The organism is Paenibacillus sp. FSL R5-0744, assembly GCF_037972555.1.
Taxonomy (GTDB): Bacteria; Bacillota; Bacilli; order Paenibacillales; family Paenibacillaceae; genus Paenibacillus_AQ.
The window spans coordinates 5,651,805-5,709,475 of the sequence record NZ_CP150228.1 but is presented as its reverse complement, the minus strand read 5'-3'; the positions used below and the strand labels follow the sequence as shown (position 1 = coordinate 5,709,475).

General features: G+C 46.8%; 51 protein-coding genes and 1 riboswitch (2 of these 52 cut by a window edge). Of the genes, 38 read left to right on the top strand and 13 right to left on the bottom strand.

All coding sequences use genetic code 11. From position 1 onward, the window contains the following. From MKY19_RS25240 to MKY19_RS25220, 5 genes are all read left to right on the top strand, one after another. Nucleotides 1–322 carry the final stretch of a WIAG-tail domain gene (locus tag MKY19_RS25240; protein ID WP_339798453.1) on the top strand. It extends 5,102 nt beyond the left edge of the window, so 322 of the gene's 5,424 nt are visible here — the last part of the coding sequence; its start codon lies off the left edge, out of view; it ends in the stop codon at nucleotides 320–322. Nucleotides 323–529: 207 nt separating this feature from the next. Then, on the top strand, nucleotides 530–1,372 hold the full coding sequence (locus MKY19_RS25235; RefSeq protein ID WP_339266986.1) for a glycosyltransferase: 843 nt from the start codon (nucleotides 530–532) through the stop codon (nucleotides 1,370–1,372). Beyond that, on the top strand, nucleotides 1,369–2,352 hold the full coding sequence (locus MKY19_RS25230; RefSeq protein ID WP_339798451.1) for a glycosyltransferase: 984 nt from the start codon (nucleotides 1,369–1,371) through the stop codon (nucleotides 2,350–2,352). Before MKY19_RS25235 ends, MKY19_RS25230 begins: the two co-directional genes overlap by 4 nt. Beyond that, complete coding sequence (locus tag MKY19_RS25225) at nucleotides 2,349–3,086, top strand: glycosyltransferase family 2 protein (RefSeq protein WP_339266983.1); 738 nt, start codon at nucleotides 2,349–2,351, stop codon at nucleotides 3,084–3,086. The genes MKY19_RS25230 and MKY19_RS25225 overlap by 4 nt, the downstream gene beginning before the upstream one ends. A 47-nt stretch (nucleotides 3,087–3,133) precedes the next feature. Then, complete coding sequence (locus MKY19_RS25220; protein ID WP_042191506.1) at nucleotides 3,134–3,865, top strand: sugar phosphate nucleotidyltransferase; 732 nt, start codon at nucleotides 3,134–3,136, stop codon at nucleotides 3,863–3,865. 178 nt (nucleotides 3,866–4,043) lie between these two features. Here MKY19_RS25220 and MKY19_RS25215 read toward each other — a convergent pair whose 3' ends face one another. Beyond that, nucleotides 4,044–4,847 carry an AraC family transcriptional regulator gene (locus MKY19_RS25215; protein WP_339302241.1) on the bottom strand — a complete coding sequence of 268 codons (804 nt, stop codon included), beginning with the start codon at nucleotides 4,845–4,847 and terminating at the stop codon, nucleotides 4,044–4,046. Between the two features lie 345 nt (nucleotides 4,848–5,192). On the opposite strand from MKY19_RS25215, the gene MKY19_RS25210 reads away from it, so the two are divergent. From MKY19_RS25210 to MKY19_RS25185, 6 genes are all read left to right on the top strand, one after another. Beyond that, nucleotides 5,193–10,364 (top strand): glycosyl hydrolase family 8, encoded by a 5,172-nt coding sequence (locus MKY19_RS25210; protein ID WP_339798448.1) that lies wholly within the window; start codon nucleotides 5,193–5,195, stop codon nucleotides 10,362–10,364. 203 nt (nucleotides 10,365–10,567) lie between these two features. Beyond that, nucleotides 10,568–10,855 (top strand): hypothetical protein, encoded by a 288-nt coding sequence (locus MKY19_RS25205; protein WP_042191504.1) that lies wholly within the window; start codon nucleotides 10,568–10,570, stop codon nucleotides 10,853–10,855. 21 nt (nucleotides 10,856–10,876) lie between these two features. After that, a complete protein-coding gene (locus MKY19_RS25200) occupies nucleotides 10,877–11,224 on the top strand; it encodes a restriction endonuclease subunit S (protein ID WP_305953492.1) in 348 nt (115 codons plus the stop codon). Continuing rightward, the gene (locus tag MKY19_RS25195) at nucleotides 11,221–11,523 is read left to right on the top strand and encodes a hypothetical protein (RefSeq protein WP_042130853.1); all 303 of its coding nucleotides are present in this window, start codon (nucleotides 11,221–11,223) and stop codon (nucleotides 11,521–11,523) included. Before MKY19_RS25200 ends, MKY19_RS25195 begins: the two co-directional genes overlap by 4 nt. Nucleotides 11,524–11,527: 4 nt before the next feature. Further along, complete coding sequence (locus MKY19_RS25190; protein WP_076285968.1) at nucleotides 11,528–11,944, top strand: hypothetical protein; 417 nt, start codon at nucleotides 11,528–11,530, stop codon at nucleotides 11,942–11,944. A 206-nt stretch (nucleotides 11,945–12,150) separates the two neighbouring features. Next, a complete protein-coding gene (locus MKY19_RS25185; RefSeq protein WP_339266977.1) occupies nucleotides 12,151–12,678 on the top strand; it encodes a GNAT family N-acetyltransferase in 528 nt (175 codons plus the stop codon). Between the two features lie 61 nt (nucleotides 12,679–12,739). On the opposite strand, the gene MKY19_RS25180 is transcribed toward MKY19_RS25185, so the two are convergent. After that, entirely contained in the window at nucleotides 12,740–13,219 is a 480-nt protein-coding gene (locus MKY19_RS25180) for a DL-endopeptidase inhibitor IseA family protein (protein ID WP_339266975.1), read from the bottom strand. A 259-nt stretch (nucleotides 13,220–13,478) separates the two neighbouring features. Beyond that, nucleotides 13,479–13,577: riboswitch (purine riboswitch) on the top strand. A 67-nt stretch (nucleotides 13,578–13,644) separates the two neighbouring features. On the opposite strand from MKY19_RS25180, the gene MKY19_RS25175 reads away from it, so the two are divergent. From MKY19_RS25175 to MKY19_RS25165, 3 genes are all read left to right on the top strand, one after another. Further along, entirely contained in the window at nucleotides 13,645–14,982 is a 1,338-nt protein-coding gene (locus MKY19_RS25175) for a 5'-deoxyadenosine deaminase (protein WP_339798445.1), read from the top strand. A gap of 196 nt (nucleotides 14,983–15,178) precedes the next feature. Then, nucleotides 15,179–17,071 (top strand): LTA synthase family protein, encoded by a 1,893-nt coding sequence (locus tag MKY19_RS25170; protein WP_339798443.1) that lies wholly within the window; start codon nucleotides 15,179–15,181, stop codon nucleotides 17,069–17,071. 8 nt (nucleotides 17,072–17,079) lie between these two features. Then, complete coding sequence (locus MKY19_RS25165) at nucleotides 17,080–18,495, top strand: hypothetical protein (protein WP_149644976.1); 1,416 nt, start codon at nucleotides 17,080–17,082, stop codon at nucleotides 18,493–18,495. A gap of 147 nt (nucleotides 18,496–18,642) precedes the next feature. On the opposite strand, the gene MKY19_RS25160 is transcribed toward MKY19_RS25165, so the two are convergent. Beyond that, nucleotides 18,643–19,404: an AAA family ATPase gene (locus MKY19_RS25160; RefSeq protein WP_339798442.1), complete on the bottom strand. Its 762-nt coding sequence runs from the start codon at nucleotides 19,402–19,404 to the stop codon at nucleotides 18,643–18,645. Nucleotides 19,405–19,840: 436 nt separating this feature from the next. Here MKY19_RS25160 and MKY19_RS25155 point away from each other — a divergent pair, with 436 nt between their 5' ends. From MKY19_RS25155 to MKY19_RS25105, 11 genes are all read left to right on the top strand, one after another. Next, the gene (locus MKY19_RS25155) at nucleotides 19,841–20,935 is read left to right on the top strand and encodes a DUF3880 domain-containing protein (protein ID WP_076285974.1); all 1,095 of its coding nucleotides are present in this window, start codon (nucleotides 19,841–19,843) and stop codon (nucleotides 20,933–20,935) included. Between the two features lie 51 nt (nucleotides 20,936–20,986). Next, a complete protein-coding gene (locus MKY19_RS25150) occupies nucleotides 20,987–22,102 on the top strand; it encodes a glycosyltransferase (protein ID WP_042194464.1) in 1,116 nt (371 codons plus the stop codon). A gap of 446 nt (nucleotides 22,103–22,548) precedes the next feature. Beyond that, nucleotides 22,549–24,012 carry a glycosyltransferase family 4 protein gene (locus tag MKY19_RS25145; RefSeq protein WP_339243388.1) on the top strand — a complete coding sequence of 488 codons (1,464 nt, stop codon included), beginning with the start codon at nucleotides 22,549–22,551 and terminating at the stop codon, nucleotides 24,010–24,012. A 280-nt stretch (nucleotides 24,013–24,292) separates the two neighbouring features. Then, on the top strand, nucleotides 24,293–25,387 hold the full coding sequence (gene wecB, locus MKY19_RS25140) for a UDP-N-acetylglucosamine 2-epimerase (non-hydrolyzing) (protein WP_339266963.1): 1,095 nt from the start codon (nucleotides 24,293–24,295) through the stop codon (nucleotides 25,385–25,387). Continuing rightward, nucleotides 25,377–26,363, top strand: coding sequence for a polysaccharide biosynthesis protein (locus MKY19_RS25135; protein ID WP_076285977.1), 987 nt, complete (start codon nucleotides 25,377–25,379; stop codon nucleotides 26,361–26,363). The genes wecB and MKY19_RS25135 overlap by 11 nt, the downstream gene beginning before the upstream one ends. After that, nucleotides 26,360–27,199, top strand: a complete 840-nt coding sequence (locus MKY19_RS25130) for an SDR family oxidoreductase (protein WP_339266961.1) — start codon at nucleotides 26,360–26,362, stop codon at nucleotides 27,197–27,199. The genes MKY19_RS25135 and MKY19_RS25130 overlap by 4 nt, the downstream gene beginning before the upstream one ends. Next, nucleotides 27,196–28,179, top strand: coding sequence for an NAD-dependent epimerase/dehydratase family protein (locus MKY19_RS25125; RefSeq protein WP_339798439.1), 984 nt, complete (start codon nucleotides 27,196–27,198; stop codon nucleotides 28,177–28,179). Before MKY19_RS25130 ends, MKY19_RS25125 begins: the two co-directional genes overlap by 4 nt. Then, nucleotides 28,176–28,892: a glycosyltransferase gene (locus MKY19_RS25120; protein ID WP_339798437.1), complete on the top strand. Its 717-nt coding sequence runs from the start codon at nucleotides 28,176–28,178 to the stop codon at nucleotides 28,890–28,892. Before MKY19_RS25125 ends, MKY19_RS25120 begins: the two co-directional genes overlap by 4 nt. A 7-nt stretch (nucleotides 28,893–28,899) precedes the next feature. Further along, the gene (locus MKY19_RS25115) at nucleotides 28,900–29,475 is read left to right on the top strand and encodes a class I SAM-dependent methyltransferase (protein WP_339798435.1); all 576 of its coding nucleotides are present in this window, start codon (nucleotides 28,900–28,902) and stop codon (nucleotides 29,473–29,475) included. A gap of 31 nt (nucleotides 29,476–29,506) precedes the next feature. Then, a complete protein-coding gene (locus tag MKY19_RS25110; protein ID WP_339798433.1) occupies nucleotides 29,507–30,229 on the top strand; it encodes a glycosyltransferase in 723 nt (240 codons plus the stop codon). After that, on the top strand, nucleotides 30,226–31,266 hold the full coding sequence (locus MKY19_RS25105) for a glycosyltransferase family 4 protein (RefSeq protein ID WP_339798431.1): 1,041 nt from the start codon (nucleotides 30,226–30,228) through the stop codon (nucleotides 31,264–31,266). Before MKY19_RS25110 ends, MKY19_RS25105 begins: the two co-directional genes overlap by 4 nt. Before the next feature lie 66 nt (nucleotides 31,267–31,332). On the opposite strand, the gene MKY19_RS25100 is transcribed toward MKY19_RS25105, so the two are convergent. After that, a complete protein-coding gene (locus MKY19_RS25100) occupies nucleotides 31,333–32,403 on the bottom strand; it encodes a glycosyltransferase (protein WP_339798429.1) in 1,071 nt (356 codons plus the stop codon). Nucleotides 32,404–32,604: 201 nt separating this feature from the next. Here MKY19_RS25100 and MKY19_RS25095 point away from each other — a divergent pair, with 201 nt between their 5' ends. Beyond that, nucleotides 32,605–33,714: a YhcN/YlaJ family sporulation lipoprotein gene (locus tag MKY19_RS25095; RefSeq protein WP_339798427.1), complete on the top strand. Its 1,110-nt coding sequence runs from the start codon at nucleotides 32,605–32,607 to the stop codon at nucleotides 33,712–33,714. A gap of 88 nt (nucleotides 33,715–33,802) precedes the next feature. Here MKY19_RS25095 and nagA read toward each other — a convergent pair whose 3' ends face one another. The 8 genes from nagA to MKY19_RS25055 all read right to left on the bottom strand — a co-directional run bounded on the left by nagA (nucleotide 33,803) and on the right by MKY19_RS25055 (nucleotide 42,781). Continuing rightward, on the bottom strand, nucleotides 33,803–34,990 hold the full coding sequence (gene nagA / locus MKY19_RS25090; protein ID WP_339798425.1) for an N-acetylglucosamine-6-phosphate deacetylase: 1,188 nt from the start codon (nucleotides 34,988–34,990) through the stop codon (nucleotides 33,803–33,805). Beyond that, nucleotides 34,978–35,706 carry a glucosamine-6-phosphate deaminase gene (gene nagB / locus MKY19_RS25085; protein ID WP_076119467.1) on the bottom strand — a complete coding sequence of 243 codons (729 nt, stop codon included), beginning with the start codon at nucleotides 35,704–35,706 and terminating at the stop codon, nucleotides 34,978–34,980. The genes nagA and nagB overlap by 13 nt, the downstream gene beginning before the upstream one ends. Next, nucleotides 35,706–36,584, bottom strand: coding sequence for a MurR/RpiR family transcriptional regulator (locus tag MKY19_RS25080; protein ID WP_042191459.1), 879 nt, complete (start codon nucleotides 36,582–36,584; stop codon nucleotides 35,706–35,708). Before MKY19_RS25080 ends, nagB begins: the two co-directional genes overlap by 1 nt. A gap of 236 nt (nucleotides 36,585–36,820) precedes the next feature. Next, entirely contained in the window at nucleotides 36,821–37,798 is a 978-nt protein-coding gene (locus MKY19_RS25075) for a LacI family DNA-binding transcriptional regulator (RefSeq protein WP_339798423.1), read from the bottom strand. A 291-nt stretch (nucleotides 37,799–38,089) separates the two neighbouring features. Further along, entirely contained in the window at nucleotides 38,090–39,889 is a 1,800-nt protein-coding gene (locus tag MKY19_RS25070; protein WP_339798421.1) for an FTR1 family protein, read from the bottom strand. Between the two features lie 58 nt (nucleotides 39,890–39,947). Beyond that, a complete protein-coding gene (gene efeB, locus MKY19_RS25065) occupies nucleotides 39,948–41,279 on the bottom strand; it encodes an iron uptake transporter deferrochelatase/peroxidase subunit (protein ID WP_339798419.1) in 1,332 nt (443 codons plus the stop codon). 5 nt (nucleotides 41,280–41,284) lie between these two features. Then, complete coding sequence (efeO, locus tag MKY19_RS25060; protein WP_339798417.1) at nucleotides 41,285–42,184, bottom strand: iron uptake system protein EfeO; 900 nt, start codon at nucleotides 42,182–42,184, stop codon at nucleotides 41,285–41,287. Between the two features lie 429 nt (nucleotides 42,185–42,613). Continuing rightward, nucleotides 42,614–42,781, bottom strand: a complete 168-nt coding sequence (locus MKY19_RS25055; protein WP_179085837.1) for a hypothetical protein — start codon at nucleotides 42,779–42,781, stop codon at nucleotides 42,614–42,616. A 246-nt stretch (nucleotides 42,782–43,027) separates the two neighbouring features. Here MKY19_RS25055 and MKY19_RS25050 point away from each other — a divergent pair, with 246 nt between their 5' ends. The 8 genes from MKY19_RS25050 to MKY19_RS25015 all read left to right on the top strand — a co-directional run bounded on the left by MKY19_RS25050 (nucleotide 43,028) and on the right by MKY19_RS25015 (nucleotide 52,242). Beyond that, nucleotides 43,028–43,252, top strand: coding sequence for a LuxR C-terminal-related transcriptional regulator (locus tag MKY19_RS25050; protein WP_019908812.1), 225 nt, complete (start codon nucleotides 43,028–43,030; stop codon nucleotides 43,250–43,252). A 317-nt stretch (nucleotides 43,253–43,569) separates the two neighbouring features. Further along, the gene (locus MKY19_RS25045; RefSeq protein ID WP_149644961.1) at nucleotides 43,570–44,559 is read left to right on the top strand and encodes a LacI family DNA-binding transcriptional regulator; all 990 of its coding nucleotides are present in this window, start codon (nucleotides 43,570–43,572) and stop codon (nucleotides 44,557–44,559) included. Nucleotides 44,560–44,580: 21 nt separating this feature from the next. Beyond that, on the top strand, nucleotides 44,581–45,558 hold the full coding sequence (locus tag MKY19_RS25040) for a BadF/BadG/BcrA/BcrD ATPase family protein (protein ID WP_339798414.1): 978 nt from the start codon (nucleotides 44,581–44,583) through the stop codon (nucleotides 45,556–45,558). Next, entirely contained in the window at nucleotides 45,555–46,853 is a 1,299-nt protein-coding gene (locus MKY19_RS25035) for a 6-phospho-beta-glucosidase (RefSeq protein WP_339798412.1), read from the top strand. The genes MKY19_RS25040 and MKY19_RS25035 overlap by 4 nt, the downstream gene beginning before the upstream one ends. Nucleotides 46,854–46,877: 24 nt before the next feature. Beyond that, nucleotides 46,878–47,804, top strand: a complete 927-nt coding sequence (locus MKY19_RS25030) for an ABC transporter permease subunit (protein ID WP_042191444.1) — start codon at nucleotides 46,878–46,880, stop codon at nucleotides 47,802–47,804. Between the two features lie 95 nt (nucleotides 47,805–47,899). Next, nucleotides 47,900–48,790: a carbohydrate ABC transporter permease gene (locus MKY19_RS25025; RefSeq protein WP_042191442.1), complete on the top strand. Its 891-nt coding sequence runs from the start codon at nucleotides 47,900–47,902 to the stop codon at nucleotides 48,788–48,790. Nucleotides 48,791–48,824: 34 nt separating this feature from the next. After that, nucleotides 48,825–50,471 (top strand): extracellular solute-binding protein, encoded by a 1,647-nt coding sequence (locus MKY19_RS25020; protein WP_339798410.1) that lies wholly within the window; start codon nucleotides 48,825–48,827, stop codon nucleotides 50,469–50,471. Between the two features lie 7 nt (nucleotides 50,472–50,478). After that, nucleotides 50,479–52,242, top strand: a complete 1,764-nt coding sequence (locus MKY19_RS25015; RefSeq protein WP_339798408.1) for a family 10 glycosylhydrolase — start codon at nucleotides 50,479–50,481, stop codon at nucleotides 52,240–52,242. A 258-nt stretch (nucleotides 52,243–52,500) separates the two neighbouring features. On the opposite strand, the gene MKY19_RS25010 is transcribed toward MKY19_RS25015, so the two are convergent. After that, nucleotides 52,501–52,821, bottom strand: a complete 321-nt coding sequence (locus MKY19_RS25010; RefSeq protein ID WP_042191436.1) for a hypothetical protein — start codon at nucleotides 52,819–52,821, stop codon at nucleotides 52,501–52,503. Between the two features lie 234 nt (nucleotides 52,822–53,055). Here MKY19_RS25010 and MKY19_RS25005 point away from each other — a divergent pair, with 234 nt between their 5' ends. The 4 genes from MKY19_RS25005 to MKY19_RS24990 form a co-directional block, all read left to right on the top strand. Further along, the gene (locus MKY19_RS25005; RefSeq protein ID WP_042191434.1) at nucleotides 53,056–53,370 is read left to right on the top strand and encodes a hypothetical protein; all 315 of its coding nucleotides are present in this window, start codon (nucleotides 53,056–53,058) and stop codon (nucleotides 53,368–53,370) included. Between the two features lie 260 nt (nucleotides 53,371–53,630). Next, the gene (locus MKY19_RS25000) at nucleotides 53,631–54,656 is read left to right on the top strand and encodes an AraC family transcriptional regulator (protein WP_339798406.1); all 1,026 of its coding nucleotides are present in this window, start codon (nucleotides 53,631–53,633) and stop codon (nucleotides 54,654–54,656) included. 171 nt (nucleotides 54,657–54,827) lie between these two features. Then, nucleotides 54,828–56,609 carry an ABC transporter ATP-binding protein gene (locus tag MKY19_RS24995; RefSeq protein ID WP_339804501.1) on the top strand — a complete coding sequence of 594 codons (1,782 nt, stop codon included), beginning with the start codon at nucleotides 54,828–54,830 and terminating at the stop codon, nucleotides 56,607–56,609. Next, nucleotides 56,606–57,671, top strand: partial view of an ABC transporter ATP-binding protein gene (locus MKY19_RS24990; RefSeq protein ID WP_076285995.1) — the 5' portion only. 674 nt of this gene lie beyond the right edge of the window; only the first 1,066 of its 1,740 coding nucleotides appear in the window; the start codon lies at nucleotides 56,606–56,608; its stop codon lies beyond the right edge, outside the window. Before MKY19_RS24995 ends, MKY19_RS24990 begins: the two co-directional genes overlap by 4 nt.

Sequence of the window (57,671 nt, the reverse complement as noted above, 5' to 3'; positions counted from 1 at the left end):
ATCCTTCAGTCCGATTCAGACTGCAGGTAAGCGAGAAGCGCTTCAGCAGTTTGGAATGACAGCATTCATGTTCAATGGGGATGCTGAGAGTGTGGAAGTGACCGTATCGTTCGATGAGAACTTTGGTCATACCGGTTATGTGCTCGTCGCCATGACGAATCAACCTTACTTCTATGCTTCCTTAAAGAGCAGAGCCAATGGAGATGCAGTGATACAAGTGGTGCGCTTGCGCGAAACTCCGCATTTCTATGGGGTCATCTCTTGGATTGCTATCGGCGCTCCATTAGCCAGACCGGCAGTGGATGATCGTGTGTTTGATTAATTCGCAATGATGATGTACAAAATGCTAAGCGTAGCCGATGGCTGCGCTTTTTGTTGTGTTGTCCTCCTAGCAATTAAGAGGGTGAGTACATTTGTCCTGTTTTCCACATGACAGGAGACAAAGGCCGTTACCCTGTTCGGCGTAGTACATAAACTGTGATGTAACCCTCAGCCTGACGAATAGGCTCTGTAAGGAAGGTGGATGAGCATGAAGCCCAAACGTACTTCTGCCCGCCGCAAGGGACGGCGGGTCTCTCGGATCAAGCGGCGGACTTCGCGTCCGGTGCGGCAAGTCGCTGCAGTCCCTACTGTTAACCATCCAAATCCCTATGTTTCGGTTATTATTCCGGCCATGAATGAAGCGAAGACCATTGCGGGAGTGATAGCCGGAGCTAGAGGGGTCCATCCGCGCTGCGAGGTTATTGTAGTCGTCAACGGATCAGCCGATCAAACGGCAGAAATTGCCCTTTCGCTTGGTGCGCATGTTATTTCCTATGAGTTACCGCTTGGACACGACGCTGGCCGTAGTGTCGGAGCAGAGGCAGCTAAGGGAGAGGTTCTCTTGTTTACAGATGGGGATTTAGTGATTCCTGCCTCGGGGCTACGTCCTTTCGTCACCGCTGTTAGCGGTGGCGCAGACATAGCGCTTAATGATTATTCCGGACCAGTACGGAGACTTTCGCCCCATCCGGTGGTGCTGTCCAAACATGCACTTAATATTTTGCTTGGCCGTCCGGATCTAAAAGGATGTTCGATGACGGCCGTTCCGCACGCAATCAGCCGAAGAGCACTTGAAATCTTAGGGAGTCAATCATTATCTCGTCCCCCTCTGGCACATGCTCAGGCAGTTCTGAATGGTTTACGTGTGGTAGCTGCTCACAAAGTACATGTAGGGAAACTGAATGCGGTCAGACGTAAGGAAGATGGCACAGATCCTTTGCAGCAGTTGATTACAGCAGATCATATGGAGGCTGTATCCCTCTTGCTTGAACACCGGGGAAACAGGGCGGGGTTCACCGACGGAGCCCGGCGCAGAGAGATGGTGAGATGATGGTTGCTCTGTTACAAGTGTCTGGTAGCTCTGCCGTTCGACGAGGAACAGCAACTCGTACGGTAAAGAAACGTTCAGCATCTAGTCAGGCCAAAACAACACTGGCACCCCGCCAAAGGGTAGCGAATCGTTCGGTAAAAAGAGGCATCCCTACCGCTCGGCCACCGATTCTGTCTCGGCAATCCAAGGTAGGTCGCGAGGTGCTGAATTTACCGAGCTTACGTGGGACCTTGTCAGTTATTATCTCCGCGCGTAACGAGGAGCAGACCTTGGGACGTCTGCTGCAACAGGTATCGCGGCTGGGACCTACTGAAATTATCGTCGTGCTTAACGGTTGCAGCGATAGCAGCTTTCCCATTTCCAGACAACATCGTCAAGCAATAGTTGTGCATTGTCCGGAGTCAGTTGGACATGATGTAGGGCGGGCTATTGGTGCGAAGTTGAGTCGAGGAGATATTCTGCTCTTCCTGGACGGAGATATGGTTATCTCTGCATCTCAGCTCGGATTATTCACAGCTGCTGTAGATGGTGGAATTGACGTGGCTCTTAATGACTTGGATCCACTGATGCCTTCTTTTGGATTATGCGATGATGTTACTCGCAGCAAGCTGTTTCTGAATTATGCTCTTGGACGGTACGATCTCGGAGTTAGCTCTATGACGGCTGTCCCTCACGCACTTTCCCGGAGAGCACTTGAGACTATAGGCTACCGTGAATTAATAGTTCCTCCTAAAGCCCAAGCTCGTTCTGTATTAGAGAAGCTAAGGGTGGAGAAAGTTGGAACGGTGAATGTGATTAAGCATAATCGGCTGCGCCAAGCGAACATAGGCGCTGGAAATGCTGTGGAGAAACTGATCATAGGGGATCACGCAGAGGCTCTCCTTGAGGTGCTTTCCCGTCGAGATGATGGGGGCCTACTTAATAGCGAAACGCAGCGTGAATACCGCAGACAAGTAGCCGCTTGGAGGAACCGGATATGACGATGACTAGTATTATTATTCCGACCTACAACGCGTTGCCACTGCTGCGGTCCTGTGTGGAATCGATACGTGCTTATACTCCACTGCCTTACGAGATCATCGTTGTAGATAATGCTTCATCAGATGGAACGGATGCCTATTGCCGCGCGAATCGTATAACGTTTATTTCGTTGCCTGAGAATCGAGGCTTTCCATCCGCCTGCAATTTGGGTCTACTGCTAGCATCAGGGGATGAATTGTTACTGCTGAATAATGATGTGGTGGTTTCCCATAGATGGTTAACTAATCTGAAGAGATCGCTATATAGTGCTCCTGAAGTTGGTATTGTTGGGCCAGTGACAAACTATGCGAGTGGACGTCAACAGGTGAAGACTGATTATGAAAGTCTGTTAGATTTTCATAAGGCTGCAGAGATAACTAACCGTTCCAATCCTCAAAAATGGTTGGAGACTAACCGTTTGGTAGGATTATGTTTTTTATTCAAAAGAGAGCTACTTACTTCCGTAGGTTTGTTGGATGAGAGATACTCACCTGGACATTACGAGGATGATGACTATTGTTATCGCGCCAGGCTAAAGGGATACCGATTGCTCATCGCAGGGGATTGCCTTGTACACCATGAAGGAAGTGCGAGCTTCAAGCAGGTATACCACACCGGGCTACAGGAGCTGGTGGAACGAAATCGTAAGCTCTTTATGAACAAATGGAATGTGGATCCAACGAGTTTCATATAAAGTGCAGATCCGAAGGCAAAGGACTTAGATAAAGAGGAGGAAAGTAAGTGAAAGGAGTCATACTGGCGGGCGGAACTGGATCCAGACTTCAACCGCTGACCCGGCTTATGAACAAACATTTGCTTCCGGTCGGCAAATATCCTATGGTCTGTTACGGCATAGATCGGCTTCGCCGGGGAGGGATTACCGACATTCTTCTGGTCATCAGCAAGCAATCTGCTGGTCTGTATACGGATTTTTTAGGCAGCGGTGCAGCATTTGGTGTATCTCTGACTTATAAGATTCAGGAAGCTGCTGGAGGCATTGCAGAGGCTCTCGATTTAGCAGAAGGATTCATTTTCCCTGGGGAACGGTTTGTCGTATTGCTTGGTGATAATCTGTTTATGGATGATCTGACGCCTTACGTGGAGAGCTATCTCCGGCAGCCTGAAGGTACAGCAAAGGTATTGCTGAAGCCGGTGGACGACGCACGTAGATACGGTGTTCCCGTGTTCGATAGTCAAGATTCTGCATGGATTGCTTATATCGAAGAGAAACCCGAGCATCCCAAGACCAAATTTTGCGTAACAGGTATTTATATGTACGATGAAGCTGTGTTTGACATCATCCGCCAAGTATCCCCTTCCAAGAGGGGGGAACTGGAGATTACCGATGTAAATAATATATATGCTGCTAACCGCAGGCTCAGCTATGATGTTCTCAAGGATTGGTGGAGCGATGCGGGGACGTTCCAGTCTCTGCGGGAGGCGGGAGAGAAGCTGAAGGATGCACTGCCATAAGTGGCAGCGGTAACGTGGAGTGTCCGGCCTTGGGTCGGGCACTCCTTCTTTATAAACTATAAGAAAGTATATCTTTCACCATACTTTGCTTATATTTCTACGAGAAACGGGGGTCGTCCTTATGGACGGCTCCCGTTTTTTCTTGATTGGCGCAGCAGTCCGGACGAAGGACCTGATCTCAAGCTTGCGTAGAGATATTATCTTCATCAACCCGGTTCTGTTTGCGGTATTTGAGCGGTGAGGTTCCGGTCATGGTTTTAAATACTCTTCCAAAATGGGTCAGGTTACCAAATCCTGCACGCTCAGCGATTTCCGAAACGGTTAATTTGGAGTCCTGCAGCAGAGAGCGGGCTTCTTTCAGGCGGGTGTTATTTACATATTCGCTGAAAGTAAAACCGGTTGTGTCCTTGAACGTTCGGCTTAAATGGGAGGTGCTTATGGAGAACCTGTCCGATATGTATTCCAGAGACAGAGGCTCAGCGAAGTTACCGTTGATGAAATGGATGATTTGGGAAATTTTCTTATGGGTCCGGTTCGTTTCTACAAAATGCTCGTTTTGATCCGGAAGCTTTTTTCGTTGGATGAAGATCAGCAGCTCCATCAACAGGATTTTCCGATAGTAGTCGAAATTTGGAGGTCTCTTGGTGTCTTCATGAATCAATTTGCTAAAAAGATTCTCGACAAAGATCTGGTCGTTGCCGCTTAACTTGATCGCATTTGATCTGGAGTGAAAGCAGGAGAAGAGGTCGCATGGAAGAGGGCTGTCCGCAAAAAAGTCGCGAAGGAACTCCCTTTTAAACAATAAAGTAACTCTTTCGTACATCGTACCATTTACATTAATCAGTCTGTGCAGGTCATTAGCGTTAATGAACAATAAAACCCCGCTGACGATTTGAAAGGTTCGGTCTTCTATAAAATAGTACAGCTCTCCAGACACTAAGTAGAGAATTTCATAAGCATCGTGATAATGATTTGAAGGCATACTTGAGACATTTTTTTTCTCTCGGCTAATGTGAAAGGGATCAGACTTATAGAAGTTGATTTCCAGGGGTGTCATCTCCAATCCGGCGGGAATGATCCTCGCAGAAACATGATCCATACCTGAATCAATCGTATCACGTTCATTGACCTGTTGAACAGGATAGAAATTAAATAGCGGTAAAAGTAGAAAATCATTAACAATAACAAAATATGCAGAGATTGAATAGAAATGAATGCGCTATATTTACATATAAATCGTATTTAAGGAGGGGAAAAGAAAATCAGGGTCCGCTGCAAGTGAAAGTTAAAGCGCTTAAACTATTATCTGCGAAAAGAGGGAACGAGAGTGCAAAAGAAGGGTCATTTGAAAAGAAGGCTGCACCAATCCATTTCTTTGTTGCTCGTGCTTATACTGCTGCCATTCCAGATTGCAAATGCTGCACCAGCACCAGATGCTGTCGGTTCAGATTCAATAACCGGTGTAAAGACGATTGCCGAATGGGTGTTTGATGAGGCCGCTGAAAATGTGGGGGTAATCTCGGCTACATACGGCATCTATGAGACAGCTTCTACTTTTCGCAATGTAGGCGGTGTGTTCGAGGATGTGGATGTAAGCAAGAAAGCGATCAGCTATCAGGGCTGGGACAATGGAAACGGGAAAAAGTATTGGCTTGCTACCGTGTCTACAACCGGGTTTGAGAAGATCACCTTATCCTCTGAGCAAAATTCATCCGGGTCAGGTCCGCGTGATTTTAAAGTGCAGACGAGTGTAGACCGACAAACGTGGGAGGATGTGCCGAATACGAATCTTAAAATGGCCGTCTCCAGTTTTGATTGCCCGGGAGATACCTGCAGATTGGTGAATACTCCCCTTCCGAACAGCAATGATCGGGAAATATTATATATTCGCTGGATCGTCAGCTCCGATACCAACACCAGGGGGAATGATGAGGGCATAGGGGGTTCAGGTTCCAGTAGAATCCGAAATATCAAGGTGTCCGGCGAGCCGATCCCGGGGAAAGAACCTGTCATTCCTACCGTAGATCTTGTCCAGCAGCCTTCAGACGGTTCTGGAAATGTGTCTCCCGAAGCTCCCGTTGAAATCAAATTCAACAAGGCCATTGCTCTTGATCCGGGTTATGCTGTCCGATTTGCCGATGAGAACGATCAACCGGTTGATCGGGTTACACTTGAAGTCTTAAACAGAGATACTTTGCGGATAAACCATCCTCCGTTGACTTATGGGAAGTCTTACACAGTAACTATACCCAAGGAGCTTATCAAGGGGGCAGATCTTGTGCCGCTAGTTCGGGAAGTTTCCTGGAGTTTTGGTGTTCAGGATTCACCTCTTGCTCCAAAATCCATCAATATGACATTTAACGGAGATCCAAAGACGAGCATTGCTTTGGCCTGGTACACGGATGCAATGACGGATACCGTGGTACAGGTTATAGAAGCCTCAAAGGTTATGGGGAACATTTTCCCGGAGAACGGGGCTTTGACTTATCAGGGAGAGGCCGAAGAAATTGAGACCTTTATGAGTAAAAGCGACAGAAGTACGAACCATAAAACGAAATTTATTAGTCATAAAGTCATTGCAGACCAGCTTCAACCGGGAACAGCTTACAAATTTCGGGCAGGTAACGGCAAATCAGGTGATTGGAGCTCTATTGGCTCGTTCACTACCGATGCTGCCAGCCACCAGCCTTTCCGTTTTATCGCCGGTTCCGATTCACAGGCTTCCAGCAAGTCTGACTTTGAGCCTTGGGGTGATACCTTCCGGAAAGCAGTTGATTATATAGGCGACCCTAAATTCCTGATCAGCGCCGGAGATCTGGTGGATAACGGTGATTTGGAGGAGCAGTGGCAATGGATGCTCGAAGCAGCCCAGAATCAATTGCTGCAAGTGCCATATGTGCCTGTACTTGGCGGTCATGAGGTCATGGATTATGACGGAGACGAGACGACGCCGAATAACAACTTCTACAACCATTTCAACTTGCCGAAACAGGTTGTTGCGGATACTCATGAAGGCTCTGTGTATTCTTTTGAATACGGTGATGCACTCTATCTTGTCTTCAATTCGCAGTATTCGGGGGCACTTGCAGAGAATGGGAAAGAAGTGGAATGGGCAGATGACCAATTCTGGGACCAGGTGGACTGGATGAAGAGTACGGTCGCCCGCAGCGACAAGAAGTGGAAGTTTGTTACTTTTCACAAAAGCCCCTATGCAGCAGGCGACAACTCTGCACAATGGGAAGACGATCGCGTCCAGTTTTACAAGAAATACCTGATTCCTGCCTTTGACGAGATGGGCATCGATATGGTGTTCGAGGCCCATGATCATATGTATATGAGATCCTTCCAAATGTACAATGATGAAGTTATTCCCAAGGAAAAACTGACATTTGATGGAGAGGGCAATGCACTCAATCCCAAAGGCACGGTCTATCTCATGTCCAATGCATTCGGAAATAAATTCTATTATAAGAACAATCAATATGAACTGGATGAGAATGGAGAACCCCGCGAGATTCAGGACGAAAACGGGAATCCGGTTCCTTATGATGATTACTTTGCAGCCGTCGACGAACAGCCGGAGAAGAAGATGTTTACGGATGTTTCCATCACAGACCGGGTGCTTTCCTTTACAGCATATACCGCAGCCGTAGCGGATGAGAATCAGCCGGACACCGTTGGCGACGGCCTAAAAGCATATGACAAGTATGGGATCAAGCGAACGGACACCAAGCCGGACCCGGCTGAAGCGGTGAAGGTGAAATTGAACGGCAGCAAGGCGGTTCTGACCTGGAGTGCACCTTCCGCAAGTACAGAACCTGTAAGAGGATTCCGGATTTATGAGAAGAATGACAAGGTGAAGACACACTGGAGTATATATGTGCCAGCAGCGGAAGGTCAAACGGAATACACCTACACGGTAGATGATATCAATCCTGCGAAAAAATATGAATTTATTGTCAAAGCGGTCGGCATAAGAATCAATTCAGATCCGGTCGAAGTCAGTACAATCGAAGGTCCAAGCGAGTCGGAGCCGCCTTCAGCACCTTCAGATTTAAAAGGAACTGCGGTTTCTCCTTACCAAATCAACTTGAAATGGACGGCATCGGCCGGCAATATTCAGGCAGCGGGCTATAACGTATACCGCAACGGCAGCAAGGTCGGCACGACGAAGGAAATATCCTACGGCGATACCGGGTTAACTCCGGATACGGCCTATAGTTATACTGTGAAGGCCTATAATGCAGAAGAGAAGGAATCGCTGGCGAGCAATACCGTTCAAGTAAAGACCAAACCTTCATCCACTGGAGAGGGTGTCCATAAGGCATTTCCGCAGCATACGTCTTATGTGGCCGGCTCCATTAAGCCGAATCACTTGACTCAGGCCCAACTGGACGCTACGGTGGGCAGATTATATAACGAGTGGAAAACAAAATATCTGAAACAAAATCCATATCAGTCAGACCAGTATTACGTGTGGTATAGCGACGGAGATTGGTTTGAGAATAACGAGATTACAGTTTCAGAAGCGCATGGCTACGGAATGCTGATTACCGCTTTGCTCGTGGGTCATGATCCGGAGGCTAAGAAGTATTTTGACGGGATGTATCGTTATTTCAGAGCACATCCAAGTGAAATCAATCCCGATTTAATGGCATGGCAGCAAGCAGATACCGGCACCGAAATTATTGATATCAATGGTGTGGATTCGGCAACCGACGGCGATATGGATATTGCTTACGCTCTTCTGCTTGCCGACAGCCAATGGGGCAGCAGCGGGGAAATTAACTACTTGTCCCAGGCCAAAAAGGTAATCAACGCTATTATGAAAAGCGATGTCAACCATTCCGAGTGGACATTGAAATTGGCGGATTGGGTCAGCGACAATGATTCCATGTTCGGCAATGCTACACGTCCTTCCGATTTTATGCTGCAGCATCTGAAAGATTTTAAAAATGTATCCGGAGACCTCAATTGGGATCGTGTTACCGATAAGACTTACAACATCATTAATAGTTTGTATGAAAATTACAGTCCCAAAGCCGGTTTGTTGCCGGATTTTGTATTCAAGGATGATACGGATGGGCAATACAAACCAGTAAGCCAGAAGATATGGGATACCCCGGATGGATACTTCCTGGAATCGGAAAATGACGGGGATTACAACTACAACTCTTCCCGTATTCCCTGGCGGATCAGTACGGATTATCTCCTGACAGGTGATAACCGGGCTAAAGAGCAGCTCAGCACGCTGAACCGCTGGATTCGGGCCAAGGCGGATAATGATCCGGCCAAGATCCTTGCGGGATATAAGCTGGACGGCACGGAAGCAATCAATGATTATGCAGACACATCCTTCTCCGCACCGATGATGGTCAGCGCCATGATCGATTCATCCAATCAGGAGTGGCTGAATAAATTATGGGATTATAATGCGGCTGTTTCCACCGAAGACGATTTATATTTTGGCAATAATCTGCGTCTGCTCAGCATGATTGTGGCATCCGGCAACTGGTGGACACCAACCATCGTTGATACTGAGGCTCCCATGGAACCAACAATAGAGAGAGCGGAAGCGGTATCCAGCTCTGTCATTGATCTAAAATGGACACCTTCCACGGATAATTTGGGAGTAACGGGATACAGGATTTACCGCAATGACGTTGAAATCAAGACCCTGGAGGCAACAGAATACAGAGATAGCGGTTTATCTGCGGATACCCAGTACAAATACTATATTATAGCTGTTGATGCAGCAGGAAATACGTCCAAGATAAGCAATGTGAGAATCGTATCTACATTAAAGGCCAGCGGGGACGGTAGCTCGGGCAACGGCGGAGGTGGTAACCCGACTCCAACGCCAACGCCGGCAGCTCCGAAGCCAAGTGAAGGTCCGTCGACAACACCGGCACCAACACCGGTACCAACACCGGAACTGCAGCCCAAGAAACCTGTTTTCAGTGATATCGGCAGTTATTTGTGGGCCAAAGAGGCTATTGAAGCACTGGCGGCTAAAGGTATCGTTCAGGGAACGTCGAGTACTTTCTTTGAACCGGGCGCCAAGATGAAAAGAGCGGACTTTATATTGCTTCTGGTCAGAGCGTTTAATTTAAAGGCTGGTTTTGAAGTGAGCTTTGCGGATGCCGATCAGGACGCATACTATTATGAAGCGCTGGGAATCGCCAAACAATTGGGCATTGCCAGCGGAGTCGGCGGCAACAGGTTCAATCCGGGAGCAGAGATTTCCCGGCAGGATATGATGGTATTCATCGTAAGAGCATTGCAGAAGTCAGGAAAATTAGCAGAGGCCGGTTCCATCTCCGACCTTGGCAAATTTGCGGATGCTTCCAAAGTGGCTAATTATGCCGTGAAGGCAGCAGCCGTACTAGTCAGGGAGGGCATTGTCCTTGGTGACGGGAAATTGCTCCATCCAACGGGAGCTGCAACCCGCGCCGAAACGGCGGTTCTCTTTTACAGAATCATCAATAAATATTATTAATCCAAAAGGCCAACAGCTCATTCCAATGGACCGGGCTGTTGGCCTTTTATTTTCCATTTACACGTCCTGTTGCAATTTTCTAAAGTATCCTGAGTCCGCCAATCCGCTTGTTTAGAGACGTAACTTGCCTTTATATCCTCGGCACCGTCCCGGCTTCTGCCGCATATGCTGTAGCAGGGCGTTTGAGCAAAGGAGACATGAAGGTGCAGAATAAAATAACAAAAGTCCTGCAGCACATGGCCCATACGCACGAACAGATGGCGCGGATACTAGATGCCGAGCGCCACGTGGCTGTCCGTATGTCGCAAATTGTCCACGATCTGCCAGATGCAGATCCCGGTTTTGACGGTATCAGCGGGATGATCGAAAGCTCAACTCAAGTAAACAAGAATATTATTGCTTACTTGAATGCACTTGCAGATCTGGAAGAAGCGATGGCTGAAGGGGTAGGCAGAGTAATTAAGGAATTGAACGGCCAAGAAGAAGAGTAACGCTATAGGAGCAGGAGGCGGATGATGAGCAGAGAAAAGGCTTATCTGCAAATGCTGGAGTCGACCGCCACTATCCAGTGGAACATTGCAATGATTCTGGAAGCTAAGGCGGTTGAAGCTGAAAAGGTAAAACAGTGGGCACAACATCATATCCACGCTAGAGCTTTCGAATCTCATGAAGAGCAGCTGAAGGAATCCCTCTCCATTCACGAAGTTATCGTGGAAATGGTCGAAGGGCTGACTAAACTGGAGAATGGACTCTACAGCAATTTAAAAGCAGTGCTGGGCAGTGGTGAAGATGATGGTGGCGGGGAAGGTTTTGGAGACATGTCAGGTGATGGATTCAGTTTTGGAGAAGACAGCAAATGAGCGGGGACCGTCTCTCTGAACATGCCGTCAAGCTGGAGATGATCCGCTCCATTTCGCGCAGTCAGGCTGCTTTGGCGGCCATCTTGGAGAGCATCGCCGAATTGACGGGGCAATCTGAGCTGACGGCCCGCAAATTGAGCGACAATATCAGAATCTTAAGTGGGTATCAGAGCGCGATGTGCCGGATGATGTCCGGGATTTCACTACATCAACCGAAACGGGGAATTCCTGCTGCGCCATGGCTGAGCAAGGCATACGCCGTAGGAACCTCCAGAGATCATGGAGCACAGGAGGAATAGAAGCATGAAGAAAAAGAGCCTTAGAACATTACGTTCAGGCAGAACCCGCAGACGCACACTACTGCTCTCGCGGAAAACGAAAGTGCGTAGAGGTCTAGCCCGCAAACCCCGCAGAGGACTTTCTCGGAAAGTCGTTCGTTATGGAAAGACGAAGAAGGGGCTTTTGGTACGAAAGAAAAGAAGACTCCGCCGCAAGCTTGTTCGAAAGGTGAGGGTTATACAAGCACCAGTTCATGTAGTGCCGGTTATCGAGGCTCCACCTGCCCCGCAGGTCATTCCGCTCCCCCCGGACCTTGGCGTTTCGCCGGAAACGCCACCGGCAGACGCCTTTCAGCAGGGCTACACCGAAGCATACAACGTGGGGTTCGACGCCGGTTTCGCCAAGGGTTTCGAGGACGGGCATAAGCTGGAGTTTAATTGAGCAGCGGCAGGTAAGTTAAGAGGAAGGGACCCGGAGATCTAATCTGTGACGCGTTATTCTGATCTTTCGTGTCCCTCAGCTTAGAGGGACTGCATCCTCTCTGGAATCATCCTACTATCGGAATTTGTCTCCGAATATGATAGACTTCTAAAACGAGAATCTATTCAGAGGTTTTCAGATGTCGATAAGAAAGAGGGGATAGCAGGATGCAAGTAGGAAATGGGATCAGAAAAGCTAGACAGAATGAGATCGAAGAGATCATGGAATTGATCTCAAAATGTGTACAAGTTATGCAGGCCGCTGGAAGCGACCAGTGGGATGAGAGCTATCCGAATAAAGAGATTATCGAACTGGATATCGCACAGGGTACCTTATATGTATGTGAAGAAGATAAAGCTATCGCGGGTATTCTTGTACTGGATGAGAATGCTTCTGAGGAATATAAGAAGATCGAGTGGAAGCAAAATCAAGGGCCACATCTGATTATGCATCGTTTAGCAGTTCATCCACATATTCAGGGAAAAGGGATTGCGACTAGGCTAATTGCTTTCGCGGAGGATTACGCAGCGCGTAATGGTTACACAAGTATTCGGCTGGATACTTATGCGAAGAATACTAGAGCATTGGAAATCTATCCTCGCCTTGGTTATGACCATAGAGGTGAAGTGGGTTTTCCGAACCGCACGGCGAACTTTCCAGTATTCGAGAAGGTGTTGAAACCGGAACGTAGTTAGGAATCTTCAACATAAAAAAAGGTTCAGAGGGTTAACCTCTGGACCTTTTTTCTTTATTCCCTTAACGGCATGTCTGGTATCGAGTATCGGTATTTTTTTGATCCCGGTTAAGGATAAGAAGCCTTCTACCGGATACACCGATCAGGTAACGAACGTTAACGATATCTTCATCGCTCATATCATCAATGGACAGAACTGCTGTAAGGCGTATTCTTGTTGATGTGCGACCCGTAACGGTGAGTCTTCTTGGGATAAAAGCAATGGTTCCTGTATCTCCCGATATTACATAAAGCCTGTTGTTTCTAGAAACGGTTTTTAAATTACAGAACATGGTGTTGCTCATTGTAATGCCCCAATACTTTCTAAAATACGAAATGACCTTAGCTCTGGTACTGAATCTAACCGGCAGACGATAATAATCGGCGCCATCAACGTGGATCACTCTGCGAGAATCGGCAGAATCGTAAACCTCGAACCATACTTTTTCAGCAGCGGCGATGAATGCTTGCAACTCATTTGGGGTTTGAGAAATTGTTGGCATTTGATCTCCTCCTCGCTATTACTTTATTAAAAGCGAAGCTATCGGTTCGGGTGATAGGACGAGTATAAAAAGCGGAACTTAAGAAACATTGATAAGAAGTGTGGGAAATTATAATTAAAGTTAAGTTTTATTACATGTTTGTATAGATAATCATTATTTTTAATTGTGGACAGATCTAATTAAGAAATGCGTGTTAGTTTAAATAACTTTTGTTGACATTAAACCTGTCTTTGTCTTATGATTGATTTATTCAAATTTGGAATAGAATAGCTTCTCTTTTCGTATATCCTTAATAATTGGTTTAAGGGTCTCTACCGGAAACCGTAAATTTCTGGCTACGAAAATATGCTACGGCATATTTTTGTGGTCTTTTTGTGTTACACCGTGAAACGGCAAACGAATGAACAATGAGGGGGATAAGGACAATGGGGAACATTCTGATCAAAAATGCTGAGATCATTACAATGAACAAACAGGAGGAAATTATTGTCGGGGATGTTCGAATTAATGACGATCTCATTGTAGAAATAGGCACTGGTCTGATCCCGCAGGGAGACGAAAAGGTCATCGATGCCACGAACCGTACGTTAATTCCCGGTTTTGTTCAGACGCATATTCATTTATGCCAGACGTTATTCCGTGGGAAGGGAGATGATCTGGAGCTTATGGACTGGCTGCGTAAACGGATTTGGCCGTTAGAGGCAGCGCATGATGAGGAATCCCTTTATTATTCGGCGATGCTCGGTATTGGAGAACTGATTTCCAGCGGAACCACTACGATTGTTGATATGGAGACTGTTCACCATACGGACTATGCTTTTCAGGCCATTGCTAAAAGTGGAATACGTGCTTTGTCCGGTAAGGTGATGATGGATCAAAAAGGAGGAGATGTGCCTGAAGCACTGCAGGAGGATACCGCTTCTTCTTTACAGGAAAGTGTGGATTTGCTTGAAAAATGGAATGGCTATGGCAATGGACGGATTCAATATGCGTTCTCTCCGCGTTTTGTAATATCCTGCACCGAACCCTTGTTAACCGAGGTACGAGATCTCTCCGCAAGGTATGATGTGAAGGTGCACACCCATGCTTCTGAGAATTTAGGGGAGATTGAGATTGTACAGGCGATGACCGGGATGCGTAACATCGTCTACTTGGACCATCTAGGATTAGCTAATGAGCGCTTAATACTGGCGCATTGTGTATGGCTGGATGTTGAGGAGCGGCGCATATTGCGGGATCGTGGAGTTCATGTAAGTCATTGCCCTGGCTCAAATCTGAAACTAGCCTCCGGAATTGCTGATACACCGGGGATGCTCCATGATCATGTGTCACTAAGTCTGGGTGCTGACGGTGCACCGTGCAATAACAATCTGGATATGTTTAATGAAATGCGGCTCGCAGCAATTATTCAGAAGCCTCAACATGGACCTACGACGATGGATGCCCGCAGTGTATTTCGTATGGCAACTATAGGTGGGGCAAAAGCGGTAGGGATGGAAGATAAGATCGGTAGTATCGAGGTGGGTAAAAAAGCAGACCTAGTGCTCCTGAATCTCTTCAATTTCCATACCTTCCCCTCCTATGACGTAGATCCCATCTCTAGAATTGTATATTCAGCTACCCGGGCGGATGTGGAAACCACGATTATCGACGGAGAGATCGTGATGGAAAGTGGTCTGCTGAAGACTGTAGATAAAGAGATTGTTCTGAATGAAGCTAACCGTTCTATTAAAAGATTGCTTAAGCATACTTCGATCGTCTGAAGAATGACCAATCTATAGTTAACAGGGATGTTCCAAAGCCGGAAGGGCAGCGGGGCATCTCTTTTTTGATGGAAGATAATTCTACCATTTTGATAAAAAAAGTAAGTATTGTTATACTAGAACAACCTGATATTTTACAAATTACTAGAATAGATTTGATATTTCGAACAAATGAACATGTAAGAGGGGATTAAAAGTGAAAAAGCAAGGGCCGGATCGCGCCCATTTTTTTATCGTTGTTATATTGTTATGGTTAAAGCTGTTGTTTCTGAGAGTGTTGTTCTTTGATAGAATTGCTTGGGAATGGATTGCAGCGGATGTAGCGCCAGTCCTTTTTATTATGGGGATTTTAACGGTGATTACGCCATCTAGGGTGAGAACAACCGTCTATTGGATATTTAACGGCTTTTTATCGCTGTTGCTGTTCGCAGCCGCTGTATATTTTAATCACTTTGGTTCTGTTCCAACCTACCTGGCCTTATCTGAAATCAATCAGGTATTTCAAGTGAAGGCAAGCGTAGAATCTACCATAAAGAGTATTGATTACTTATTCTTCGTGGATTTTGTCATCTTCACTATCTATGGTTTGATTCGCAGATGGAAACAAGGAAAGACCTACCCGCGTGAACGCTTTAGTTCCCGGAAGACAGGATTCGTGCATGTGGTGGTGATTCTGGTATCCATTATTGGAGGCTTTTCTTTATCGGCATATTCTGTCCACTCTGCACGGGGGATTACAAATGAGCTTGTACAGGCGGAAACTGCCGGATTTCTAAATTATGAAGTCGTTGCTGCGATTAAGATTAATGAAGATAACAATCTCATTGGAACGGGTGATATTAAGGATACGATTGCGAAGGTTGACGCCCTGCAATCTTCCTATCCTTATAGTGACAAGCCGGCGGGTACGACTCCTGGTTATTTTGGCTCACAAAAGGGTAAAAATGTAATTGTGCTACAATTAGAAGCTTTTCAGAATTTCCCACTACATCAATCCTTGGATGGTCAAGAATTGACGCCAGTCATGAATAAGTTAGCGGATGAGGGCTTTTATTTTCCTCATGTTTACCAGCAGATTGGTCCAGGGAATACATCTGACGCTGAATTCATGAGCAATACGTCTATTTATCCGATTGGTACTTTGGCCATGTCTACCGGATTCGGGGACAGAGAATTGCCAAGCTTACCACGACTGCTAAGAGATAAAGGGTATGAGGCATACACCTTCCATGTGAATAAAGTAGGGTTTTGGAATCGGAATGAGCTATATCCGGCGCTTGGGTTTAATGGTTATTATGACAAAGATTATTTTACGAATGATCATTTTAATGCGTTTGGTGCTTCCGATGAACAACTGTATATTACGGGTGTCGAGAAATTGACAGAGCTGAAGAAGAAGGGAACTCCCTTCTACGCACAGATGGTGACAGCATCCAGTCATCATCCTTTCAAAATCCCAGATTCCTTTAAGAAAATCACTGTGCCTGATAATTTGAAGGATACGATGCTTGGTGATTATTTAACTGCTATAAACTATACTGATTATGCCATAGGTACTTTAATAGAAGGTTTGAAAGAAAATGGATTGTGGGATAACACTGTTCTGGTCATGTATGGCGACCACTTTGGTCTGCAGCCTCAGGACGTTCCGCCAGAGCAAGTGGAAAGTGCACTTGGTGTTCCATATGATTCCCGGATCAGTCGCTTTAATATTCCACTCATTGTGCGTGTGCCGGGAATGGAGCAAGGGAAGGTAGTAGAGCGTACGGGAGGACAACTAGATATCCTTCCTACGATAGCTAATTTAATGGGTGTTTCACTACAACAAGAAGGTTATACAGCCTTTGGTCATGACCTGCTCAACATTGATCGTAATGTGTTAGGGATGAGGTATTATTTGCCTTCCGGCTCCTTCTTTAATGATGACATTCTCTATGTCCCTGGAAAAGGATTTGCAGATGGTGAAGCTGTGTCGCTGGATACGCTCAAGCCGGTAACGGACTTCTCGAAATATCAGAGCGATTATGAGTATGTATTGAAGCTAATGAATTTGTCCGACGAATATGTGAAGCTGTTACCACAGAGATAGGGGGAATCATGAAAAAGTTCTGGAAACCGGAGTATCTCGTAAGCCTTGCCGGCTGCGGTCTCATTATTTATCTGCTATTCGTAGGACCTTTTATTGGGGTTGCTGATAATGGAGATTTCCTGCGTATGATGAATACCATCGGTCTGAACTACTATGATACTGCAGCATCGTATACCGACCAGTTTTTTAATTTTAGCCATTCTCGTTTTGCGTATGAGAATTTGTTTAGGGGCTTCTATCCTTCTTCACAGATTTTGATTGTGCTTGTACCGAGGTTGATCGGCGGGCTCATTCATGGCAGTTTTTTTGATGTTAGATTGCTCGGTGCAGTTTACGGTCTTCTTTTACTGGTGGCGACCTGGCTGCTGGTGAAGTACAATGCTCGCGGCTCTTATGTTACGGGGCTGCTGCTAGGTGCAGCTATTTTGTTTGTATTCTATGATATTGGGTATTTGGCATACTTTAACTCCTTGTTTGGAGAACCGGTATCGATGGTGTTTATGCTGTTGACCTTTGCACTGGGGTTAAGACTCACTAGCCAAGAAAAGCCTACGACTAAGGGGTTAACCTTATTTTTTATTGCGATACTGTTTCTGGTCACCTCCAAAATTCAGAATGCGCCGATTGGGATTGCCTTTGCATTGATCTTCCTGCGGTTTATGACGCTTGATGGTGAGCGAAAATGGAGAAAGCTGGCCTTACGCTTTTCGATTGCGATATTTCTGGTATCCATCGTTATGTACGTGACGGCGCCAAAAGAGCTGAAGCATATTAACCTGTATCAGACTGTGTTTTTTGGGATATTAAACGAATCACCAGATGTGAAGGGAGATTTGCAGGATCTCGGATTGCCGGAGCGGTTGGAGGTACTTGCGGGCACGAATTATTTTCAGACCGATACAGTGATCAAACAGGATGATCCTTCGCTGGTACCGGATTTCTACGACCGGGTATCCCATAAGGATGTATTGTTCTTCTACTTAAAACATCCAGGACGGTTAATAGATAATATGGAATATGCTGCTAGTAACAGTATGGCGATTCGTCCTTATTATCTAGGGAACTATGAGAAGAGTGAAAATAAGCCAGCAGGTGCATTATCGTACACTTACAGCGGGTGGAGCGAATTCAAGAACAAGCATATTCCCCATACGCTCGGATTTCTCACTATATTCTATCTGGTGTATTTTGCCGGGGCGGTGTTCCAATATTTCCGTAGTCGGGATGTTCGGGGAAGAGTTGCTGGTGAACTGCTGATGTTATTAGGACTGATAGGGATTTTCTCCTTCCTGGTTCCGATTCTTGGGGACGGAAGGGCTGACATCGGTAAGCATTTATTCTTGTTTAATGTGTGCTTCGATATGATGGTTGTAGTCATGTTCGGATGGGTTGTACACAAGGTAGTGGGAATTGTAAGACGTTAATTTATGGAACAAATCAAACAGCAAGTTTCCGATTATGGAGACTTGCTGTTTTTATTAAAATATAAGAATTTATATGTTCCATGTTGTAAATTATCCTTATACTTCTCGCTTGAATGCTTACCATCCTTATAGGGACGTCGAAGGTGTTTATGCTTGTTCATCCTCTAATAGCTCATGCAGCATACCCTGGCGGTCATTCATAAATGCTTTGGTCACGGTGTAGTGCTCTGTTTCCTCCAAGGCGACAGACCTTATGCCCTCACCTTCTAGAAGAAAAATCTCAGCTCCCGGATAGGACATTAGAATGGGAGAATGGGTCGCGATAATAAACTGTGAATCCTGTTGCACTAGCTCATGCATACGCACCAGCAGAGACATTTGCCGTAGAGGAGATAGAGCGGCTTCCGGTTCATCGAGAATATAAAGACCACGTCCTCCGAAACGATGAACGAACGCTGCGAAAAAAGACTCTCCGTGAGACTGCTCGTGCAGAGACTTGCCTCCATAGGAGTTCTTGATTGGTGGACCAAAACTAGGCTGTTCATCTAATTCATCAATGTAGGAAGCCACATTATAATAGCTCTCCGCGCGTAGAAAAAAGCCGTCCTTCGGACGTCTAACCCCTCTAGCAATTCTAAAATACTCATAGAGACTCGAATGTGAGGAACGAGTGTTAAAAGAGAAGTTAAGTGTTCCACCTTCAGGGTTAAAGCCCCACGCAGCAGCAATTCCCTCTAGCAATGTAGATTTCCCTGTGCCATTCTCCCCGACAAGAAAGGTTACTGGCTTTTGAAAAATAAGCCGATCCAGTGTTCTTACGGCTGGCAGATGAAATGGATAGGCTTGGAATGATGGAACCTGATCACGAAGCAGTTCTGCATGGCGCAAGTACAACGTGGTGTTATTCATAGTGTCCCCCTTGTGAATGCCATAAATAATCATTTCCGCTCAGATATGACGAGATGTAAGTCTCGAGCTAGACCTTTATAGTGTGTGTTCTAAAAGTACGGTTTTCAGCACCGAGAAGATTGAAAGAAGGTAGAAACTGAGGAGCGGAGCGTAGTGGAAGCTACGTGAGCACCGGAAGTTTCGCCTGAATTCAATACTCGATGTCGAGTAAGCTTCTTGGGCTACTTCGTGATCAAAAGCGGACTTTTTGAACAACCTCTTATAGTATACCAGCATCCTGTAAGTGGATGAAATCTTCTAAGGTTCGGGCAAGCCGGGCAAAAGACAGGGGACATCTGCCAATTTAGTTCTAGTAAAGACAGATGTCCATGAGGCGAGTGCTGACTCCGCATATAGTTATACTGTCTTGAGAATACGACGGGGCAGGGTGAAGGCCGTGAAAGCGAGAAAGAGAAAAAAACACAAGCATCCGCGAGAATATCGCGACGGTTATCACGAAGGATATCGTCTTGGCATGTGTGAGGCTGTGCAGCGTCTGAATACTCCAGGGGTCGAAGCTTGCCGACCATTTAAGTTAATGTATGTTCCTCAAGGATTTCAGGCGATCGACACTGGCGTAACGGAGGCGCTGCAGCAGCTTGTAAGTGAGCTTGTAATAAGTACTCCTGAAACGATGCTGGAAACTGCGGCACGGGAAATGCCTGGGGCAGTGCTAGTGATGAATGGGCTTCATGTATTCCCGGAAAATCATTTAGAACAGATTTCGGAGATAAGAAAGCTAGGCATCCCAACCGCCATTTGGTTTGTAGATGATCCTTATTTTACAGAGGACACTTCAGTCATTTGCAAGCATTATGATCACGTATTTACACATGAGCTGGGTTGCGTAGAGTTTTATCAATCCCTTGGGGTGTCATCGGTTCATTATTTGCCACTATGCGTCAATCCAAAGATGTTCTACCCACGGCGTACCGGCCCGCAATATCAGTATGACATTGTATTTATTGGTAATGCATTTCGTAATCGGACAGAGCTGTTCGACGAACTGGCACCTTATCTTAAGGGGAAAAAAGTGCTTATCGCTGGGGGGTTCTGGGAACGCCTCGCAACCTATGATCAACTTACACCTTTTATCAGCAATGGCTTTATCCCACCTGAGGAGACAGCCAACTACTACAGTGGCGCAAAAATAGTCATTAATATTCACCGCCCGTGGGAAGAGGGTCAGGATAACCGGAATAGCTACCGCCTTCCTTCACGCTCCATTAATCCGCGTACCTATGAGATCAGCGCCTGCGGTACTATGCAGCTTACGGATGTTCGTGAGGATTTGGGAAATTATTATCGGCCTGGTTATGATCTGGATACTTTTGGCTCGGCTAAGGAACTGCAGCAGAAGATTGAGTACTATTTGAAGCATGAAAAAGAGCGGCGAATCTATGCTTTACGGGGATTACGGACTACCATGCGAAACCATACATTCACTGCGCGTTTGCCTCATTTGCTGAATGTAATTGCTTCACGTGTATGAAATCTATAACGGGATAAAGGAGCGAGGATTATGAACAATAATGAATTTATTATGCCTACCCCCCCATTACCTCTTACACCTCCGGAGGAAGAAAAGCTGCGTGGTCGTCTGAGTGGTTTTAAGGGGGGGTATGATGAGGGCTATTTACGGGGGCGCCTTGCGATCCTGAATGGTCGATCTGAAGAAGTATTTCCTGTGCGGAATATTCATGTCATGTATGTCGCTTCTGGCAAAGGCTACCCTTACTCTCCTTTAGATGATGCGGTTCTTTGCGCACTACAAAAATTAACAGCTCAAGTCACAATTACGGATGTGCGTCAAAATCTAGTAGAGCTGGCTGCAGCGCAAAGACCGGATCTGGTATTGGTGCTAGACGGTATGGATTTACCTCTTGAGCAGATCGATGCTCTACGCACTAGTGGCATTCGGACAGCTATTTGGCTTACTGATGATCCTTATTACACTGACTTTACGGTCAAGATTGTGGCTCACTACGATTTTGTATTCACACTTGAACGTAATTGTATTGATTTCTATCGGGGACTTGGTTGCCCTGAGGTCCATTATCTTCCTTTTGCTGCTCACCTGGAGCATTACCGTCCTACTACAACACGTTCGTCAGTGAATCGGGAAGTTAGCTTTATTGGCTCCGCCTATTGGAACCGGGTGAACTTCTTCCGTGAGATTCTTCCTGATTTAATGAACTATAACACAGTGATTAACGGAATCTGGTGGGATCGTCTGCCTGAGGCTCCGCTCTACGGTGACCGTATTGAAATTGGCAAATGGATGTCCCCACAAGAGACGTCAGTAGCTTACAGCGGCTCCAAAATCGTCATTAACCTCCACCGCTCGCACATTGATGAAGTGGTTAATAACAATACGCTTTCGATTCCTGCCGTTTCTCCTAATCCACGTACCTTTGAAATTGCAGCAACGGGCACGTTGCAATTAGTAGATGCTAGAGATGATATGGGATCTTTCTACAAACCGGATGAAGAAATTGTGACCTTTGCGAGTCCTCAGGAAATGATGGATAAGATCCGTTATTACTTAACCCATGAGGAGGAACGCCGGGCAATCGCGCTGCGTGCTTTTGAACGGACGCTCAAGGATCACACTTACGCAAAACGTATTCACCAGATGCTAACAGTAATCTACGGCTAGACTTTGGCCCAAACTGGATATGGAAATGTGCGCTTAGCAGGGGACAGGTGTCGTGCCGGCATCTGTTTTTCCTCGATATACTGTAGAACCGGACCTCAGCGTATGCCTGTAACCTGATGAAAAGAAGCTGATGGAGCGGCTTGTATAGCTGAACGGAGGCAAAGGTGGGTTATGGGCTGAGAGGGCGAGGCTCGGGCTAAGCGAATGCTTCCGAAGCGAGTTTTATTGCGAAGTAAGAAACTTGAGCAACGCTTCGTAAAACTAAGCGGATGCTTCCGAAGCGAGTTTTACTACGGAGTAAGAAACTTGAGCAACGCTTCGTAAAACAAAGCGGATGCTTTCGAAGCGAGTTTTACTGCGAAGTAAGAAACTTGAGCAACGCTTCGTAAAACTTTTAGGGAGGTGAATGGCTGCTCCAGGCCCTCGTTAGGGAGCGCCGAAACGCCATGGCTGATAAAGCTACAATCGTCCTCTTTTCACATGTATCTAATACACGCAGTATTACCGGAGCGGAGAAGCTGTTGTTGTTTTTCGCTCAGGAGCTTTCTCCGTACTTTAATTGTATTCTCGTTGCACCACAGGACGGCAAGCTGACTGCTCAGGCTCGAAGCTTCGGAATAAGTGTACAGTTGCTCTCGATTCCTCTTTTATATGGAATGTACACTCCTTATGCAGGGCTCGAGGCAGATGCTCGTAAATTCCAGGAAAGCAGGGAGTACCACGAGTTAACAGACTGGCTGACCTCTCTGCGCCCGGCGTTTATTATTACAAGTACCTGTGTCCATGCTTTGCCAGCAATGGCTGCCAAGTCACTGGGCATTCCGGTGGTATGGAAAATATCAGAGACGATAACAGACAATGAATATACACCCATTAGTGTAGAACTGATTCATCGGAATAGTGATGAGATTCTGGCTATTTCACAAACGGCAGCAGCTTGCTTTCCAGAGGAAGTAAGAGCGGAGAAAGTGATTCAGCTTCCCCCTTCTTGGAATGACAAAGAGATGATGATTGAGGCTTGGAGCAAGCTTCGGGGCGAACGACGGCGAGAGCTAAAGATTAAACCGCAGGAGCAGCTGGTTGGTTATATTTCTTCCTTTATTAATAAGGAAAAAGGATTGGAACATTTTGTGAAAATGGCTGTGCTTGTGTACGCGGTCCATCCTAGTGCGAAATTTGTTGTCATAGGTTCAGCTGGTGACAAAAGCTACTATGATCGGTGTGTCCGCAAGGTAAAGCTCGAGGGTCTGTATACCCGATTTAAATTTGTTGGTTATGCTGAATGCCTTCCATCTGCTTATTGCGCTATGGATGTGCTGGTTGTTCCCAGCCTGATCCGCGAAGGCTTTGGAATGACCGCTTTGGAAGGAATGGCTTTTGGAAAGCCTGTGGTCGCTTACGACTCCGGGGGCTTGCGGGAAATCCTGCACTCAGCAGGCTGCGGCGAAAATCTCGTGCCCGCGTCGGACATTTCCGCGCTGGCCGAAAGAGTCAACGTTATGCTGGCGCAGCCGGGACTGGCGATAACCATAGGCGCCCAAGCGCGGGAGCGAGTCGACGCCGTTTATGGTCCGGCGGCTTATCGGAGCCGCCTACAGGGTCTTGCGGAGATGTGGAGCCTCCGCTATTGCAGCGCACCGCCGGTGCGCGAGGCTGACAGCGTGGTGGAACCACCCGCTGTCCTGCCTGAATTGCCCGCTGCGTCGCCGGCTTTGCCGCGAAGCAAGGGCCTGCCGAGCCGCGTCGCCCGCAAGCGACGCGGCAAAGCCCGGGCGCGCCGGCGAAGCGGGCGCCCGTTGGTTTTACGCCGCGCTGCTCGCAAGCGGCGTAAGGGTTCTGCCCGGCGGCGGAGCACCGCCGGGGGCAAGCGCCGCCGAGCCCGCCGGGGTGGGCGGAGGCGCGCTGCGTAAGTGCCTCGCTTGCCGCGAAGGTGGCAAGCTGAGCGGAAAGAGGGGCATTTATGCTCCAGATTGCCGCGAATTCGGCTAAACGTGCCAAAAGAGGGGTATAAATCCCGCAGATTGTCGCGATTCCAGCCGGAACCGCCAAAAGAGCGGTATAAATCCCCCAGATTGTCTCAATCTGCTATTCTACCAATCCTGCTAAAAGCCCAACCCGCGCTTCTAGCAGTCTCAGTCCACCCGACTGAGCCAAGTCAGACCATCATCAAACAGGCAGGGGAGTGAACTCATGAAGATCATGACGATTTTAGGCACGAGGCCTGAAATCATCCGCCTCAGTGTTATCATTCCGCTTCTCGACGAACATGCTGAGCGGCACATCCTGGTGCATACCGGCCAGAACTTCACCGCCAGTCTCAGCGGCATTTTCTTTGCAGAGCTGGGACTGCGGGCGCCGGATTATGTGCTGCAGGATAAGCAAGCAGGACTCGGCGGCCAGCTTGCCGCCATGTTCGGAGGGCTAGAGAGCATTTTACAGAAAGAACAGCCAGACCGTGTCTTGCTTCTGGGGGATACGAATAGCGCGTTATGCGCGATTTTGGCCGAACGAATGGGTATTCCGGTGGTGCATATGGAGGCAGGCAACCGTTGCTATGACCTAAAAGTGCCCGAAGAGAAAAACCGCCGTGTCATAGATGCCGTTTCGACCATTAATATGCCATATACACAACAGAGCAAAAGACACCTAATCAGCGAAGGCTTCCCAAGCAGACGTATTGTGTTAACAGGAAATCCGATTCATGAGGTCATGACTCATTTTGAATCGAAAATCCAGGCTAGCAGCATTCTGGAGCAGCTGAATCTTACCTCAGGGCAGTATTTCCTTGTAACAGCACATCGTGCAGAGAATGTAGATGATTCAGAGTCCCTTGTACAAATTATGTCAGGTCTTAACGCAGTGGCTGAGCATTTTGGAATTCGTTTAATATGCAGCATTCATCCTCGCACTCGCTCCAAACTAACTGAGCAATTTTCTCTTCCAATGAACCCTCTCGTTGAATTTCATGAGCCCTTCGGATTTTTTGATTTTGTTTATTTGGAACAGCACGCCTTGTGTGCCATCACCGACAGTGGGACCGTACAGGAGGAATGCTGCTTGATGAAAGTACCAACCGTTACGATTCGCAGAACAACAGAGCGTCCCGAAACGGTAGATTGCGGAAGTAACGTGGTGTCAGGTGTTGACCAGAAAAGTATTCTACGTAGCGTCAAGCTGATGGCGGCGCTCCGCCCCGATTGGGAGGCTCCGGAAGGTTACTTGACTCCGGATGTTTCGGTAAAGGTAGTTAAATTTTTGCTTGGAGGGAACCTGCATGTTCAATAATAAACGGATTGTGGTCACAGGCGGCACCGGTTCCTGGGGGCATGAGCTGATTAGGCAACTTCTGCCGCAAAATCCTAAGGAAATCATCGTATTCTCCCGCAGTGAGTCCGCTCAGGTGGCGATGAGCCGGGAGTTCGAGGATCAACGACTCAGCTTTATCATTGGCGATATCCGTGACAAGGATGCGCTGGTCGCCGCGTGCCGTGGCGTTGATTATATCTTCCATTTGGCGGCGCTCAAACATGTTCCGGTCTGTGAGGATCAGCCGTATGAAGCGCTCAAAACCAATGTTGTTGGCACTCAGAATGTAATCGAAGCAGCCATTGTGAATGGCGTCGAGAAGGCCATTTACATCTCAACGGATAAGGCTGCAAACCCGTCGAACTTCTATGGAATGACCAAAGCGATTGGGGAAAAATTGTTCGTCTATGCCAATCTAATTGGCTCAAACACCCGTTTTGTAACCGTACGTGGAGGTAATGTGCTCGGAACGAACGGCAGCGTCGTACATTTGTTCATGAAGCAGATCAAGGACAAGGGACAGGTACGTATTACCGATATGAAAATGACCCGCTTCTTTTTCACACTACGCGATGCGATTACGTTGTTATTTAAAGCTTCTGAGGTTAGCTTAGGTGGAGAAATCTTTGTCATGACGATGCCTACTTGCCGGATTATCGACCTGGCTGAGGTGTTAATCGAGGCCTCTGGAGAGCCGAATGTAAGTATTATCGAGACCGGAATTCGTCCGGGGGAGAAAATACACGAGATTCTAATGAGTGATTTCGAAAGCTTAACAACCGTTGTCTACGATGAACAGTATCTAGTGATTCTCCCTACGCTGAACATGCCAGAGTTAAAGGCACATTATAGCGCTTATCCTCATGTCTCTTTTAATAGTTTCAGCTCCGAGACGAATCTAATGGATCAGGAAGAGATCAAAAGCATCTTGATTCGAGGAGGTTTCCTGCAATGAAGCTGCTTATCCTTGGTGGAAACGGTATGGCGGGGCATATGCTGGCGGATTATTTCCGCCGCCAGGGCAAGCATCACGTCTTCCATACAACCCGGGATAAGAGCGATCTTGGCGGGCTGTATGTAGATGCGAACGATATAGCCGGAGTAGAGAAGCTGGTCGATATCGTCTCCCCTCATTGCATCATTAACGCGATGGGGGTACTCAATCAATTCGCAGAACGTGACAAAATAGGGGCTTACCACGTGAATGGCTTTCTTCCTCACCACTTGTGGCGGATGGCGGAAGCTGTTCATGCAAGACTTATTCATATCAGTACCGACTGCGTGTTTGAAGGAACACGCGGGGGGTACACAGAAGAGGATGTTCCTGATGGAACCTCTGCCTATGCGATTTCGAAAAGTCTTGGCGAGGTGCGGCAACCTGGGCATCTTACGATCCGGACTTCGATTATTGGTCCGGAAATCCGCCCAGACGGCATTGGTTTGATGGATTGGTTTCTGGCACAGCGTGGTCAAGTGTCAGGATACCGCCGGGTGATGTGGAACGGAGTCACTACACTCCAATTAGCTAAGGCAATGGATACGCTGCTGGATTCCACGGTATCGGGGCTGATCCATTTAGCACATCCGAAGCCGGTAAGTAAGTATGAGCTGCTTCAGCATATTCAGGCTGCTTTTCATAAAGAGGATGTGGAAATCATCCCTGAGGATGAACATGTTCAAGATCGAACATTAGTGAATACAAGAACGGATGTTGATTTGCCGTTGCCTTCGTACCCATTGATGCTGCAAGAACTGGCTGACTGGATGAAACAGTCAGAGATGTCCCCATGAAAGGTCAAAAACTACTGATTACCGGGGCTGCCGGATTCACCGGTCGACATGCTGTTCATTTGTTCTTGGCAGGAGGCGCTGAGGTTACCGCTGTGGTGCGTCCGCCATCCACAGCGGGTGCCCTTCCTTCCGCTTTGTTTCCAGAAGGAGTGAAGGTTTATTACTGTGATTTAAGCAATCGGAAGGCTGTAGCTGAGATGATCAAGGAAACTGCACCGGAGGCTGTCCTTCATTTGGCAGGAAACAACTCGGTGCCCGAGTCTTGGCGTAACCCTTTGCTCTTTATGGAGACGAATGTGATGGCAACGTTATATTTGCTAGAAGCCATGCGAAGTCTACCTACCAGTCGAATTCTTGTAGTAGGCTCGCGACTTAAATTCAAACCGGGTGTGGTGGCAGGACCCCCACACCCATATAGCCTAAGCAAAACAATAGAAGAACTGGTGTCTCTGGCTTGGGGGACGCTGTTTAAACAGCCCGTTCTGCTGGCTGAGCCCTGCAACCTAATCGGTCCCGGTCCTTCTACTGGTTTCTGCTCTTTATTGGCACAGCATATTGTTCGTAGTGAAGTACATGTAGGCGAAGAAATCCCTCCCTTTAAACTATCATCTCGCTATGCATTACGTGATTTTTTGGATGTACGCGATGCTGTAAGAGCTTATGACTTTATATTGCGCGAAGGTACTAATGGAACCATTTATCAAATCGACTCAGGGACACAACGGCAACTTGGGGATATTGCGGAGCAACTGATAAGCCGCTCCAGTGCTTCAATTTCGATGGACTGGGGACCAGCACAAGCTGCTCTCTCTATTCCGGTTAACGGAGTGGCGGGGGATAAACTAATAACTTTAGATGCCTTTGCAACACCTGAAGACAATGTATCTTCACTGGGCTGGAAGCCGGGAATTGAGTTTAGTCAGTCCTTAACAGATATTTTGGACTATTGCCGCGTGAACTGGGAAGGACGGATGTTATGAGACCGAAAGTATCGGTAGTGATTCCTTTTTATAACTGCCCTTATATAGAACATGCCTTGCAAAGTGCGCTTTCACAGTCTTGGGAGCCATACGAGATCATCGTCGTCGATGACGGCTCGACCGTTCACACAGATCTGATTAGACCGTATTTTCCACGAATTCATTATTTGGGAAAAAGTAACGGAGGGACTGCCTCCGCACTGAATCACGGCATTTTGCATGCAAGCGGAGACTATGTGGCTTGGCTCAGCTCAGATGACTTATTCTACCGAGACAAAATCAATAATCAGGTGCTGTTCATGGAGCAGAACAACCTGTTCATCTCTTATACCAACTTCAATTTTATTAACGGTCAATCTCAACTAGTTCAGATGAACGCATCGTTATTGTTTCCTAGTCACCTCGATTATTTACGTTGTTTTTTACAGGGGAACCCTATTAATGGCTGCACGGTGATGTTCAAACGAGAGGTATTTGGAGCGATTGGGCTTTTTGATGAATCACTTCCCTATACACATGACTATGATTTATGGTACCGCGCGATTCTGAACGGGTATGCACCTGTGATGCTGAATCAGTCACTCACCGCTTACCGTAATCATGAAGGGATGGGGACGCTTAAGTATTACGATGTCATTATGGCAGAGGCAGCTGCAACCAACGCTCGCTACAAGGGTCCGCTCCAACACTTGATCTCTTCGATGGGGGGGTAAGAAGGTTATGTGCCGGGAAATTGAAGTGAATGACTTTCTACCAATCTTATTGGAGCAGTTGAAATTCTGTGAAAGTATACTGGATATCGGCAGTGGCACCGGTACCCTGCTTGAACAGTATGAAGCCGCAGTTGTCCTAGGACTAGAAATTCACAGACCTTACCTACTGCATCGTGAATATAAATCACCTCACATTATTCCAGTGCATGGTGATGCTAGTCATATGGATAAATTATTTCTTCCTAAGACGTTCTCGGCAGTCACTTTTATCGATTCCATAGAACACTTTGAAAGGAAGGAAGGACAGAGATTACTCGGGATGGCCGAGAGAATCGCCTATAATCGTGTAGTCGTGTTTACACCTCGGGGTTTTTTTCCGCAGGAGGGAACGGACCATTATCACTTGCAAGGAGAACATTATCAAAAGCATCGGAGCGGATGGGAGCCGGAGGACTTTATGGAGCTGGGATATGCTGTAACTGTACTTAAAGGCTTTCATCATGCTCAAAATCCATCGTTTCTTGAGGCGTATGGTGAAGGCCATGCCCCGGTAGATGCCTTATTGGCTTGCAAAACAGTATAAAGAGCGAGCTTCAGGTGAAGGAGGTGAGCGCATGAGTGAAGAACCTAAAGTGTCGGTGATCATTCCTTTTTATAACTGTCCATATGTGGATCTCGCCATCCAAAGCGTCTTGGAACAAAGTTATTCGAACATAGAGATCATTGTAATCGATGATGGATCTACTCTTTGGATGGAGAAGCTTGAGCCCTTCAAGGATAAGATTATTTATATACGAAAAAGCAATGGAGGAACCGCCTCCGCGCTAAACAAAGGTATAGGAGTGGCTACCGGAACTTATTTTGCCTGGCTAAGTGCTGACGATTTATTTCATCCGAATAAAATCAATCGCCAGATGCAAATGCTCAAGAACACAGATACTTTGTTTAATTATACAGCCTATTATTATGTAAACGAGCAGGGTGGGCGGATTTCAGAGACGATAAGTATGATTTTTGACAGCAGGGCACAGTTTATTGAGACCATGATGTTAGGCTGTCCGGTGAATGGAAGTACGGTTCTTCTCCATATGGATATCTTCCGCACAGTAGGGAAATTTAATGAGAAATTGTTGTATACACAAGATTATGATCTATGGCTGCGTATTTTGCCGTATTATACATGGTCTTATATAGAGGAACCGCTGCTTGATTACCGAGTTCATAACGAAATGGGCTCAGTGATTCACAAAGAGGAGCAGAAAAAGGAGATTGTGCAGGTACAAGCAAGACATCGCCGGGTTCTATCACGCTTGTTGCAAAAGGAGAGAGGGAAATGAAATTAATATTTCCTGTTCTAACTCTAACTAGGGGCGGGGCGCAGCGTATGCTCACGGAGCTGGCTAATCGTCTGACAGAAATGGGTCATGAAGTGACGATCCTCTTACCCAGTGATGGTGTCGTAGAATACGAGATGAAATGTAAACTGATCTATGCAAAAGAAGGAGAACTGGCAGCAAGCGATTTTCCTGCAGGAGATGTGATTATATCCAACTTCTATACCACAGTCGAGGTCTCACAGCGGGCAAGTGAAGAGGGGAAAGGCATTCATGTTCGATTGGCGCTTTGTTATGAGCCTACCTTTTTACCTGACAATAGCCGTTCTTTTTCATCGTATAATATTGCATCCAACCTACTGGTTCTATCACACTGGCAACAGGGAGTTGTCCAGATGAACCATGGGATTAAAGGGAGAATCGTACCGATCGGGGTAGGTCCTGTTTTTAAAAATACGAAAATCCGTGATCGTAATAAAAGGCTGGTAATTTCCGCGATTATGCGCAAACCAGAGGGCGGATTCTCAGCTCACCGTGAGCAGGATTATTTACTTCAGCAATTAAACAAGGTTAAAGCCCACCATCCAGAGGTTGAAATATATTTAATTTCTCCTCCCGGAGAACAAGCGGAATCTGCAACGCTACAAGCCCTAGTGAACGACGAACGTTACCAAATAAGAACTCCAGCGAATGATACAGAACTTTGTTTCCACTATAGTGAGAGCGACATTTTTGTAAGTTCGAGTACGTATGATACGGGTTCGTTACCAGGGATCGAGGCTATGCGTTGTGGTGCAGCGCTGGTTACGGTTTACGCCGGTGGGAATAAGGAATATTGTACACATGGTCATAACTGTTTAATGTCCTACCGATTTCAGAATCGGCTTGCAGATGACATTATAACCTTAATCAGAGACCCGTCTTTACGCCAACGATTGGCTCGTAAGGGGGAAGAGGTTTCACAGGATTTCACTTGGGAAAAAAGTACAAGAATATTTCAAAATATGTTATTTGAGATTGTATCAAGAGATCCATCTTAGTATGTCCCAAAATTATCAAAGAACCTTCAAATCCACAAAAAAAGTGGTTTGAAGGTTCTTTTGCAGTTAGAAGATGGCAAAGGAGTTCATCATCTCACGAAAAGACTGCGCATATTTTTCCGTACCGTAACGTGAAACCATATAATTTCTTCCTTGCTGGCGGAGTGCATTTCGCATTGGCATATTGTTCATTAGCTCTAGCCCTTCATTGACGGCCATTTGTATGTTGCCAAGAGGATAAAATTTACCGGAAATATTATGCACAATAAAAGATCTAACGCCGTCGGAATCCGTGCTAAGCACGGGACAAGTGCAGCAAATGGCTTCGGCAACAGCATATCCAAATCCCTCTGTAACCGAGGTGGATAACAGAAACCCTCCAGAATTGGCTATGGAGGAATAATAAATCGGCATCACATGATTTGGAATATTGGTAAAGGTGCTCAGACGGTCGTTCAGACCTAAGGTCTGCAATTCTTCTTGGAAGAGCTGCTTTTGATCCTCTGTGGCTAATTCAGGATCATGAAACATCCATAAATGAAGGTTTGGTTTGTGAAGGCGAATTTGATGGGCGATTCTCAAATATTCCCGCCAATTTTTGTTGCTTTCCAGACGTCCGACCCAAGCAATGACCGGATTAGCCGGAGGCTCAGCAGGGATGTGCTGAAAGGACTGAACATCAACAATATTGGAAATGACATACCGATGCAGCCATGGACAGATTTCAATAAACAGCTCCAGTAAATGATCCGTTGGTGGGATTAGGACAGCGTTACAGTAGGAGCGGAAATAAGGAATAGCGTCTTTGATTAGATCTTCCGCATGACTCCGTTTTCCAAGACCTTGAGATTCGTATATCAAAATACCGCCATAACCGAGCTCACGCAGACGCTTAAGCAATAAATAATCGGATGTAACAATAATGGCATCATAGTTATGCGTCTCAAGTACTTCTTTGATCTCCTCATCTATAGAGGAAATGAAGACCGGAAAGTTAGCCTTATTCTGGCTTCCTGAACCAGGCATTAGATATAAAACATGACATTCGATCCCATTACGCTGGAGACTCTCGCACCGCAGTTTATTTAATGTCTCCACCCCGCCACTCGGTATATAAAACGTGAATAAAACTTTCATGCACGTGCCTCCTGACTTTTGCGGAGCAATACCGACTAGTTGAAATACGGCTTACTGTTTATAAGATACGCCGATGTGCATTCGCAGGTGACGGTAAACAGACATAGTTCCAAATCCTTTCAGGATAGCTTGTTCTTCGGAAGGTCATGCTAACGACTGTTACGCTGCACACATACAACAATAGAGATGGAGGATGAATTCATGATGCGATCCAAGATCAGCATGTCAGTCTCAGCCGCATTACTTCTAGGCTTGGTGAGTATTACAGGGTGTGGGACGAACACGGCAGAAAAGACTAATGTGCAAACTAATAGTGTCCGGGGGGTAAATGACGGACGTATCGGTGTAAACTCCGTGCGCGGAGGAACAATGGGTACGCATAATATTACAAAAATGGAGGTCAGTCAGGAGCTTGCTGATCGTATTGCTGCTATGCCTGAAGTTCGCACTGCGAACGTAATGCTTGCAGGTAAAAATGCGTATGTCGCCGTAACGTTACATGATACAACTACTGGTCTTCGGGCCAAAGGTACTACATCTTATCGAGCCAAATCGTCTACAGTTCCTCACAATTATGGACCGACTGGAGTAATGTCGGGTACAGGAAGAGTGAAAATAGGACGCGATGGAATGAATGATACAGGGGCCGTAACGAATGGAACGAACGGAGCTCTGAGAGGCACTGTGAATACAGTCCCTGGTACAACAAGCACTGGACCTGCAACACTTGGCATGGGTACTCACAGAAATGGAACAACCGGAATGGGAAGTCTGGGAACAGGTACAGGTACAGGAACGACTGGGACAAGAACCCATACTTATAATAATGGACCTCTGCTGAATAGCAACGGTTCGAAACATGATGTCAATATGGGAATGGGTATTGGTAACGGAATGGGCATGGGAACCAGAAATACAACCGGAACCGGGACAGGAATGACAGATGGTTTGGGGACTGGAATGGGCATTCGCAGTACCACTCCAAACTACACCAATAGTACGCATGGAACGAATTACAGAAGTAATTCGACACACATGAACAGTACTCATTCGACTCACATGAACAATACAAATAACACTATGAATATGAAAGAAACAGATACAGTAACTAAAGAAATTAAAGCGAAAATCGCTGCTGAAGTTAAAAAACATGATGCAACAATTAAGGATGTATATGTATCAGCAAACCCAGACTTTGTAGAGCGTGTTAACGTTTATGCAGAAGAGGCCCGTGCGGGTCATCCGATCAAGGGTTTTGTGGATGAATTCCGAACGATGGTTGAACGAATTTTCCCGACGCGTAATTATTAATCAATAGTTCGATTTTATAAACCAAAAAAAGCAACAGTCCTCACCTTTGTGGCGAGAATTGTTGCTTTTTTATTATATTACCACCTTATTAAATGGTAATTTGGCGGCCGCCAATCCATACGCCTCGCAAATTCAATTCAGCGTCAAGACGCAGGATATCACCACGTTTTCCGGCTTCCAAGGTACCGATGGAACGCTCCATTCCAATCGATATCGCCGGAGTAAGGCTTGCAGCACGGGAGGCTTCTTCTAAGCTGAGCCCTACTTCTTGTATGAGATAACGGAAGCCACGAATCATTGTAAGTGTACTACCCGCCAATGCGGCAGGATTATCTTTAAGTGTGGCGATGCCATCTTGAACCAGCACAGGTAAATCACCGATTGTATATTCACCATCACTAAGACCAGTAGCAGACATGGCATCTGTAATTAATAACAAATTGTTATCTTTTTTTAGATTAGCCACTAGAGAAATCGCTGCAGGATGAACATGTATGCCATCGGCGATGATCTCCGCACGTATGCGTTTATCGAATAGTACAGCACCAGCAGTTCCAGGCTTGCGGTGATGTAGCGGTGTCATTGCATTAAACATATGCACGGCTTGATTTAACCCGGCATCTGCCGCGGCAATAACCTCTTCAAAGGAAGCATCGGTGTGACCGAGAGCAGCGGTAATACCATGCTTACGGAGCCAGAGGATAGCTTCTAGTGCACCTTCGCGTTCCGGAGCCAAGGTGACTTGCCGGATCATGCCCGGATAATCATTCTCCCATTGTTCCAGCCACTCAATATTGGCAAGAACAATATGCTCAGGGTTTTGTGCACCGGACCATTTTGGGCTGATGAACGGTCCTTCCAAATGCATGCCCGCGATTTGTGTGTATGGCATCTCAGTGGCGCGATATGCGTTTATTTCGGCAAATACTTGGTCAATGGCTGGCTTAGAGGCAGTCATAGTCGTAGCCAGCATGGTAGTTGTGCCTTGGGAGCTGTGAAATTTAGTGATGGTATTTAAAGATTCAGCATCACTATACATAAAGTCGTGGCCAGCTCCACCATGTACATGCACATCTACAAATCCAGGGATGAGCAGGTCTTCCGAAGCTTGACCATCAGCTGGCCAGTGCGCGTAAGCCTCTGGAAGCCATGCGGCCTCGCCGGCATAATGAATTTGCTCACCCGATACGGCAATCACGCTATGCTCAATTAATCCTTGGGGAGTCAGCACATTACCAAACAGTAATTTTCCTGGTTCTTTATTTATTTCAGCCATTTTCCTGCTCCTTCATCTACAAGGACGATTACATTCGGATGGCTCTGCAGTAAAGATGCAGGGCACTGGGTAGTAATCGGACCTTCAACGGCATTCCGGATGGCTTCAGCTTTGCCGGCACCGCGTACTAACAATAGAATCTGGCGAGCTTTCAGAATGCCGCCGATGCCCATGGTTATTGCTTGCCGCGGTACATCGTCCAAAGAGTCGAAGAATCTGGCATTTGCTTCCCGTGTGTCTTCAAGCAAATCAACGACATGGGTTTTGCTGCTCAGATTGGCATCTGGTTCATTGAACCCGATATGGCCGTTGCTTCCAATCCCGAGGATCTGCAAGTCAACCGGTCCGTTCTCTTCCAGCATTTTGTCGTATGCGAGGCACTCCGCTTCCATATCTGCTGCATTGCCGTTAGGGATATGTGTCTGTCCTGGATCAATATCAATATGATTGAATAATTGCTCGTTCATGAAACTGCGATAGCTCTGCGGGTGATCAACAGGCAATCCGATATACTCATCCAAATTGAAGGAAGTGGCTTTCGAGAAGCTTACAAGTCCTTTTTGGTGCATTTCAACCAATTTGGCATAAACACCAACTGGGGAACTTCCGGTCGCTAGACCGAGCACCGCTTTTGGATTGCTTTGAAGCAGGCTGGCGATAAGATTCGCACCCGTTTGTACAAAATCTTCATCACTATTGAACTTAAGAATATTCATTAAGATTGACCTCCTCGTTTGTTTCGGTAATGTTGGACATTCAAATAAGATTGCTCCAGTCTAGGAATAAAATCCCCAAAACGGGTGCTGACCATTCCAGTAAACAAAATATCAATGATGTGTAGCTGGGCAATACGTGAAGCCATATCTCCTCGGCGCATTCCTTTTTCCAGAGAAGAGGAGAAGAGAGGAATATCAGCCAGAGTTGCCAAGGTGCTGCTACCGTAAGAGGTTAGAGCGATGGTGCTTGCTCCGCTGGCTTTGGCACAAGTTAAAGCATCAATGGTCTCTGGGGTTTCTCCGGAATACGATACTGCGAATACGACATCGCCTTCAGATAGCGAAGAAGCAGATGTAATCTGCATATGGGAATCAGCGAAAGCGGTGCAATTCACGCCAATGCGGATCAGCTTCTGATAGAAATCTTGTGCGACAATGGAGGAAGTCGCCATCCCGTAAAGATCCACTCGCCGTGCTTGGCACAATAAATTAACGGCTGCTTGTAATCGTTCCAGATCTAGGAGTGAAGTAGTATCCCGAATGGATGTCAGATGGTTCGTTTGCATCGCTTCCACAATTACGGAAAGCGGGTTACCTGCAACGATATCCTGATAAGAAGAACCGCCATCTTGAGGCGCTGCATCGCTATGAGCAATTTCAGCCGCCAGCTTTACTTTGAAATCTGGGAAGCCTTTAAAATGTAGAACCTTACAAAAACGTGTGATAGTAGCAGGACTAATACCGCATTGCTCCGCGAGTTCTGTGATGCCCATATGAACGATTTCACCTGGTGATGACAGGATCCGTTCCGCCAGCTTGCGCTCCATTTGAGACAGCTTGGACTTTTCATGCTCAAGTGCATATAAAATTGGGGACATCAATCCACCTCGACTTCTAATGTAGCTTTTTAAAATTATTTTTAAAATTACTTCTTGAAATAAGAAAATTATTTTCATACTCAGAATAAAACAAAATCTATCCGGATGCAAGGGGTAAAAATGAATACAATAAGGATAATATGCGAGAATTATTAGTCTCTCTTCTATTTAAATAAAAACGGCCCACTCACAGAAGACAGCGAGGTGGACCGTTTTTGAACAATACCTGAAACGTGCTATACCGTAGAACGTTCAATAATACGATACTCAAGCTTACGGTGTACAGGATGACTATCATTATTTTGGATCTGATCATAGATGATCCGAAAAGCTGTAACGCCCATTTCGGGTAACTGGTTATCTATAGTGGTTAGACCTAAAAGTCGTCCGATCGGCTGGTCGTCAAATCCGATGACGGCCAGATCCTCAGGAATACGGATACCGTTCTTCCACGCTTCGATGATTAGACCGGCTGCCACATGATCGCCTGAAATAATTAGGGCATTAGGCCGGTTCTTCATTTTCAGCAGTTGGTGCAGTACACGTCCACCGTCCTCTTCATTCATACAGTTATACATCATCCATTCTTCCTGAAAAGGCTGGCCTGTAGCGGCTAGAAAGTCACTAAAGGCAATTTGCCGGATAGAACTACTGCTGCCATGTTGTCTGCCTTCACAGTAACCTATCTGTTCATACCCCTTATCATGCAAGTACTGCAGGCCGGAGCGAAAAGCGGAATAATGTTCGATATACACAGAAGAGAAGCGGCGTTCACCTCTATCTTGGCAGATGACTATCGGGCCATATGCTGTATATTCATCCATGACTTCTGAGCTCATTCTCGTAGATACAATTACCACGCCATCAATTTCTTTGTTGCGCAGCATCTCCAGTACCTTGAGTTCTTCTTCATGGCGGTAATCGGTCTGGCACAGAATCAAGCGGTATTGCGCTAGCAACGCTTCTTGGGCTAAGCCTTCAATAATTACAGAAAAATAAAAAAGGTTGATATTAGGGATAATAACGGCAATGGCGTGGGTACGGCCGGTAATTAGATGCACGGCATTCATATTACGCGTGTAGTTTAACTTTTCAATCGTATTTAAAACAGCGGTTCGTTTGGTTTCACTTACATAAGGATGATTATTGAGTACTCGCGAGACCGTTGTCACGGAAACACCAGCCATACGGGCGATTTCTTTTATATTAGCCATTCGAGAACAACAGCCTCCCTTTGGTGCTTGTGTGTAGTGTCTAGTCTTTTTATTCTATCATATCGTCCGTAAATTACTTTGCAAATAAAAAGCTTGCTATGGAATCCATTTCATAAATTAGACTGTAGTTGCAAGGGATTACCGGACTAAACCGGCGTAACCTAACGGGCGTGACGGACCGGTACATCTAGTTTCATTTCTAATGTAAAGGTCCGAGGATCGGCTTCATTTAAAATCTACAAAAAACGGTTGTCATCGTTAAAAGATGACAACCGTTTTTTTTCTTTGTAGCTATACAGTTTGTGACGCTTTTGGTGCTCTATTGCGCAGCATCTCCCACACAATGAACGCAAGGACAAGCAACTGAGGCACTAAAGTTTCCCAAGTTGGATACATCCCGAGCCAGCTAATAGAAGGTAATCCATTCTGTACATGTGCGGGTAGTTTCCCTGCGACTTGAAGGGAGTGAATGCTCTCTCCAAGAAAGCGGAATACTAAATAGTAAATAAGAAGTGTAGCTGTACGGAAGAAGGCAGCAATCGGCAATTTCGCACTTAAGGCAATAATTGCGTAACCTACAATTGCTAGAATGACTAGAGCACTACCGATCCCTAGCAGCAATTGAGACACTTTAATGGAAGGGGCCATCCCTACATAAAAAATGGTGGTTTCTGCTCCTTCACGTAAAATCGCAAGCGCTGCTACGGAGGACAAAGACCAGAGATTGCCCTTGGCTAATGCTCCATCCACTTGCCGTCCAACATAGTTGTTCCAATTTGCGGTATTTGATTTACTATGCAGCCAGCGTCCAATGGTAAGCATCATAATGACGGCTACAAGACCTGTGATGCCTTCAATCATCTCGCGTGCTCCACCAGATGCGGCGCGGGAAATGGTATAGGTGAGTAGAACGGCTAATGCGATACTCGCTACAAGTCCTACAGCTGCGCCAGACCAAATCCACTTCTGTGCTTTTGTGTTGCCATCACGTTTCAGGTAGGCCAGAAGGGCAGACAATACGAGGATCGCCTCCAGTCCTTCACGCAGAAGAATTAGCGCAGCATCCCAAGCATTATAGGTTGTCTCACCAGCCAAAGGAGTCAGCTCAGTGACCATATTATCCATGATCTTTAAGGCTTGATCTAGCTTAGGTGGATTAGAGAGCAGATAGCCAGTGACTGCTGCACTTTCGTTCTCAATATTGGTATAGACCGCTGGAGATGCGATCTGTACTTGTCCTTCAGCAGAGGGCCAATCTACGATGAATTGCTCCATGATATTAGCTGCTTCTGCGCTGTTGCCTGCTTTGGCAGTGGAAGAAGCTTTGTTGAGATGGCTGATCAGTCCTTCAATAGATGCTGGTTTACCAGAAGTATCCCCAGCATCTATTGCTTTGCCTTCACTGTAATCAGCAAGCAGCTGATATAAGGCTTCTGCTTCTGATTTCGCCGACTCCTCGCGGAGCGGTTCTGCCTGCAGCGCAATGCGCAGCAGGCTGATCTTCGTCTCCAGCAAGCTGTAGACGGCGGAATTGTCGGCCCGGATGTTGCGCTCTGCCGGCTTCCATCCGCTGACGATGTCGCGGTACGCTGCCGCTGCCGCGCTCCAGTCGGCGCTGCGCACCGCATCCCGCGTGCGCTCCGCCGCGGGCAACAGCTTCGCCGCCGTCTCCTGGCCGGCGGCTCCAGTGTCACCGCCGTCCGTGCCGGAGGCGGCGGTGACATACGCATCCACGCTTCTTGCGAGCGTGGACAGTGCAGCTTTGGCGGGCGCACCATCGCCCGCCGCAAGGGCCGCCGCCGCGTCTGCAAGCGCGGCGTCAACGGCGGCAGCCGGACCGGCAAGTGCCGGGTCCGGCGTGTTCTCGTTCGCGGTGCGCCACAGCGCAGCGAACGCTTCTACATCGGCGGCGGCCGCGTCCCAGCGGCTCTGGCCGGCTTCGACGAGCGCGCTGCCGACTGGCGGCAGCAGCTCGTCGACTGAGCTATCACCCTCCGCACCCGCCGGGTTAGATAGCATCAGTATACATATGATGCTAAACAGAATCATTACGGCTGCCTTCGATAGCAGCCGTTTATTAAGAGAGTACATCGGGATAATCCCCTTTCAATAATGGACAGGAACATTCGATTGGAAACTTAGGGCTGGCTTAGCCTAAAAGGGCTTCCCCGATGTAGCCGCCTTGGCGAATACCTGGGAAGCAGGCAAATACCGCACTGCCTGTATGAGTCATATATTCGTTTAGCCGGTCACTTTTCGAGAGGCGCTGCTGGATCGCAACAAATTGCTTCATTAAATCCCGTTGAAAGCTGATGAATAATAATCCTGCATCGAGTTGACCTGTTGCGATATCTAATCCGCTGGAAATGGAGTAGGAACGGCGCAGCATTTTGACTGTGCCGTCACCATGCGCTAAGGCAGAGTGTGAATCCGGCGGGATGACGGGCTTCCCGGAAGCATCAGCCGCTTTAAGATTCAGATCATCGAATTCATCCTTTGCACCGATAGGCGCTCCATTATGACGATAACGGCCGAAGGTGGCTTCTTGATCGCTTAGAGAGGAACGGTCCCAGACCTCAATTCGAAAACGTACACGGCGAACTGCCATATAAGTGCCGCCGCTCATCCATGAAGGACCGTCACTGCTGCTGTTCCAGACCACTTCGTTCATTTCTGCTTCATTCGTAGTATCAGGATTACCCGTACCATCTTTGAAACCCAGAAGATTACGAGGCGTCGTTCCCTTAGGATCGGCTGCACCTGTGCGCTGGAAGCCTTCCTGTGTCCAGCGGAGTACGGCTGTGCCACGGGCGATACGTGCCAGATTTCGGATGGCATGGAAGGCCACCTGCAGATCATCAGCACATGCTTGGACACAAATATCTCCACCACACCACTTAGGATCCAGGTTGTCTCCCGTAAATGCTGGAAGATCGGCTAATAGGGTTGGACGCTTGGAAGATAAACCGAATCTGTTGTCAAAAAAAGAAGGGCCGATACCAAAGGTAAGTGTACAGCGTGAAGGGTTTAAACCATCCACTTCACCTGTGTCGGAGGGTGGGAGATTAGGGTTGTCATTGACGTCGCCAATGAGGCTGCCAGTAGTAAGAGAAGCTGCGGCAGTTGTCCATGCTTGCATTAGCTTTTTTACATCGGATAGCTTCGTTGTGGTCAGATCAAAGGCTGCGAAGTAAATAAAATTTTGCGCAGGGGTTAGAATGCCGGCCTGATGACTCCCGTAAAAAGGAATGGAATCAGCATCGGAGGCTACTGTTGGCTCAGCTACGGCATTGCGAGCAGCCATAATTCCACCAACACCTCCACCACCTAATAATAGACCAAGGCTAGTGGCGCCAGTAAGCCGCAGCATATCGCGGCGGCTCAGTTTTTTATCTAATATAAGATTGCTCTTGGATTCTTCATTGAGAGGAGCACCCTCTGCATTCGCTGGTAAACCGGTAGATCTATTTTGCTTATTCATGATGATCACACTCCTAGAATAGTTCCCATGTTGGACAATGGCTCAGCCAAGGCATCCAAATTCTGACTCAACTTACGCACATCTTCTTCCTTCAGCTCTTCATAGGAAACATATCCATCTCCAGATTTGAAAGGAGCAAGCTCAGCTTGCAAGGCTGCAAACCGTTCACCAATCGTTTTTTCCAGCTCAGCATCTTTTTTCGCCAGTTCTGGCTTTAACAGCTCGTATATCTTTTGGGCACCTTCAACATTAGCGACGAAATCGTACAGATCTGTGTGGGAGTAACGTTCTTCCTCACCTGTTACTTTAGAAGAAGAAACCTCATTAAGCAGTTCTACAGCACCAGTAACGAGCAGATTGACATCGATCTCTACGGTCTCTACTTTTGCACGTAGAAGCTGGGCATCTTTCAATAATTGGTCAGCAACTTCGGTCATATCTTTGGTTGTGTTATCCTGCCATAGTGCCTTTTCAAGCTTATGGAAGCCGCGCCATTCAGCTGCATCTACGTCATTCTCGCGGGCATCAATATTCGGATCCAAATCACCAAGTGCTTCTGCAATCGGCTCAATTCGCTCGTAATACATGCGGGCTGGTGCATAAAGTGCCTTTGCATCCTCAATCTTTGCTTCTTTAACTGCGTTCGTAAAATTTTCTGTTTGCTTTACAAATTCATCACATTGCTCGATGACATATGTACGATATTGTTCAACCGCTGATGTAAAGTCGGCAGCAGTTGCTGTAGTAGTATCAGATGTATTTGTTGCCTTGGTACTGTTAGCAGCAGCATTTGCAGAGTTATTATTGCTAGTGTTGCTATTACTGTTATTGTTGTTACTGGCACACCCGGTAAATAGTATGGAGGCTGCAAGTAGACCTGCAGGCACGGCATATGTGAATTTCATTGAATGAAGCACCCCTTTTTTTATATGTGAATGATAATCGTTATCATTTATGCTGGACTTATCATAAGTCCGTATACATTTACTGTCAATATAAAATTGTGATGTATTTCATAGTTATATTTTGCAAGATAAAAAAACTCCCGGGACTGGGAGTTGAGTTTGTAGAAATATATCTAATTTTGGGGTCCGAAACTCTGCTTAAAATGCGAAAAATTTACTAATAACGCCATCTGGGTCCGTAACCCTCAGAAGGAGATGATGAATACACTGTTGAAGCGGGCAGTCAACGACCAACAACACAAAACAGCGATTCTCCAATAATGGCTGAATCGCTGCTATGTGTTGCTTACAATTTTTATAATTAACCGGGCCGTCTCATTTATAGGAAAAACTACTTATTCGACAGCCCCATTCTGTGTCGTCTTTATTTTATTGTTCATTATGGGATTCATGTTCCGTAGTGGGATGATTTTTGAATACTTCTGCGGCTTCCTCAGCAGAAAATTCCGGTTCGAATTTACCGACTAGTGGCAATTTGTTTAATTTCGTAGTTTGTACCTCTGCTTTAGTAGGTTGATTATTTTTCGAGTTGCTCATACTTACACCTCCTTTTAATAAGAAACAACAAGTTGTAGTTTGCCCTGTAAGGAGATGATTCTATCCAAGAGATTTCAAGTTTTGCGGGTGAATGTCCTCACTAAAGCGGTGTAATAAGCTTCGGATGGTTAAGCCCATTTTGTAGTTATGACAGCACCATTAACTTCATCAATACATAATATGTTTTGACTGTATCCCTTTACCTTGTTATACCAAACAAACCCAGGGCAAGGAGGGGTGACACCATTGAAGGGGAACGAACACCACAGCAAATTTCTGTTGACTCATCGTGAGCGCGAAGTTTTCGAGCTTCTCGTGCAGGACAAAACGACTCGTGATATCGCTGGTTTATTATTTATCAGCGAAAAAACAGTTCGGAACCACATCTCCAATGTAATGCAAAAACTAAACGTTAAAGGCCGTTCACAAGCGGTTGTCGAGCTGATCAAGCTTGGGGAGCTGAAAATATAGCTGGCCATGTCTTCGGAAGTGACGCGTTTAAGCCTTCTCCACCTCTAGGGGTGAGGGAAGGTTTTTTGTAGTGTCCGGAATATTAGATTTGACTACATTTTATGGATTGACGGATATTGGGAATGGTTGTAAAATCATCTTAAAGTTAAAACCTTTAAACTTTTGAAATCATTTTGATACTTTCGATAAAAATGAAACTGACATTCAATATTCGATTCTCAGTCAGGGCGTAGTTGTGGTGAGAAGAGTTAGTCCTTTTTTATTTCCCTAAAAGTTATAACGTTTAAACTATTGAACTTGGAGGCATAGAAGCTTAGATGAACATTCATGATGTAGCCAAAAGGTCGGGGCTCTCTGTAGTGACCGTATCCAGAGTTCTTAACAATTCACCTTCTGTACGTGAAGGCAATAGGCGGAAAGTGCTGAGTGCTATGGAGGAATTAAATTATCAGCCCAATTCAGCGGCGCGGAGTCTCGTGCGTGGCAAGACGGGAGTTATCGGTATGTCGATTACCAACTTTAACGACTCCTTCTATGACCGCGTGATTCGCGTGGTGAACCGGAAGCTGGCAGAACAAGGTTACTTCTTGGCCCTGTCGATAGCCGAGAATGAGGACGAAGGCGTTAACTTCCTGTTTCAGAAGGACCGCGTTGACGGGATTATCCTGTTATCTCCGCTTGAGGAAAAAGAATATGTGGAGGAGCTGAAAAGAAAAAATATTCCGTTTGTCTTGCTGGATAACCAGCTCCAGCATGAGGATGTTCCCAGTGTCGTCGTCGATAACTATCAAGGGGGGTATGAAGCTACCAAGCACTTGATAGGTCTTGGACACACCCAGATCGCCTATATCGGTGGCCCTTCGGTGTTCCTGAGTGTAGCAGAGCGCAAGCGGGGTTATGTACAGGCGCTGGATGAAGCGGGACTAACGCCTTTCGGCACGGAATATTGCGGATTTACGGTAAGTAGCGGTTATGAGGTGGCCAAGAGATGGATCCGTGAAGATAAGCTGCCGACAGCCATTTTTTCAGGAGACGATTTTATTGCTTTAGGTGTTGTTCAAGCCCTGCGTGAGGAGGGAATTCTGGTACCTCAGGATATCTCAGTGGTTGGCTTTGATGATCAGCAGTTCGTAGGTGAATTTTATCCCCGATTGACGACAGTCAGACAGCCTGAGGCGCAAATGGGCAGCATTGGTGTTGATTTGCTGATGAAATTAATCAATGGGGAGGTGATGCCAGCTGTTGTAACGAAGCTCGCTCCTCAGCTTCTCGTGCGTGAATCCACCGCATCTGTAAGGTTAACCTAAATATTAGGAGTGAAACGAACTGTGAAGTACTTTTTGGGAGTCGATGCAGGGGGCAGCAAAACTTATGCAATGATTGCAAATGAACAGGGAACGGTCATTGGTGTAGGCAAGGGAGGGAACGGGAATCATCAAAACAATCGTGAGCAGGCGGAGAACAGTTTGCAACAGGCTGTATCGGGAGCGATTATAGCGTCGGGGCTGACAAAGGATCAGATGGAGTATTCCTGGTTCGGTCTGGCTGGAGCGGACAGAGAATCCGATTTTCGAATTTTACGACCAATCATCAGCAGACTTGGCCTTCCACGAACTGAGATTTCCTGCGATACCTGGATTGCCTTGCGATCAGGTACAGAGAGTAATTATGGGATCGTGCTGATCTGCGGCTCGGGAGTGAACTGCGCCGGTAAAAATCCGCGAGGCGTTACATACCAATGTGGTGGATTTGGCTATCTGTTCGGTGATTTCGGCGGCGGATACGATCTAAGTATTGAGGTATTCCGTAGCGTTCTTCGGGCGGATGATGGAAGAGAGAAAGAGACTATCTTAAGCGAACGCTTAATTCATTTGCTGGGCTATTCCAGTGTTTCGGAGTTAAGGGAGGATTACCTGGATCATTCCAGAGACTTGCCTCCCCAGATTGCTGAGCTGCTGTTTCAAGCGGCAGATGAAGGAGACCAGGTTGCCACCCTACTGCTAACCAAGCAAGGGGATGAGCTCGGTTTGGCAGCGGTATCGACAATCCGCCATTTGGCTATGGTGGAGGATTCCTTTGACATCGTACTTGCAGGCAGCCTATTGACCAAGGGGGATCGCTCAGGCATCATCCGGCGGGCCATTGAACAGAGAGTGAAGCATTCGGCTCCAAATGGCACTTTAAGGACTCTAACCCGGGAACCGGTTGTAGGCGCGGTCGTTTTGGCAATGGAAAGCAGCGGTGTGCGTGTGAATCAGGAGGTTCTTGATCGTCTATCACTGGGTAAGGAGGGGCTATTATTATGAAGGAGACTTTGAAGCTCGTTGTCATCGGAGCGGGTTCATCGTATACGCCTGAGCTTATTGAAGGCATCATCATGCATCATAAAGAGCTTCCCGTCCGCGAAGTATGGCTGGTGGATATTGAGGCGGGAAGGGAGAAGCTGCATACGATTGCGGAATTAAGCAAGCGTATGATTGCTGAGTCCGGACTGCCGATTACCGTGACACAGACGCTTGAGCGCAGGGAGGCCATCGCCGGAGCAGACTTTATCTGCACTCAAATCCGGGTAGGTATGCTGGAAGCGCGAAAATGGGACGAATTAATTCCGCTTCAATACGATGTCATCGGTCAGGAGACGACGGGTCCCGGAGGGATGATGAAAGGCTTGCGGACCATTCCGGTTATTCTGGATATTTGCAAGGACATCGAGGAGTTAGCTCCGGATGCCTGGTTGCTGAATTTTACGAATCCGGCCGGTATGGTAACTGAAGCTGTTCACAAATATTCATCGGTAAAAAGCGTAGGCCTGTGCAACTCGCCGATCGGTTTTCAAAAGTGGCTCTCTGAGTTCTTCGGACTTCCTATAGAGAAGATCTATGCGGAGTTTGTTGGCATCAACCACCTGCACTGGGTATCCGATATCGTAATTGACGGTAAAAGCAAGCTACAGGAGCTCATTGATTACCCCCAGAACTACAAGGCGAGTAATGTGCCGTTTGATTCCTGGGACCACCGGTTTCTGAATGCTTTGAAAGCCATCCCTTCTTATTACCTGAGCTATTACTACATGACGGACGCGATGCTTGCGGAACAGAAGGAAGCAGCAGCAACGATCGGATCGCGCGCTGAGGTAGTGAAGAAGGTGGAGGAAGAGCTGTTTGAGCTGTACCGGAACGTAGAGCTAAAGGAGAAGCCAAAGCAGCTGGAGCAGCGTGGTGGAGCCTATTACTCGGAGGCGGCAGTGCTGCTGATGCGCTCCATTTATAATGATTCCCGTGATATCCAGACGTTGAATGTAAGGAATAACGGAATGATTGACTTCTTGCCGGACGATGCCTCCATTGAGGTGAACTGTTTGGTAACCAAACAAGGTCCGCTGCCGATTCCGCTGCGCAAAATTCCGCAGCCCGTCAAAGGCCTGCTGGCCGCGGTCAAGCAATATGAGAGCCTCACCATCGAGGCGGCTGTGCATGGAGACCGGGATATGGCCCTGCAGGCTATGGTTCATCATCCGCTCGTGCCTTCGGTCACCGTAGCTGAACAGCTGCTGGATGAAATGCTGGAGAAGAACAAAGCGTTTTTGCCGTTGTTTCACTAGAATCGTCCAGAGGAGGAAAAACGGATGAACACGGCCGAGAAACCAAGTAGATGGAAGAAATTCACCAGTCAATTGGATTTACAGTCCATGGTTTGGCCGGGAATTATCTTTGTATTCATTTTTAGCTACATTCCGATGTATGGCGTGGTTATGGCATTCCAGCAATACGATATTTTTGGCGGCATTATGAAGAGCCCCTGGGTTGGATTTATGCATTTCAGAATGTTCTTCGAGGCACCGGAGTTCTGGAATGTGATGCGAAATACCATTGTGATTAGCTTGCTTAAATTGATTATCTCTTTTCCAGCACCGATTCTTCTTGCACTAATGCTGAATGAGATCGGTAATATGGGCTTTAAACGCGTTATCCAGACCGTCAGCTATTTACCGTATTTCCTGTCCTGGGTTATTGTATCCGGTTTTGTATTTTCGCTGTTATCTGTTGACAACGGAACGGTAAACTATGTGCTGGAGCGATTCAATCTGGTAGGGGAGCCAGTTAACTTCCTGGCGTTACCCAAATACTTCTGGTCTATTCTAGTAAGTGTAAATGTGTGGAAGGAGGTCGGATTTGGGAGCATTGTCTATCTGGCCGCGATTGCAGGCATTGATCCGACTTTATATGAAGCCGCTTCCATAGACGGAGCAAGCCGATTTAAGCAAATTCACTTGATTACACTCCCCAGCATTACCCCCATTATCATCATCTTTATGATTCTTGCCATCGGCAGTCTGCTTAGTGCGGGCTTCGAGGACATTTTGCTGCTGGCAACCAATCCAATCCTGCGACCCTACTCCGATGTTATCGACACCTATGTGTACCGTGTGGGGATATTAAATGCCAGATTCTCTTATGCGACAGCGGTAGGGCTTTTCAAAGCGGTGATCAGTGTCATTCTGCTGGTGATGGCCAACAAAATCGCGCGCCGGGCAGATGTTAGTCTCTGGTAGGTACTACTACTCATAGCGAATGCTTCCGATGCAAGTTTTATTGGGATGTATCGACTGTAAGTAATGCTCCATAAACCTTTTAGGAGAGGTGAACAATGAGACTAAGCCTGGGCGACAAAATCATGCAGCGGACTATTTATATCCTTTTGACGCTGCTGGCGCTACTTATGCTGTACCCATTTTGGAACGCGCTGGTCATTTCCTTTAATCTAGGGAGCGATACGGCGCTCGGCGGTGTAACCTTGTTACCGAGAGCATTTACCCTGGAAAATTATTATATTGTGTTTCAGGATCATCGCCTGCTGAATTCTTTTCTGATCACCATTCTTAGAACGCTCGGCGGCACGGCATTGTCCGTCTTCTTCACGGCCCTGTTAGCTTACGGAATGTCCAAGAAAACATTGCTTTTTCGAAAACAATATATGGTGTTCTTCATGATTACGATGTTCTTCAGTGGAGGGCTCATCCCTAGTTATTTACTAGTTCGCTCTTTGGGTATGCTGGACACCTTTTGGGTTCTGATTATCCCCGGCATCATCAGCGTCTGGAACATGATTGTCATCCGCACCTTCTTCAACGCTTTGCCGGAGGGGTTGGAGGAATCGGCCAAAATCGACGGTTGCAGTAACTACGGCATTTTCTTCCGAATCGTTATTCCCGTCTCCGGCCCGGTGCTGGCCACGATTGCTTTATTTACTGCGGTCGGTTACTGGAACGACTGGTTTACGGGAGCGATCTATATTACGAAGGACGAACTGCTTCCTATACAGACCCTGCTGCGGCAGGTTATGAACTCCAACATTATGACCCAAATTGGTTCATCGAATGCCATCGCGCTGGATCATATGAACCGAAATCGGACGATTACTACGAAGTCACTGACCATGGCTACGATGATGATCGCTACTATTCCGATTATCCTGACGTACCCTTTTCTCCAAAAGTACTTTGTTAAGGGCGTAATGATCGGTTCATTGAAAGAATAGCAGTCTCCATATTATGTAGAAAGAAGGGAAAAGAATGGGCAATCGTATGAAATGGGTATCGCTTCTGCTGACTTCGCTGGTGCTTCTTCTCGCTGCCTGTAGCGGAGGGGGGAATTCTAACACTTCACCAAACACAAGCGAGAAAAATCTGAATACTGAGGTCACCACTGATGACGGCAGCGGGATTAAGCCCGTCACCTTCAGCTTCTATGGAAATTACGACTGGCTTACTACATCACCATGGGGGGATAATGAGGCGACAAAATGGATTCAAGAGAACCGTAAGGTTACTGTTGAACCGATTCAATCGGGAGGTGCGGCCGGAGAAAAACTCAACACGATGATCGTCGGTGGTGATTTACCGGATGTCATTTTTACTGACCGGGGATCCTCAGTGGAACGGCTGGTGCAGGCAGGGCAACTTGTTGCGCTGGATGATTACTATGACAAGTATCCGAACTTCAAGAAATATGTGAAGGAATCCACCCTGAATTTGCTCCGTTCAGATGACGGAAAAATCTATCAAATCCCCAACTGGTATACATCCGGGCAATTCGGCAACGGCGGATGGATGGTGAATAAAGATATTTATAATGAGCTCGGCAGACCGGCGCTGGAGACCTTTGATGATTTGTATCAATATTTACGCTTGGTGCAAGAAAAGTATCCGGATGTTGTACCTCTGGAGGTTGGCGAGAAGGGGGCAGGTCTGGAAATTATGTATGGCGGTTTTAAGGAGAACTCCACCAGTAAGTTCATTTCACTCATGGGATATCCGGAAGGCGACAAGCTGTCATCTATCTTGGACGATCCCGCTTACGAGGAGATGGTGCTGTATATCAATAAGCTCTATCGTGAACGGCTGATTACGCAGGATGCACTGCAGCAAACCCAGGATGCGGTCAAAGAAAAGGTCAATACCAGCCGGGTAGCGGTCATGGTCGAATCCAATATCACTACGTATGGAGCCGAGGGACACCGTGCACTGACTGCGAACAATCCGGACAGCGGTTATGAAATTATTTGGCCGATTCATAAAGCCGGACTAGACAAAACACAAGTGTTTGTAAGCGGTTTCGAGACGCTGGGTTGGAACGTCAGTGTCATTACAAAAAAGGCCAAGGATCCGGAGGCCATCTTCGCTTACTTTGACTGGATTACGGGTCCGGAGGGACAGAAGGTGCTTTTCTTCGGTCCTAAAGGCTTGTACTGGGATGAGGAGGACGCAGACGGAGCACCAATTCCGAACGAGAAATACAAGACGACTCCTGCTAACGAGCGTACCGAAACGATGAGAAAATTCGAGGACTTTAACTGGGCGGGTAATACGACCTTTATTGATACGGCGAAAATGAGCTTAGAGGCGCTGCTTTCCGCGAACCAGAAATCATGGGAGACAGTGGCGCAGTCCACGGTGACCTGGAAAACCGCGCTGGACATTACGGAATTTGTGAATACCGATCCGCTACCGGATACGGAGATTGGCATCATCGCACAGAATGTAGGGGATATTTATACCCTTGCTTACGCACAAATGGTTCAGGCGAAGTCGGATGAAGAGGTATTGTCAGCACTGGAGACAGCCAAAAAGAACACCCAAAAAGCGGGGCTGGATAAGCTGCTTGAGTTCAGAACCGAAAAATGGCAGGAGAATGTCAAGAAAATCAACGCGATGAAATAAGACTTTTATGAAATCTTATACTTGTGGAGGCGATATTATGGCATTTGCGCTGAGATCGAGATGCATAGCAATGTTAAGCTTCGTATTGGTTTCTTCGATAGTAGGTGGTTCCGTGCCGGCTAAGGCCGATGAGGAGAGTAATCCCCCTTTTGAAACGGAAGTTATTGTACGGACCGTAAACCAGTTTAAGAATACGGCGGATGTCCATAATTTCATCCAGCTGTCCACAAGCTACGGTGTCGATGTCATCAGCATGAACGTGAAGCAGGATGAAGATGATGAGGTTCCGTCTGGAAGTGTATTTTATCAGAGTGATATCGCTCCGATCGCGCAAGGCTACGAGAATTTCGATGCCCTGCAGGCTGTCATTACAGCAGCCCATGCTGCAGGAATTAAGGTTCATGCCTGGATTCCCCAGTTCCATGATCAGCAAGCCTTCCTTGCTCACGATGAATGGCAGATGCAAGCGCTGGTTAACGGGGTTCAGACTCCGTTCACAGGTTCTAACGGCAACGAATACTTCGTCAATCCGATTCACCATGAAGTGCAGCAGTATGAGCGTTCCATCATTCAGGAAGTGATCGAGAATTATGCTGTTGACGGTGTTGTGCTAGACTGGATCCGCTTCGACAATTACAACATGGACGTCAGTGATTACACGGCCCTGAAGTATCAGGCGCAGTTCGGATATTCCCCGCTCAGCATTGACTTCGATACGGATTCGCCTCAGCGTGAGCAGTGGAATGAATGGAGAACTGAACAAATTGGACAGTATGTGGGCGATATCCGTGAGGATATTTCCGAATCCTCAAATCCGGATGTGCAGCTAGGTGTGTATATTTTGCCGCCGGAATTTACAGAGGTTGGACAGAATCTAGCTAAATTCAAAGATGATATCGACTTTGTCGCACCGATGGCGTACTTTGATGACTGGGAGTTCAATAGTGATTGGGTATACAGCACTTCCTACGGCATCCTGAAGGATACGAGCGACCGGATCAGTGGCGGTGACGTGAAGATTGTAGCCACACTGGATAATGACTGGACTGATGATCAATATCAGGAGATTTACAAGGGAATCCGCGAGAATTATCCGGACGTGAAGCGCCTGTCGTTCTTTGCCTACGGGGCCTGGCCAGAAGATGAACTGGCCAATATCAAGGAACGTGAAACCTGGCCGACGCCAGGCTGGACGCCTCCGGTAGAACAAGACTATCCGGCTCAATTACCAGCAGGGTGGAAGGCTCGAAATATCGGTTCCATGCCGGGAAACGTTACCTACAATTCATCCAATAAGCAATATACACTCAGCAGCAGCTCTACGGATATTTGGGGAAATGGAGATCAACTGAATTATATATATCAATCCGTGAGCGGCAATGCGGAGATTAATGTTAAAGTGCAGTCCACTAGCCGATTGGACGGCTGGGCCAAGGCCGGCATTATGATTCGGGAGTCGCTGGGTCATAATTCGAAGCACGCAGATATGATGCTTACCCCCGAGAATGGGGCAACCTTCCAGTATCGTGCAGAGACCGCGGGCAATATGGTCGACCATACTGCGGCTGCCTCGGCTCCAAGATGGCTAAAGCTGACCAGAAGCGGAAATACCTTCAAAGGGGCTATTTCGACGAACGGGAATAACTGGCAGACGGTTGGAACTGTTCAGATCCCGATGAATCGTAAGGTGTATATTGGCATAGCGCTCAGCAATCCGGGGGATGATTCGAGGAATAAGGCCGTGTTTGGAAATGTGAAGGTTACGGATTAAGCCTAATACAATTACAACTATACATCATCATTCGCTTTATTTTTTATGGGCAAAGCAAAGATATCAGAGGCTTGATTTGTATTTAGACCTCCTGGAAAGCACCCGAAGCCTGGGGATTTGCTGTCAGGGAGAGAAAGAACGGATACCGGCTGACTTTGGAATCTGATGATGTAATATAATCGGCAGAACACAGTGCAAAGCAGATTGGGTTAGAAGACATTCATCTCCGAAATACGGGTGAATGTCTTCTTTCTTTGCTCATAGTGTTCTGAAAATGTCATTTATCGTGTAATACAAAGCATTAAGTTCTTCCATATAAACTGTTTTTATTTTGGTTTTATCAGGATTGTCACTTATCATTTCCATAAAGACATCAGGATCATTAATGATACCATTAAGACTTGCGCGCTTTAACAATTCTGCATCGGAAATATCATCCTTAAACGACAGTCTTAAGATTTCCATAGTGTCGTTTACTATACCTTTGAAATTCTCTTCTTCCCCAAAGAAAGTTGCAATCTTATTCAAAAAGTCTGCATATTTATCTGGTATTTTTGAATTTTCTGAAAAAAATATCATTTATATCTTCTCCCTATATTAATCGAATTTTTAAATAGTTTTAAGTAATTGGCCAGTCTGAAATCATCTAATTATTGTCAGAAACATTATAATTGGATTTGGAACAATTGGCGGTTAAAAATGATACAGTAGTACTGTTTACACAGATTAAGTGAGTACGATATATCGGAAATTCTAACTTGTTTCATAGAGTTAAGTTATAGTTGACCAATTCGAAAGCGGCGGAGGCTGGGGATGCTAAAGACAGTATCAGTTATTTTTAATGAGCGACCAAAAAGGTGGGGATTAAGAGGGGATCCATATCTTTGGGATGAGCTAGAGAGGTACTTTCAGGAAGTGAATTATCCATGTACAGGTGAGGAGTTTGCAGAGATATTCAAATACGCATTTGAGGAATTAACAGGAAGTAGCTTAGGTGATTTAGATAAACAAATCTATTGTGAGAAATACAGTCATGGTGGTATGTCCAGTGGGCATGTTTGTCTGGAGTTTTGGATTGAAGTAGCGATTCCATTGCTAATTGAACGATTGGAGGGATTAGCAATTTAAATTGGTGAACAATCGGATGCATCTCACCTTCCCCCCACCACCAATGTAATGTAAAAACTAAACGTTAAAGGCCGTTCACAGGTGGTTATGGAGCTGAAAATATAGCTGGCCATGTCTTCGAAAGTGATGCATATAAGCCTTCTTCACCCTTAGGGGTGTGGGAAGGTTTTTTGTTGTTTATGCATATTTGCTAAAAGAACATTCAATTGATAATCATTCTCAATACATATATAATGAATCCAAAGTAAGGGGAAGTAGGGATGAGCATGAAGCGTAGCGATGGTCTGAATGAAGCGGAAACGATTGATGCCCATAAGACGCTTAGATGCGAAGGGTTTAATATTACTTACCAGTTGGACGGAAGCCACTTTGAGATAAAACCACCGGTCGAGCTAGGGAAGGGTAGCTGCCAGAGCCTGCTTACTCAGCGTTATCTTCAAATGACGGATTTTGATCTCCAATTTAATCGGGATATTGAAGCGAAGGGCGAGTTTAGAACACCTCGTACGGAGCTGATATTCTGCATGGGACACGGAATTGAATGGGGGACCTCGCTGAAGCAGGACTATTTTGCCATAGATACAGGAGAAAGTGTGCTGCTTCACGGCGGAGTAAGAAGTGAAAATTGTATATACCTTAGCGGAGCGGGCTACAGATTCCTCAGCATAGATATGAGTCCGGCACAATTTGAGCGAATGACCAGCGGACTGACCGAGGATACACGGCTCCAAGCCGGAGGAGGAGCTGGGTTGTTTTTTGGCAAAAACGCAATCACACCATCTATCCGACTCATTCTGTCTCAAATTGCGGATTGTTCCTATAGTCAGGGTATGCGGGAACTCTATCTGGAGGGGAAAATGCTGGAGCTAATGGCTGTCTATCTCAATGAATCTTTATTTGAAGCTGATCGGATTTCCCACACAGTCAAGCTATCTAGAGATGATATGAAGAGCCTGCGACTAGCCAAGGAAATTCTGCAACGTGATTATTTACATCCACCGACGCTAGCAGGGCTCTCTCGCATTATTTGCCTTAATGAGTTCAAATTGAAGAAGGGCTTTAAGGAAATGTTCGGTTATACTGTCCATGCCTATGTGATCGAACAACGGATGCAAAGGGCACAGCAGCTGCTAGAACATGGAAATATGACGGTAAGTGAAGCAGCATCCAGAGTCGGATACGTGAATGTCAGCCATTTCTCAGCAGCCTTTCGTAAAAAATTCGGTGTGCGTCCTGGAGAGTATCTGATCAGTGGTAGACAGCGTTCTTTAGGAACAAGGATGTAAGCTCACATCGAAAACAGATGCTCCTGATTTGGTTGATTATAATCCCGGAAATGGTAGCAACTATGAAGAGCGTTCCTATACACTAGTGCACAGAGAATCATTCTCAGTGCACTTTTTTTGTGCGTAATTATAAAGAGTGGGGGAACAGCTGTGAGTAAAACCAAAACTGGCATGTCGAGACTGCTGGAGATTGCCGGAGAGAAGCGGGGCCTGCTGATCCTGTCTGGTGTATTGTCATCTGTCAGCGCCGTGCTAATGCTGGTACCATTTTTGTCTGTTTATTTCATATTGGCCGAGCTACTGCGGCATGCCGCATCTCCTGGACAGGTTGATGGTGATGCTATGATTCGCTGGGGATGGATTGCACTCGGCGGATTGATCGGAGGTCTGGTGACCTCGTATTGCGGTATTATGTGCTCACATATTGCGGCTTTTCGTATTCAGTATAATCTGCGTGTACGAATGACTGAGCATCTGGGCAGACTGCCGCTCGGCTTCCTGAATGGAACTTCGACCGGCGCAGTGAAGAAGACGCTGGAACAGAATGTCGACAAGGTGGAAAATTTCGTAGCGCATCAGCTCCCTGATCTGGTCAGCGCGCTGGCGTCTACGGTGCTGATGATTGTGGCGATGTTCTGGCTGAGTCCGCCGTTAGCTGTAGCCTGCCTTCTACCGATCCTCATAGGAATGGTTGTGCAGTCAGCACTTATGATGAGTAGTAAGGGGAAAACCAGTGTGAAGCAGTATCATGATTCTTTGGAGCAGATCAATGCTTCGGCGGTGCAGTATGTGCGGGGGATGCCAGCGGTGAAGGTGTTCGGGCAGACGGTGCATTCCTTCCGAAAGTTCTACAGTGATATGACCAGATACCGTGATTATTGTCTGGAGTTTACGGACCGTTATCAGTCAGGTTATGTTCTGTTCAAAACATTACTGGCCTCCTCGTTTACCTTTATTTTACCGGTGGGTGTCTTTATGCTAAGCGGTCGGCCGGCCTCCATGTCCTTTGCGCTTGTGCTGCTGTTCTTTCTAATTATGGCGCCAGGCGTATCATCTCCGCTTTATAAACTGCTTATGCTGGCTTCGAGCACTCGGGATATCGGCGAAGGCGTAGAGCGGATGGATCGTCTTTTGGCACAGCAGCCTGTACCAGAAATAGCAAAGCCGCTATCACCGCAAGCTTTCGACGTTGAATTTATGGACGTAACCTTCTCCTACAATGAAGAAGAGGGGGCTGCGGCTGCGCTCAGCGAGGTCTCTTTCCGGGCAGAACAAGGGAAGGTTACAGCGCTGGTTGGACCGTCAGGTTCAGGTAAATCGACGGTGGCCAGCTTGGTGCCGCGGTTCTGGGACCCGCAAGAGGGTGCGATCCGTATCGGTGGAGTGGATATCCGTCATATGGCGATTCATGAACTGATGAATACAGTTGCCTTTGTATTTCAGGAGACCTTCCTGTTCTATGACACTTTGTATGAGAATATTGCCGTCGGCAAACCGGGAGCCACGCTGGATGAAGTTCAGGCTGCAGCAAGAGCTGCGCAATGCGACGAGTTCATCTCTCGGCTTCCGCAGGGATACGATACGTTAATCGGTGAAGGTGGCGTCTATCTCTCCGGTGGTGAAGAGCAGCGTATTGCGGTAGCCCGGGCTATCCTCAAAAATGCACCGGTACTTGTACTCGACGAAGCGACTGCTTTTGCCGACCCGGAAAATGAGCATCACATGCAGCTGGCACTAACGGAGCTTATGCGCGGGAAGACGGTTATTGTTATTGCTCACAGACTCTCCTCTATTCGTGAAGCCGCACAAATTCTGGTACTGCGAGATGGGCAAATCGTGGAGCGCGGAGATCACGATAGTTTGATTGATCTCAATGGACTTTACACTCAAATGTGGCATGCCTACAGTGACGCTGGAGATTGGCATTTGGAAAAAGGAGGGGAACAGCTATGAAGGTATTGCACAATATTACTGCTGGCAAACCGCAGCAGCTGCTGAAGCCTGTACTTTTTTCCTTACTGGCTAACATAGTTAGTGTGCTTCCGTTTGCGCTTGTAATTGAGGCGGTACGGTTGATTTTTGCTCCTTATATTACGGTGGGTGCAGAGCTTCAGATAGAACGGCTTTGGTGGATTTGCGCGGGACTAGCTGCTGTTATGGTACTGATGTTCCTGAGCGAGATCCCCGCTTACCGCACTGCATACCGCGGGGCTTACAATGTTGCGGCACAGGGACGGGCGGAATTAGCAGAACATCTGCGTAAGCTTCCGCTAGGCTACCTGACGCGCCGGGATCCCGGTGATCTGGCCAATATGATGATGGGCGATTTCACGCTGGTTGAGACAGGAATTTCACATCTGCTGCCACAGCTTGCAGGGGCTTTTGTACTGCCGATATTCGCACTTGCGGGTTTACTATTCCTCGACTGGCGGATGGCGCTTTCCATGTTCGTGGCACTGCCGGTTGCCCTCCTAATTATGTACCTGTCAGGCAGACTGCGGCGCAGATTAGGGACGAATCATATGAAAGCGAAACTGAACGCCGCGAATCGGCTACAGGAGTATTTGAATGGTATTCGGGTGATGAAAGCCTACAACCTGACGGGAGAACGCTTTGTCCGTCTGGATAGCTCTTTTCGAACTTTGATGAAGGAAAGTGTGAAGCTTGAAGGGATATTCGGACCGGTCATTCTAACGGCTATGGCTCTTCTTCGTGCGGGTCTGACCTTAATGGTATACGTAGGTGTACATCTATTGTTAGGCGGGGAGCTCGGTATTTTGCAGCTGGCGGTATTCCTTATTGTCGGCACACGCATCTATGATCCACTGACGACGGCGCTCGCCAACTATGCTGAATTCCGGTACAACGAACAAGCGGGTGAACGCATCGTAGACCTGCTTCGCCAGCCGGTAATGACAGGGACTACAGCTCCACTTCCCGATAGCAGTACCATTCGCTTTGACAATGTTACCTTCAGCTATGGAGGTGAGCCTGTTCTCAAACAATTAAGCATAG

What these genes read in the sequence shown, in the direction of transcription:
- MKY19_RS25055 (WP_179085837.1), bottom strand. Translation starts at nt 42,781, where the DNA reads ATGAGCAACTCGAAAAATAATCAACCTACTAAAGCAGAGGTACAAACT.
- nagB (WP_076119467.1), bottom strand. Translation starts at nt 35,706, where the DNA reads ATGAATATTCTTAAGTTCAATAGTGATGAAGATTTTGTACAAACGGGT.
- wecB (WP_339266963.1), top strand. Translation starts at nt 24,293, where the DNA reads ATGAAGATCATGACGATTTTAGGCACGAGGCCTGAAATCATCCGCCTC.
- MKY19_RS25020 (WP_339798410.1), top strand. Translation starts at nt 48,825, where the DNA reads ATGGGCAATCGTATGAAATGGGTATCGCTTCTGCTGACTTCGCTGGTG.
- MKY19_RS25015 (WP_339798408.1), top strand. Translation starts at nt 50,479, where the DNA reads ATGAAATCTTATACTTGTGGAGGCGATATTATGGCATTTGCGCTGAGA.
- MKY19_RS25120 (WP_339798437.1), top strand. Translation starts at nt 28,176, where the DNA reads ATGAGACCGAAAGTATCGGTAGTGATTCCTTTTTATAACTGCCCTTAT.
- MKY19_RS25100 (WP_339798429.1), bottom strand. Translation starts at nt 32,403, where the DNA reads ATGAAAGTTTTATTCACGTTTTATATACCGAGTGGCGGGGTGGAGACA.
- efeO (WP_339798417.1), bottom strand. Translation starts at nt 42,184, where the DNA reads ATGAAATTCACATATGCCGTGCCTGCAGGTCTACTTGCAGCCTCCATA.
- MKY19_RS25045 (WP_149644961.1), top strand. Translation starts at nt 43,570, where the DNA reads ATGAACATTCATGATGTAGCCAAAAGGTCGGGGCTCTCTGTAGTGACC.
- MKY19_RS25235 (WP_339266986.1), top strand. Translation starts at nt 530, where the DNA reads ATGAAGCCCAAACGTACTTCTGCCCGCCGCAAGGGACGGCGGGTCTCT.
- MKY19_RS25180 (WP_339266975.1), bottom strand. Translation starts at nt 13,219, where the DNA reads ATGCCAACAATTTCTCAAACCCCAAATGAGTTGCAAGCATTCATCGCC.
- MKY19_RS25010 (WP_042191436.1), bottom strand. Translation starts at nt 52,821, where the DNA reads ATGATATTTTTTTCAGAAAATTCAAAAATACCAGATAAATATGCAGAC.
- MKY19_RS25115 (WP_339798435.1), top strand. Translation starts at nt 28,900, where the DNA reads ATGTGCCGGGAAATTGAAGTGAATGACTTTCTACCAATCTTATTGGAG.
- MKY19_RS25200 (WP_305953492.1), top strand. Translation starts at nt 10,877, where the DNA reads ATGATGAGCAGAGAAAAGGCTTATCTGCAAATGCTGGAGTCGACCGCC.
- MKY19_RS25035 (WP_339798412.1), top strand. Translation starts at nt 45,555, where the DNA reads ATGAAGGAGACTTTGAAGCTCGTTGTCATCGGAGCGGGTTCATCGTAT.
- MKY19_RS25165 (WP_149644976.1), top strand. Translation starts at nt 17,080, where the DNA reads ATGAAAAAGTTCTGGAAACCGGAGTATCTCGTAAGCCTTGCCGGCTGC.
- MKY19_RS25080 (WP_042191459.1), bottom strand. Translation starts at nt 36,584, where the DNA reads ATGTCCCCAATTTTATATGCACTTGAGCATGAAAAGTCCAAGCTGTCT.
- MKY19_RS25125 (WP_339798439.1), top strand. Translation starts at nt 27,196, where the DNA reads ATGAAAGGTCAAAAACTACTGATTACCGGGGCTGCCGGATTCACCGGT.
- MKY19_RS25225 (WP_339266983.1), top strand. Translation starts at nt 2,349, where the DNA reads ATGACGATGACTAGTATTATTATTCCGACCTACAACGCGTTGCCACTG.
- MKY19_RS25160 (WP_339798442.1), bottom strand. Translation starts at nt 19,404, where the DNA reads ATGAATAACACCACGTTGTACTTGCGCCATGCAGAACTGCTTCGTGAT.
- MKY19_RS25110 (WP_339798433.1), top strand. Translation starts at nt 29,507, where the DNA reads ATGAGTGAAGAACCTAAAGTGTCGGTGATCATTCCTTTTTATAACTGT.
- MKY19_RS25175 (WP_339798445.1), top strand. Translation starts at nt 13,645, where the DNA reads ATGGGGAACATTCTGATCAAAAATGCTGAGATCATTACAATGAACAAA.
- MKY19_RS25150 (WP_042194464.1), top strand. Translation starts at nt 20,987, where the DNA reads ATGCCTACCCCCCCATTACCTCTTACACCTCCGGAGGAAGAAAAGCTG.
- MKY19_RS25230 (WP_339798451.1), top strand. Translation starts at nt 1,369, where the DNA reads ATGATGGTTGCTCTGTTACAAGTGTCTGGTAGCTCTGCCGTTCGACGA.
- MKY19_RS25130 (WP_339266961.1), top strand. Translation starts at nt 26,360, where the DNA reads ATGAAGCTGCTTATCCTTGGTGGAAACGGTATGGCGGGGCATATGCTG.
- MKY19_RS25145 (WP_339243388.1), top strand. Translation starts at nt 22,549, where the DNA reads ATGGCTGATAAAGCTACAATCGTCCTCTTTTCACATGTATCTAATACA.
- MKY19_RS25195 (WP_042130853.1), top strand. Translation starts at nt 11,221, where the DNA reads ATGAGCGGGGACCGTCTCTCTGAACATGCCGTCAAGCTGGAGATGATC.
- MKY19_RS25135 (WP_076285977.1), top strand. Translation starts at nt 25,377, where the DNA reads ATGTTCAATAATAAACGGATTGTGGTCACAGGCGGCACCGGTTCCTGG.
- MKY19_RS25075 (WP_339798423.1), bottom strand. Translation starts at nt 37,798, where the DNA reads ATGGCTAATATAAAAGAAATCGCCCGTATGGCTGGTGTTTCCGTGACA.
- MKY19_RS25105 (WP_339798431.1), top strand. Translation starts at nt 30,226, where the DNA reads ATGAAATTAATATTTCCTGTTCTAACTCTAACTAGGGGCGGGGCGCAG.
- MKY19_RS25190 (WP_076285968.1), top strand. Translation starts at nt 11,528, where the DNA reads ATGAAGAAAAAGAGCCTTAGAACATTACGTTCAGGCAGAACCCGCAGA.
- MKY19_RS25070 (WP_339798421.1), bottom strand. Translation starts at nt 39,889, where the DNA reads ATGTACTCTCTTAATAAACGGCTGCTATCGAAGGCAGCCGTAATGATT.
- MKY19_RS25030 (WP_042191444.1), top strand. Translation starts at nt 46,878, where the DNA reads ATGAACACGGCCGAGAAACCAAGTAGATGGAAGAAATTCACCAGTCAA.
- MKY19_RS25095 (WP_339798427.1), top strand. Translation starts at nt 32,605, where the DNA reads ATGATGCGATCCAAGATCAGCATGTCAGTCTCAGCCGCATTACTTCTA.
- MKY19_RS25025 (WP_042191442.1), top strand. Translation starts at nt 47,900, where the DNA reads ATGAGACTAAGCCTGGGCGACAAAATCATGCAGCGGACTATTTATATC.
- MKY19_RS25215 (WP_339302241.1), bottom strand. Translation starts at nt 4,847, where the DNA reads ATGCCTTCAAATCATTATCACGATGCTTATGAAATTCTCTACTTAGTG.
- nagA (WP_339798425.1), bottom strand. Translation starts at nt 34,990, where the DNA reads ATGGCTGAAATAAATAAAGAACCAGGAAAATTACTGTTTGGTAATGTG.
- MKY19_RS25185 (WP_339266977.1), top strand. Translation starts at nt 12,151, where the DNA reads ATGCAAGTAGGAAATGGGATCAGAAAAGCTAGACAGAATGAGATCGAA.
- MKY19_RS24995 (WP_339804501.1), top strand. Translation starts at nt 54,828, where the DNA reads ATGTCGAGACTGCTGGAGATTGCCGGAGAGAAGCGGGGCCTGCTGATC.
- MKY19_RS25000 (WP_339798406.1), top strand. Translation starts at nt 53,631, where the DNA reads ATGAGCATGAAGCGTAGCGATGGTCTGAATGAAGCGGAAACGATTGAT.
- MKY19_RS25005 (WP_042191434.1), top strand. Translation starts at nt 53,056, where the DNA reads ATGCTAAAGACAGTATCAGTTATTTTTAATGAGCGACCAAAAAGGTGG.
- efeB (WP_339798419.1), bottom strand. Translation starts at nt 41,279, where the DNA reads ATGAATAAGCAAAATAGATCTACCGGTTTACCAGCGAATGCAGAGGGT.